The 55504-nt window shown below is 62.0% G+C and carries 50 protein-coding genes and 3 pseudogenes; 49 read left to right on the top strand and 4 right to left on the bottom strand.

Features of this window, described 5'->3' with window-relative positions:
* The 5 genes and pseudogenes from B2J86_RS11940 to B2J86_RS18205 form a co-directional block, all read left to right on the top strand.
* Nucleotides 1-219: pseudogene (locus B2J86_RS11940) on the top strand (hypothetical protein); the annotation flags it as partial.
* A gap of 10 nt (nt 220-229) precedes the next feature.
* Nucleotides 230-814 carry a D-glycero-beta-D-manno-heptose 1,7-bisphosphate 7-phosphatase gene (gene gmhB / locus B2J86_RS11935; RefSeq protein ID WP_169635918.1) on the top strand — a complete coding sequence of 195 codons (585 nt, stop codon included), beginning with the start codon at nt 230-232 and terminating at the stop codon, nt 812-814.
* A 66-nt stretch (nt 815-880) separates the two neighbouring features.
* On the top strand, nt 881-1813 hold the full coding sequence (locus B2J86_RS11930) for a M48 family metallopeptidase (protein ID WP_173025694.1): 933 nt from the start codon (nt 881-883) through the stop codon (nt 1811-1813).
* A 184-nt stretch (nt 1814-1997) separates the two neighbouring features.
* Nucleotides 1998-2498 (top strand): annotated as a pseudogene (locus tag B2J86_RS18210) (MBL fold metallo-hydrolase); the annotation flags it as partial.
* Nucleotides 2499-2672: 174 nt separating this feature from the next.
* The gene (locus tag B2J86_RS18205) at nt 2673-3110 is read left to right on the top strand and encodes a rhodanese-like domain-containing protein (protein WP_240965106.1); all 438 of its coding nucleotides are present in this window, start codon (nt 2673-2675) and stop codon (nt 3108-3110) included.
* A gap of 53 nt (nt 3111-3163) precedes the next feature.
* On the opposite strand, the gene lysM is transcribed toward B2J86_RS18205, so the two are convergent.
* Nucleotides 3164-3652, bottom strand: a complete 489-nt coding sequence (gene lysM, locus B2J86_RS11920) for a peptidoglycan-binding protein LysM (protein ID WP_169170718.1) — start codon at nt 3650-3652, stop codon at nt 3164-3166.
* Nucleotides 3653-3812: 160 nt separating this feature from the next.
* Here lysM and B2J86_RS11915 point away from each other — a divergent pair, with 160 nt between their 5' ends.
* Nucleotides 3813-4583 carry a type III pantothenate kinase gene (locus B2J86_RS11915; protein ID WP_173025693.1) on the top strand — a complete coding sequence of 257 codons (771 nt, stop codon included), beginning with the start codon at nt 3813-3815 and terminating at the stop codon, nt 4581-4583.
* Between the two features lie 23 nt (nt 4584-4606).
* On the opposite strand, the gene B2J86_RS11910 is transcribed toward B2J86_RS11915, so the two are convergent.
* Nucleotides 4607-5380, bottom strand: a complete 774-nt coding sequence (locus B2J86_RS11910) for a hypothetical protein (RefSeq protein ID WP_169170720.1) — start codon at nt 5378-5380, stop codon at nt 4607-4609.
* Between the two features lie 597 nt (nt 5381-5977).
* Between B2J86_RS11910 and B2J86_RS11905 the strand changes: the two genes are divergently transcribed.
* From B2J86_RS11905 to B2J86_RS11695, 43 genes and pseudogenes are all read left to right on the top strand, one after another.
* Nucleotides 5978-6835, top strand: a complete 858-nt coding sequence (locus B2J86_RS11905; RefSeq protein ID WP_173025692.1) for a Wzz/FepE/Etk N-terminal domain-containing protein — start codon at nt 5978-5980, stop codon at nt 6833-6835.
* Between the two features lie 67 nt (nt 6836-6902).
* Nucleotides 6903-7967: a dTDP-glucose 4,6-dehydratase gene (rfbB, locus tag B2J86_RS11900; RefSeq protein ID WP_173025691.1), complete on the top strand. Its 1065-nt coding sequence runs from the start codon at nt 6903-6905 to the stop codon at nt 7965-7967.
* A complete protein-coding gene (gene rfbD, locus B2J86_RS11895) occupies nt 7964-8866 on the top strand; it encodes a dTDP-4-dehydrorhamnose reductase (protein ID WP_173025690.1) in 903 nt (300 codons plus the stop codon). The genes rfbB and rfbD overlap by 4 nt, the downstream gene beginning before the upstream one ends.
* A 19-nt stretch (nt 8867-8885) precedes the next feature.
* Nucleotides 8886-9785 carry a glucose-1-phosphate thymidylyltransferase RfbA gene (gene rfbA, locus B2J86_RS11890; RefSeq protein ID WP_173025689.1) on the top strand — a complete coding sequence of 300 codons (900 nt, stop codon included), beginning with the start codon at nt 8886-8888 and terminating at the stop codon, nt 9783-9785.
* Nucleotides 9782-10324, top strand: coding sequence for a dTDP-4-dehydrorhamnose 3,5-epimerase (gene rfbC, locus B2J86_RS11885; RefSeq protein ID WP_173025688.1), 543 nt, complete (start codon nt 9782-9784; stop codon nt 10322-10324). Before rfbA ends, rfbC begins: the two co-directional genes overlap by 4 nt.
* A gap of 265 nt (nt 10325-10589) precedes the next feature.
* Nucleotides 10590-11195 (top strand): GNAT family N-acetyltransferase, encoded by a 606-nt coding sequence (locus tag B2J86_RS11880; RefSeq protein ID WP_173025687.1) that lies wholly within the window; start codon nt 10590-10592, stop codon nt 11193-11195.
* Between the two features lies 1 nt (nt 11196).
* Nucleotides 11197-11499, top strand: coding sequence for a hypothetical protein (locus B2J86_RS11875; RefSeq protein ID WP_173025686.1), 303 nt, complete (start codon nt 11197-11199; stop codon nt 11497-11499).
* Nucleotides 11496-12218: an SDR family NAD(P)-dependent oxidoreductase gene (locus B2J86_RS11870; RefSeq protein WP_173025685.1), complete on the top strand. Its 723-nt coding sequence runs from the start codon at nt 11496-11498 to the stop codon at nt 12216-12218. Before B2J86_RS11875 ends, B2J86_RS11870 begins: the two co-directional genes overlap by 4 nt.
* A gap of 1 nt (nt 12219) precedes the next feature.
* Entirely contained in the window at nt 12220-12888 is a 669-nt protein-coding gene (locus B2J86_RS11865) for an MBL fold metallo-hydrolase (RefSeq protein WP_173025684.1), read from the top strand.
* Nucleotides 12889-12897: 9 nt separating this feature from the next.
* Nucleotides 12898-13908, top strand: coding sequence for a ketoacyl-ACP synthase III (locus B2J86_RS11860; RefSeq protein ID WP_173025683.1), 1011 nt, complete (start codon nt 12898-12900; stop codon nt 13906-13908).
* A 30-nt stretch (nt 13909-13938) separates the two neighbouring features.
* The gene (locus B2J86_RS11855; protein ID WP_173025682.1) at nt 13939-15279 is read left to right on the top strand and encodes a class I adenylate-forming enzyme family protein; all 1341 of its coding nucleotides are present in this window, start codon (nt 13939-13941) and stop codon (nt 15277-15279) included.
* 74 nt (nt 15280-15353) lie between these two features.
* On the top strand, nt 15354-15764 hold the full coding sequence (locus B2J86_RS11850) for an FdtA/QdtA family cupin domain-containing protein (protein ID WP_173025681.1): 411 nt from the start codon (nt 15354-15356) through the stop codon (nt 15762-15764).
* Nucleotides 15761-16867, top strand: a complete 1107-nt coding sequence (locus B2J86_RS11845; protein WP_173025680.1) for a DegT/DnrJ/EryC1/StrS aminotransferase family protein — start codon at nt 15761-15763, stop codon at nt 16865-16867. The genes B2J86_RS11850 and B2J86_RS11845 overlap by 4 nt, the downstream gene beginning before the upstream one ends.
* Nucleotides 16864-18378 carry an O-antigen translocase gene (locus B2J86_RS11840; protein WP_173025679.1) on the top strand — a complete coding sequence of 505 codons (1515 nt, stop codon included), beginning with the start codon at nt 16864-16866 and terminating at the stop codon, nt 18376-18378. Before B2J86_RS11845 ends, B2J86_RS11840 begins: the two co-directional genes overlap by 4 nt.
* Before the next feature lie 246 nt (nt 18379-18624).
* The gene (locus B2J86_RS11835; RefSeq protein WP_173025678.1) at nt 18625-20118 is read left to right on the top strand and encodes a hypothetical protein; all 1494 of its coding nucleotides are present in this window, start codon (nt 18625-18627) and stop codon (nt 20116-20118) included.
* Nucleotides 20119-20350: 232 nt separating this feature from the next.
* Nucleotides 20351-21718 carry a hypothetical protein gene (locus B2J86_RS11830; protein ID WP_173025677.1) on the top strand — a complete coding sequence of 456 codons (1368 nt, stop codon included), beginning with the start codon at nt 20351-20353 and terminating at the stop codon, nt 21716-21718.
* 10 nt (nt 21719-21728) lie between these two features.
* Nucleotides 21729-22685 carry a glycosyltransferase family 2 protein gene (locus B2J86_RS11825; RefSeq protein ID WP_173025676.1) on the top strand — a complete coding sequence of 319 codons (957 nt, stop codon included), beginning with the start codon at nt 21729-21731 and terminating at the stop codon, nt 22683-22685.
* A 6-nt stretch (nt 22686-22691) separates the two neighbouring features.
* Complete coding sequence (locus tag B2J86_RS11820; protein WP_173025675.1) at nt 22692-23819, top strand: glycoside hydrolase family 99-like domain-containing protein; 1128 nt, start codon at nt 22692-22694, stop codon at nt 23817-23819.
* Between the two features lie 10 nt (nt 23820-23829).
* Entirely contained in the window at nt 23830-24399 is a 570-nt protein-coding gene (locus tag B2J86_RS11815; RefSeq protein ID WP_173025674.1) for a methyltransferase domain-containing protein, read from the top strand.
* A gap of 104 nt (nt 24400-24503) precedes the next feature.
* On the top strand, nt 24504-25436 hold the full coding sequence (locus B2J86_RS11810; protein ID WP_173025673.1) for a glycosyltransferase: 933 nt from the start codon (nt 24504-24506) through the stop codon (nt 25434-25436).
* Nucleotides 25433-26401, top strand: coding sequence for an SDR family oxidoreductase (locus tag B2J86_RS11805; protein WP_173025672.1), 969 nt, complete (start codon nt 25433-25435; stop codon nt 26399-26401). The genes B2J86_RS11810 and B2J86_RS11805 overlap by 4 nt, the downstream gene beginning before the upstream one ends.
* Nucleotides 26385-26945 (top strand): sugar transferase, encoded by a 561-nt coding sequence (locus tag B2J86_RS11800; RefSeq protein ID WP_173025671.1) that lies wholly within the window; start codon nt 26385-26387, stop codon nt 26943-26945. The genes B2J86_RS11805 and B2J86_RS11800 overlap by 17 nt, the downstream gene beginning before the upstream one ends.
* Complete coding sequence (locus B2J86_RS11795) at nt 26945-27544, top strand: NeuD/PglB/VioB family sugar acetyltransferase (protein ID WP_173025670.1); 600 nt, start codon at nt 26945-26947, stop codon at nt 27542-27544. Before B2J86_RS11800 ends, B2J86_RS11795 begins: the two co-directional genes overlap by 1 nt.
* Complete coding sequence (locus B2J86_RS11790) at nt 27531-29456, top strand: nucleoside-diphosphate sugar epimerase/dehydratase (protein WP_173025669.1); 1926 nt, start codon at nt 27531-27533, stop codon at nt 29454-29456. Before B2J86_RS11795 ends, B2J86_RS11790 begins: the two co-directional genes overlap by 14 nt.
* 235 nt (nt 29457-29691) lie before the next feature.
* The gene (gene argB, locus B2J86_RS11785; protein ID WP_169169816.1) at nt 29692-30600 is read left to right on the top strand and encodes an acetylglutamate kinase; all 909 of its coding nucleotides are present in this window, start codon (nt 29692-29694) and stop codon (nt 30598-30600) included.
* Nucleotides 30601-30722: 122 nt separating this feature from the next.
* The gene (locus B2J86_RS11780) at nt 30723-31430 is read left to right on the top strand and encodes a response regulator transcription factor (protein ID WP_173025668.1); all 708 of its coding nucleotides are present in this window, start codon (nt 30723-30725) and stop codon (nt 31428-31430) included.
* Between the two features lie 27 nt (nt 31431-31457).
* Nucleotides 31458-32909 (top strand): sensor histidine kinase, encoded by a 1452-nt coding sequence (locus B2J86_RS11775; RefSeq protein WP_169635909.1) that lies wholly within the window; start codon nt 31458-31460, stop codon nt 32907-32909.
* A 72-nt stretch (nt 32910-32981) separates the two neighbouring features.
* Complete coding sequence (gene slmA / locus B2J86_RS11770) at nt 32982-33653, top strand: nucleoid occlusion factor SlmA (protein ID WP_173025667.1); 672 nt, start codon at nt 32982-32984, stop codon at nt 33651-33653.
* A 375-nt stretch (nt 33654-34028) separates the two neighbouring features.
* Complete coding sequence (locus B2J86_RS11765) at nt 34029-34898, top strand: c-type cytochrome (protein WP_173025666.1); 870 nt, start codon at nt 34029-34031, stop codon at nt 34896-34898.
* Between the two features lie 73 nt (nt 34899-34971).
* A complete protein-coding gene (locus B2J86_RS11760) occupies nt 34972-36357 on the top strand; it encodes a cbb3-type cytochrome c oxidase subunit I (protein WP_173025665.1) in 1386 nt (461 codons plus the stop codon).
* A 3-nt stretch (nt 36358-36360) separates the two neighbouring features.
* Nucleotides 36361-37191: a CbbQ/NirQ/NorQ/GpvN family protein gene (locus B2J86_RS11755; protein WP_371736460.1), complete on the top strand. Its 831-nt coding sequence runs from the start codon at nt 36361-36363 to the stop codon at nt 37189-37191.
* 30 nt (nt 37192-37221) lie between these two features.
* A complete protein-coding gene (locus B2J86_RS11750) occupies nt 37222-39321 on the top strand; it encodes a VWA domain-containing protein (RefSeq protein WP_173025664.1) in 2100 nt (699 codons plus the stop codon).
* Nucleotides 39322-39448: 127 nt separating this feature from the next.
* On the top strand, nt 39449-40147 hold the full coding sequence (locus tag B2J86_RS11745; protein WP_173025663.1) for a TetR/AcrR family transcriptional regulator: 699 nt from the start codon (nt 39449-39451) through the stop codon (nt 40145-40147).
* Between the two features lie 5 nt (nt 40148-40152).
* The gene (locus B2J86_RS11740) at nt 40153-41973 is read left to right on the top strand and encodes an acyl-CoA dehydrogenase C-terminal domain-containing protein (protein WP_173025662.1); all 1821 of its coding nucleotides are present in this window, start codon (nt 40153-40155) and stop codon (nt 41971-41973) included.
* A gap of 41 nt (nt 41974-42014) precedes the next feature.
* The gene (locus B2J86_RS11735; RefSeq protein ID WP_173025661.1) at nt 42015-42449 is read left to right on the top strand and encodes a DUF2147 domain-containing protein; all 435 of its coding nucleotides are present in this window, start codon (nt 42015-42017) and stop codon (nt 42447-42449) included.
* A gap of 15 nt (nt 42450-42464) precedes the next feature.
* Nucleotides 42465-44864 (top strand): 3-hydroxyacyl-CoA dehydrogenase/enoyl-CoA hydratase family protein, encoded by a 2400-nt coding sequence (locus tag B2J86_RS11730; protein WP_173025660.1) that lies wholly within the window; start codon nt 42465-42467, stop codon nt 44862-44864.
* 47 nt (nt 44865-44911) lie between these two features.
* Nucleotides 44912-45379: a DUF4442 domain-containing protein gene (locus B2J86_RS11725; RefSeq protein ID WP_173025697.1), complete on the top strand. Its 468-nt coding sequence runs from the start codon at nt 44912-44914 to the stop codon at nt 45377-45379.
* 12 nt (nt 45380-45391) lie between these two features.
* Nucleotides 45392-46597 carry an acetyl-CoA C-acyltransferase gene (locus tag B2J86_RS11720; RefSeq protein WP_173025659.1) on the top strand — a complete coding sequence of 402 codons (1206 nt, stop codon included), beginning with the start codon at nt 45392-45394 and terminating at the stop codon, nt 46595-46597.
* Between the two features lie 208 nt (nt 46598-46805).
* Nucleotides 46806-47687, top strand: coding sequence for an alpha/beta fold hydrolase (locus B2J86_RS11715; protein ID WP_173025658.1), 882 nt, complete (start codon nt 46806-46808; stop codon nt 47685-47687).
* Nucleotides 47688-47715: 28 nt separating this feature from the next.
* On the top strand, nt 47716-48540 hold the full coding sequence (locus B2J86_RS11710; protein ID WP_173025657.1) for an acyl-CoA thioesterase II: 825 nt from the start codon (nt 47716-47718) through the stop codon (nt 48538-48540).
* A gap of 49 nt (nt 48541-48589) precedes the next feature.
* Complete coding sequence (locus tag B2J86_RS11705; protein ID WP_173025656.1) at nt 48590-49366, top strand: enoyl-CoA hydratase; 777 nt, start codon at nt 48590-48592, stop codon at nt 49364-49366.
* 53 nt (nt 49367-49419) lie between these two features.
* A pseudogene (locus B2J86_RS11700) lies at nt 49420-49754 on the top strand (3-keto-5-aminohexanoate cleavage protein); the annotation flags it as partial.
* Nucleotides 49755-49968: 214 nt separating this feature from the next.
* Nucleotides 49969-51684, top strand: a complete 1716-nt coding sequence (locus tag B2J86_RS11695; protein ID WP_173025655.1) for an AIPR family protein — start codon at nt 49969-49971, stop codon at nt 51682-51684.
* Nucleotides 51685-51854: 170 nt separating this feature from the next.
* Here B2J86_RS11695 and B2J86_RS11690 read toward each other — a convergent pair whose 3' ends face one another.
* Nucleotides 51855-54047: a 3-hydroxyacyl-CoA dehydrogenase NAD-binding domain-containing protein gene (locus B2J86_RS11690; protein ID WP_173025654.1), complete on the bottom strand. Its 2193-nt coding sequence runs from the start codon at nt 54045-54047 to the stop codon at nt 51855-51857.
* Nucleotides 54048-54065: 18 nt separating this feature from the next.
* Nucleotides 54066-55271 (bottom strand): acetyl-CoA C-acetyltransferase, encoded by a 1206-nt coding sequence (locus B2J86_RS11685; RefSeq protein WP_173025653.1) that lies wholly within the window; start codon nt 55269-55271, stop codon nt 54066-54068.
* Between the last annotated feature and the right edge of the window lie 233 nt (nt 55272-55504).

The raw sequence follows: 55504 nt of genomic DNA, 5'->3' as shown, positions 1-55504 counted from the left end.
GGCCCCGGCGGCACGCTGCTGGTGCTGCGCGTGGACACGCTCGCACAGCCGCAGCAGGTGCTGATCGACGACCCGCAGGCCACGCAGTGGCGCCCGGGCCAGCGCGTGGTGCTGCAGTGGGCGCGCGGGCGCTACCAGGGCCTGTTCGTGACCGGCTGGCAGGCCCTGCCCACGCCGGTGCCGCCCCAGGCCCAGGCGTCGCCGGGAGCTTTGCTTTGATAATCGCGCCATGAAAATCGCCATTCTTGACCGCGACGGCACCATCAACGCGCTGGGGGACGAGCCTTTCATCGCCAGCCCCGACGACTGGACACCGGTGCCTGGCGCGCTCGCCGCCATTGCCCGGCTCAACCATGGCGGCTGGCGCGTGGTCATCGCCACCAACCAGCCGGGCCTGGGGCGCGGCCTGTTCGACGTGGCCGCGCTCAACGCCATCCATGGCGGCATGCACCGCCAGCTGGCGGCCATGGGCGGGCGCATCGACGCCGTGTTCTATTGCCCCCATGCGCCCGACGAAGCCTGCCACTGCCGCAAGCCCGCCACAGGCCTATTCGAGCAGATCTGCGAGCGCTACGGCGTGGATGCGCACGAGGTGTGCGTGGTGGGCAGCTGCATCGCCCACCTGCAGGCCGGTGCGGCATTCGGCGCCCCGCTGCACCTGGTGTGCACGGGCGCGGCCGCTGGGCTCGACCCCGCGGCGGCGCTGCCCCCCGAATGGCCCCCGGGCACGCGTGCGCACGCCAGCCTGGCGGCCTTTGCCGAAGAGTTGCTGGCGCACGACAGCGCCCTGCCTGCGCCGCCACCGCTGCCTTGAGGCGATAGACACAGCCGCTGCCAGCGCTTGCCCTGTCTGCGCTGGCGTTTGAAAAGACCCCCCTCCATGTCCTTGATCCAACTGGTGCTGGACTTGTTCGATCCGCCGGCGCAGGGCTTCACGCCAAAACAGCCTCCAGCCCATGCAGGGAAAGCGCTGAAAGCTCCTGAAAGCGTAGCAATCGAGCCTCCGCAAAAGTCCCCACCTCCGCCTCCGCCCCCGCTGTCGCTCGGCGAGCTGCTGGCCCCCGCGAGCTTTCGCCACCCGCAGGCCCGCCGCGAGCTGCGGCTGGGCGACGCCGTGGTGGCCTACGCGCTGCAGCGCGTGCGCCGGCGCAGCATTGGCTTCACGGTGAGCGCCGACGGCCTCTCGGTGCGCGCCCCCACCGGGGTCACGCTGGCCGCGGTGGACGATGCGCTGCGGCGCAAATCGGGCTGGATCCTGCGCAAGCTCGCCGAGGCGCGCGAGCGCCAGCAGCGCGAGGAGCACGCGCGCATCCGCTGGCAGGACGGCGCCGCGCTGCCCTACCTGGGCGCGCCGCTCACGGTGGTGCTCGACCCGGCCCAGGGCGTGGCCGGCGTGCTGCGCGCGGCAGCCGCAGGCGCGCCCGCCGAGCTGCGCATCGGCCTGCCCGCCAGCGCCGGCGCGGCGCAGGTCCGCGACGCGGTGCAGGCCTGGCTCATGCACCAGGCGCGCGCGCATTTCACCGAACGGCTCGACCACTTCGCGCCGCTGCTCGGTGTGCGCTGGAGCCGCCTGCGCCTGTCCAACGCGCAGACGCGCTGGGGCAGCGCCAAGACCGACGGCTCCATCCGCCTGAACTGGCGGCTGCTGCACTACCGCCCCGCCGTCATCGACTACGTCGTGGCGCACGAGCTGGCCCACCTGCGCGTGATGGACCACAGCCCGCGCTTCTGGAGCACCGTGGCCACCGTGGTGCCCGACCACGCCGCGCTGCGCCGCTGCCTGCGCGACGAGCCGGCGCCGCGCTGGGATTGATATGCTATTGAAAAAATAGCTGCTTGCGCAGTGTGAGTAAGCGTTTGAGGCTTATTTCGCCTAAAAATTCCGACCCGGTGCACGGCGCGTGCGCAGCCGCTTGACGCGGCGCCGGCGCGGTCCACAATGCATTTGCTGCGCACGGTGCCAGCGCCTTTGCCCTTTCTCCGAACCGGTCCGCCCCATGATTCCGCTGCAACTCTTCGACCCGGCCTCGAGCACGTACACCTACCTGCTGCACGACAGCGCCACGCGCGAGGCGCTGATCATCGACCCGGTCGATGCGCAGCTCGAGCGCGACCTGGCGGCGCTGCAGGCACGCGGCCTCACACTGCGCTGGGCCGTGGAAACCCACGCCCATGCCGACCACATCACCAGCGCCGGCCTGCTGGCCGAGCACACCGGCGCACGCACGGCCGCGCCCGCGGACTGCGGCATCGGCACGGCCGCCGTGCAGCTGCAGCACGGCGACACGCTCGACTTTGGCGGCGAGCAGCTGCGCGCACTGCACACGCCGGGGCACACGGCGGGCAGCATGTCCTATGTGTGGCGCAGCCACGTCTTCACGGGCGACACGCTGCTCATCAATGGCTGCGGCCGCACCGACTTCCAGTCCGGCGACGCGCACGCGCTCTACCGCAGCCTCACCGAGGTGCTGTTCGCGCTGCCGGGCGACACCACCGTCTGGCCCGGCCACGACTACCACGGCCGTAGCCATTCGAGCATTGCTGCCGAGAAGGCCGGCAACGCGCGCGTGGCCGGCCGCAGCGAGGCCGAGTTCGTTGCGCTGATGCAGGGACTGGACCTGCCGCGCCCCGGGCGCATCGACGAAGCCGTGCCCGCCAACCTGCGCTCGGGCCTGCGCCACGACGCCGAGGGTGCCGCGCTGCAGGCGCCGCGCGCGGCCGAGGGCTATGCGGGCGATGTTCCGCCGCCGCTGGCCTGGCAGTGGGTGCAGCGCGGTGAAGCCGTGCTGGTGGACGTGCGCACCGACGCCGAGCGCGAATGGGTCGGCCAAGTGCCCGGCGCCGCCGCCGTGGCCTGGAAGCAGTGGCCGGGCATGGCGCTCAACCCCGGCTTCGACGCGCAGCTGCGCGCCGCCGTGCCCGCGGGCGGCACGGCCGTGTTCCTGTGCCGCAGCGGCGTGCGCTCCATCGCGGCCGCGCGCCGCGCGACCGAACTGGGTCTGGTGGCCTACAACATCCTCGAGGGCTTTGAGGGCAACCCCGACGCCCAGGCCCAGCGCGGCAAGACGGGCGGGTGGCGCTGGCACGGCCTGCCGTGGCGCCAGGGATGAAGCCGCACAAAAAACGGACCCGCGGGTCCGTTTTTTGTGGGGAGGGGTTTTGTTTACGGCGGCGGAATGCGCAGCTTCTGGCCCGGGTAGATCTTGTCGGGGTGCGTCAGCATGGGCTGGTTGGCCTCGAAGATCTTCGGGTACTTGCTGGCGTCACCGTAGTACTTCTTGGCGATGGCCGAGAGCGTGTCGCCGCTGACCACGTCATGGTACTGCGCCTCGGGCTCGGCCTGGGCCACGCTCATCTGGTTGTCGACGCTGGTCACGCTGGCCACGTTGCCGCAGCACAGGGTGACTTTTTCCTTGGCCGCCTGCGTGGGGGCCTCGCCACGCACCGTCACCTTGCCCTGCAGGCCGTCAAAGGCCACCTGCACGTTCTGGGTGCCGAGGTTTTGCGCGGCGATGTAGGTCTCGATGGCGCGCGCGGCCGTGGCGTTGCGCTCGTCCTGCGACGGTGCGGCCGCCGTGGCCGTGGCCGCCTGCGCGTCCTTGCCACCGAACAGTTTCTCGCCCGCGTCCTTGATGAAACTGAGAAGGCCCATGTGCAAACTCCTTGAGTGGCAAAAGAAAGCCCACTGTAATGCCCACGCGCGGCGCGCCGGTGTCGGACAGCGCGCCGAAAGCACGGCCGGCCGCGAGCGTGCTGCGGCCTCTGGAGCCTGCCCTGCAGCCCAGGTACTAAAACTCGGGATAATCCGCCGCATGACATTTTTGGCCATCGACGTCGGCAACACCCGCCTCAAGTGGGCGCTGTACAGGGGCCCCCAGCCAGGGGCCGAACTGCTGGCGCAGGGGGCCGAGTTCCTTGACCACATCGACCGCCTGGCCGAAGGCGCGTGGGCCCGGCTGCCCGTGCCCACGCACATGCTGGGCTGCGTCGTGGCCGGCGACGCGATCAAGCGCCGCGTCGAAGAGCAGATGGAGCTATGGGATGTCTCCGCGCACTGGGTGGTGCCGTCCTCGCACGAGGCGGGCCTGGTCAACGGCTACGACCACCCCGCACGCCTGGGCTGTGACCGCTGGGTCGCGATGATTGGTGCGCGCCAGCGCATGCTCGCCCACGGCCCGGCGCGGCCGCTGATCGTGGTCATGGTGGGCACGGCGGTCACCGTCGAGGCCATCGACAGCGCGGGCATGTTTCTCGGTGGCCTCATCCTGCCGGGCCACGGCATCATGCTGCGCGCCCTCGAATCGGGCACGGCCGGCCTGCATGTGCCCACGGGCGAAGTGCGCCTGTTTCCGACCAACACCAGCGATGCGCTGACCAGCGGTGGCACTTATGCGATTGCGGGGGCGGTCGAGCGCATGGTGCAGCACCTCAAAGCGCACTGCGGCGCCGAGCCGGTCTGCATGATGACCGGTGGCGCGGGCTGGAAGATGGCGCCGAGCATGACGCGGCCGTTCGAGCTGGTCGACAACCTGATCTTTGACGGCCTGCTGGAGATTGCCGCACGACGTTTTGTCGCCGCCTAGGCCGGCGTGGACCGCGGCCTGTTCTAGTCTTGTAGCTCCGCCCGCGCCAGGTCCACGTCCAGGTGCTCGGCGGCGTCCCGCGGCTCCATCGCGGCGGCCTGCTCGTAGAGGGCTGTGGCTTCGTCCATCCGCTTGTCGCCCTCCAGCATCACCAGCGCATTGGCATATTCGATGCGCGCAATGGCCGAGCCAGGATTGAGCTTCAGGGCTTCCGCGAACAGCTGCAGGCCCTTCTCCTTCTTGGCGCCATAGGTCATGCCGCCGATCAGCGCACCCACCTTGTCGATCACTTCGGCGTGGAAGGCGCCCAGCGCAATGCGCGCGTCTGCGTGCCCCGGCGCGAGCGCAATGGTTTTTTCGAGCGCGCCTTTGACCTTGCTGCCCAGGCCCTGGGCCAGCGCCTTGGCGACGCTGATGCCTTGGCTGTAGCGTCCGAGCGCATAGGCCTGCAGGTACCACGCGTTGGCGTTGCCGGGCGCGGCAACGGCCTGCGCCTGCGCGCGCTCGGCGACCTGCAAAAACAGGTCGAGCCGCGCCTTCTCCCGTTTTTCGAGGTAGTTGGCGTAGAGGGCCGTGGCCCGGTTGGCCACCGTGAGGCCCGCGCCGCCGGCGCTCAGTCCGGCCTGGGCTGCTTCCTGGAAGTCCCCGTTGTGGAACAGCACCCAGGCCTGCAGCACTGCAGCGTCGTCGGGCAGCGGTTCGGCGTCGCCGCAGTGCAGCTGCGGCCACTGCTGCTTCAGCGTGGCACTATCGAAGCGGTAGGCGCCGGGGTGGGGAAAAGGGGTCCATTGGGCCATGGCTGTCTCCTGTAGTGCGGGGTGTGGGGTAGCCTGGCCGTCAGGCGGCGGCCTCCGGTGAGCGTGGGCCCGGTCGTTCAGGGGCACGCTGTGGTCCGTGGCGTCGGGCAGCGCAGCGCGTGCCTTGCGGACGCGCCCGATCGGCGCAGCGGATCGTGCTTGACCGGACAGGGGCAGCGGAAGAGGCGGGGATCGGGGTGCGGCCGGATCGGCAGCAGCGCGGTGAAGGCAGGGACTGCGTGCCCAGCCGGTGGCACAGCGCCCGGGTGATTTCAACGGGGTGTTTTGCCGTGCGAAGCGGCGCTCGTTTCACCATGTGTGCGGCTCCCCTCGCAGCGCTGGATTGGGCGTTTGCAGCTACTCTAACCGAGGCTGCGGTCCATTCAAATATTGCGCTGCAGCATGGGCGCCGAGCGGTGGCGCCAAGCTATGTGCCAGCCACCCAAACGGCTGGCCTCCATTGCGGTGCGGGGTGTTGGCGCGCCGGAGACTGTTGGAATTGTGAAGATGCATAGACGCTTTCTCTTTCTGTAACCGCTCAATAAAGTACATGCCAACTACAATGAATTTCCCTTATTCAGCAGAATGCCTCTCTCCATGGAACAGCCTTGCCTTGTCAGTGAAATCCCGCAACCAATACAGCAAGAAGATATCGGCCTGCTAGACATCCTGGTAACGCTGGCAGAAAACATCAAACTCTTGATCTTTGTTCCCATGTTGGTGGGTTTGTGCGCGCTGGGCCTTGCCTTCATCGTGCCGAAAACCTTTGAGAGCATCGCCGTACTGAAGGCAGAGCAGGGCACAGCCAGCCTGATGACCACCGCTGCGGTACTGGACCCGGTAGCCGCTGGCTTGGGGTTAACCACGGAGGAGTCGGGCGAAGAAGCGCGTCGGCTGCTGCGTGAGCAAATCAAGGTGGCGGTGGGGCGCAATGACAAACTGCTCACGCTCACAGTTTCCGCGCCCGCGCCGCAGCAGGCGCAGGCTATCGCCGAGGCAGTGCTCCAGCAAACGTATGTGCAAAGTCGGCCGAAGGCGAGTGAATTGGCGCGGCTTGAAGCCCAACTGAAGGACGCGCAGGTGCGCATCAAGAATGCCGAAGACGCCGCAGGCGCCCTGCTCAAACGTATGGAGTCGAGCGGCGCAGGCAGCAGCACCGAGTCGGCGCGCGGTTACGCCGAACTGCTCAGCGTCACAGCCGCCGCACAGAATCAAGTGGCCACGCTTCAGACCCAGCTGGAAGGCGTGACAGACGCCCAACTCATCCAGGCCCCGACCCTGCCGCAAAGGGCCAGTAAGCCCAAGAAAGCCCTGCTGGCCATTGGCGCCACCCTGGCCACTGGACTGGCGCTGCTGCTGTTTGTCTTTGTGCGGCAGGCTGCGCGCAGCACGGTAAAAGATGCGGACGCTGCTGGCAAGGTGGCGCGCATTCGGCGGGCATTGGGGCTGCGGTAGGCAAGCAAGCCATCAGTTGACGGGCCATCTGCACCGATGGCCTTCATTCTTTTTGATCAGTGGACTTATGACCATCCTCATCACCGGAGCCGCCGGCTTCATTGGCGCCAACTTCGTCCTCGACTGGCTCGCGCAGTCGCAGGAGCGTGTCATCAACCTCGACAAGCTGACCTACGCGGGCAACCTCGAAACCCTGGCCCCGGTGCAAGGCGATGCGCGCCACATCTTTGTGCACGGCGATATCGGCGACAGCGCCCTGGTGGCCGGCCTGCTGGCCGAGCACCAGCCGCGCGCTGTCATCAACTTTGCCGCCGAAAGCCATGTGGACCGCTCGATCCACAGCCCCGAAGACTTCATCCAGACCAACATCGTCGGCACCTTTCGACTACTCGAAGCCGTGCGCGCCTACTGGGGCAGCCTGCCGGCCGAGGACAAGACGGCTTTTCGCCTGCTGCATGTCTCGACCGACGAGGTCTATGGTTCGCTTGGCGCCGGCGATGCGGCTTTTACCGAAAACCACCGCTATGAGCCCAACAGCCCCTATTCGGCCAGCAAGGCCGCCAGCGACCACCTGGTGCGCGCTTACCACCACACCTACGGCCTGCCGGTGCTGACCACCAACTGCAGCAACAACTACGGCCCCTACCACTTTCCCGAAAAGCTCATCCCGCTGATGATCGTCAACGCCCTGGCCGGCAAAGCGCTGCCGGTGTACGGCGACGGCATGCAGATCCGCGACTGGCTTTACGTCAGGGACCACTGCAGCGCCATCCGCCGCGTGCTCGAAGCAGGCAAGCTGGGCGAGGTCTACAACATCGGTGGTTGGAACGAGAAACCCAACATCGAGATCGTCCAAACCGTCTGCGCCTTGCTCGACGAGTTGCGCCCCAGGGCGGACGGCAGCAGCTACCGCACGCAAATCAGCTACGTCAAAGACCGGCCCGGCCACGACCGGCGCTACGCCATCGACGCCAGCAAGATCGAGCGCGAATTGGGTTGGAAGCCCGCCGAAACCTTCGAGACCGGCATCCGCAAGACCGTGCAGTGGTACCTGGCCAACCCCGAGTGGGTGGCCAACGTGCAAAGCGGCGCCTACCGCGACTGGGTGCAGACCCAATACGCCACCGCATGAAGATCCTCCTGCTCGGCAAAAACGGCCAGGTGGGCTGGGAGCTGCAGCGCAGCCTGGCGCCGTTGGGCGAGGTAACCGCACTGGACCGGCACAGCACAGATTTCTGCGGCGACCTGAGCAACCTGCAAGGTCTGGCCGACACGGTGCAGCGCCTGCAGCCCGACGTCATCGTCAATGCAGCCGCCCACACCGCCGTGGACAAGGCCGAGAGCGAACCTGACCTGGCCCGCACCATCAACGCCGCCGCCCCCGGCGTGCTGGCGCAAGAGGCCCACAAACTGGGCGCCTGGCTGGTGCATTACTCCACCGACTACGTGTTTGACGGCAGCGGCACGCAGCCGTGGCTGGAAACCGACGCGCCCGCGCCGCTCAGCGTGTACGGCCAGACCAAACTTGAAGGCGAGCGCTTGATTGCCCAGCACTGCCAAAAGCACCTGATCTTCAGAACCAGCTGGGTCTATGCTGCGCGTGGCGGCAACTTTGCCAAGACCATGCTGCGCCTGGCGCGCGAACGCGAGCGCCTGACCGTGATCGATGATCAGTGGGGTGCGCCCACCGGCGCCGAACTGCTGGCCGATGTCACTGCGCACGCGATACGCCAGGTGCTGCAGCGTCCGTCCGAGCCGCACGGCGAAGCGGGAATCTACCACCTAGCCGCCAGCGGCGAAGCCAGCTGGAATTCTTATGCAAAACACGTGCTGGCCCAGGCAGCGCAAGCGCAACCAGCTATTGAGTTGGTAGCAAAAGAGGTGGCCCCCGTGCCCACCAGCGCTTTCCCCACGCCGGCCAGACGCCCGCACAACTCGCGCCTGAACACCGACAAGCTGCAAACCACCTTTGGCCTGCGCCTGCCGCCCTGGCAGCAGGGCGTAGACCGCATGCTGGCCGAAATCCTCTGAATTCAAAAAAACCATAAACATGACTGCACTCAGCACCTCCCGCAAGGGCCTCATCCTCGCCGGCGGGTCCGGCACCCGTTTACATCCGGCCACGCTGGCCATCAGCAAGCAGTTGCTGCCGGTGTACGACAAGCCCATGATTTACTACCCGCTCAGCACCCTTATGCTGGCGGGCATCCGCGATGTGCTCGTCATCAGCACCCCGCAGGATACGCCGCGCTTTGAGCAACTGTTGGGTGACGGCAGCCAGTGGGGCATGAACCTGCAGTACGCCGTGCAACCCAGCCCCGATGGCTTGGCCCAAGCATTCATCATTGGCGACAAGTTCGTTGGCAACCACCCCAGCGCGCTGGTGCTAGGCGACAACATCTTTCACGGCCATGACTTCACCCCCTTGCTGGCTGAGGCCGATGCCCAAACCAGCGGCGCCACCGTCTTTGCCTACCATGTGCAAGACCCCGAGCGCTACGGCGTGGTGGCGTTCGACGGCAGCGGCAAGGCCAGAAGCATCGAGGAAAAGCCCACGAAACCCAAGAGCAGCTATGCCGTCACCGGCCTGTACTTTTACGACAAGCAGGTGGTGGACATCGCCAAGGCCGTCAAACCCAGCGCCCGGGGCGAGCTCGAAATCACCGCCGTCAACCAAGCCTATCTTGACCTGGATCAGCTCAACGTGCAGATCATGAAGCGCGGCTATGCCTGGCTGGACACCGGCACGCACGAAAGCCTGCTCGAAGCCAGCCAGTTCATCGCCACGCTGGAGCACCGCCAGGGCCTGAAGATCGCCTGCCCCGAAGAGATTGCCTGGCGCAACGGCTTTATCAACGCCGAGCAGTTCGAAAAACTGGCCCAGCCTTTGGCCAAGAACGGCTATGGCCAGTACATGCTGGGCTTGCTCAAAGAGGGGCCGCAAGCATGAAAGTGACCCCCACCGCCATTGCAGAAGTCCTCGTCATCGAGCCCAAGGTGTTTGGCGACGCCCGTGGCTTCTTCTATGAAAGTTTCAACCAGAAAGCCTTCAACCAGGCCACCGGCCTGAACCTGAACTTTGTGCAAGACAACCACAGCCGCAGCGCCAAAGGCGTGCTGCGTGGTTTGCATTACCAAATTCAACAGTCCCAGGGCAAGCTGGTGCGCGTGGTGCGCGGGGCGGTGTTTGATGTGGCGGTGGATATCCGCAAGGGCTCCGCCACATTTGGCAAGTGGGTGGGCATGGAGTTGAGCGAAGACAACCACAAACAGCTCTGGATACCCGCAGGCTTTGCGCACGGCTTTGTGGTCACCAGCGAGTCGGCAGAGTTTTTGTATAAAACCACCGACTATTACGCGCCTGAGCATGAGCGCTGCATTGCGTGGAATGACCCCGCCATAGGCATTGATTGGCCTGTAACCACGCAGCCCAGCCTGTCCGCCAAAGACCAGCATGGGCGGGCGCTGCGCGAGGCCGAAACGTTTTGATGGCTGGCGTATCGCCATCCCATTTTCAGTCCAAGTCACGCGCGGTGGGTGACGTATAACCCGCCAGCCAAGAATGCCCAAAACCATCCTCGAGAATCCATTCACGCCCAGCGAAAGACTATCACTTAGCTATGACTCGACCATTTATTCATCCGTGTTCTGAAATTCAGCCCCTAGGCACTACAGACAAGCAGATATTGGTAAACCCAATGCTTGCCCGCCACAGGCAGAAGCGGCTGGAATCATAATTTTTTGAAAGGACACCATGACGCAATCGCGAGTATTGGAAGGTGAGTTTGTTAACCTACGACCGCTACAGGTTGCCGACGCCGAATTAACTTTTCGCTGGCGCCATGCGCAGCGTGCAAAGTTTCTTAATGCAGGCGCAGCCACGCTTGAGCAGCAGGCTGCGTGGATCGGCGGTCGCCCCGTGTCTGAATATAATTTCATCATTGAGTTGAAGAATGGACATCCGGTTGGGATGCTGTCTCTGACCAGTATCGATGCGACCAGTCGCCACGGCGAACCAGGACGGTTCTTGATCGGCGACGAGGAAGCAGCCAAAGGCGTGCCCGTGGCGGTCGAAGCGATGAAGCTGTTGTACGAACTAGCCTTCGATCAGCTCGGCTTGGTACGCGTCTTTGGGATCGTTGCGGCAAATAACCACCTGATGCTCAAATGGCATAAATATCTGGGCATGAAAGAGGAGGGTCGTCTGCGCAACCATCTATGTCTGGCTGGTCAATTTATGGACGGGATATTCGTCGGACTATTGGTTGATGAATACCGAAAAATAACTGTGCCTCGTATGAAAGCGCTGATTACATTAGCTCGACCGCCACTGGTCCAAATTAATTCAACAAGGAAATAGTATGTTAACCAAAGACGCTGTACAGGCCATCATCTTGAAGGCTCTGAAAAATATCAACGAAGAGTGCGGCCCAGATGAGCAAATCGACATCCATCTCGACACCCGCCTATTCGGCGCTGACGCGGTGCTCGATTCGCTGTCGCTGGTGTCCGTCATAGTCGATGTAGAAGCGGCCGTCTCGGATGCCAGCGCGCGGGATATTAGCCTGACTGACGACCGTGCCATGAGCCAGGCCGTCTCCCCGTTTACCGACGTCGAAGCGTTGAGCAACTACATAATTTTGTTGTTGTCAGAGGCGGCATGACCCAAGGCGCAAAAGTTTACTCGGGCAAGTTTGCTCTAGTTACCGGCAGTCGACGCGGCGTTGGTCGCTTGATTGCCGAGCATTTTTTGGCAAATGGCGCTCGCGTGGCCGGCTTCGCGCGTGGTCAGGCAACCATCGAGCATCCGGATTATTTTCATTTTCAGGTTGACGTCGGCGATTCACAAGCGGTGCAAAAGGCGTTTACAGCGCTCAAAAAAGTCAATGACTCAGTGCAAATCGTGGTTAATAATGCGGCCGTGTTGACTTCGCAATACGCGATGATCATGCCGCCCGCGGCAGCGCAGGCGATGCTGAACACCAATCTGATGGGCTCTTTCATGGTCTCACGAGAAGCATCCAAGATGATGCGCAAGGCGAAATGGGGCCGCATCATCAACATCGGTTCGATGGCCGCCAGCTTGGAGCCGGTAGGCGATTCGATCTATGCGGCATGCAAAGCGGGCCTGTCTTCGCTGGCCAATGTGATGGCGAGGGAACTGGCGCCGTTGAATGTCACCTGCAATACGCTGGCCGTGAGCGCCATCAAGACCGATATGCTGGACCAACTACCGCCGGACAAGATTGCCGCGGTAGTTGCCAGCCTGCCAATCCCGCGTTTCGCCGAGCCCGACGATATTCTCAACGTGCTGGACTTCCTTGCATCTGAGCGCAGTTCCTACATCACGGCGCAGACGATTTATTTGGGCGGAGTGCATTGATATGGCCACTGTGGTTGGCAACTGGGGCGGCGGCAAAGTGTGGTGTGTAACCAGTGGCATATTTCAGTCGAATGCCTATTTTTGTGAGGCACATGTGCCCGGCGGGGCGATATTGATTGATGCTGGACTCGACGGCCCGGCTATCGATGCGGAAATGGCCGAGCAGGGGTTGAGGCCGCACCAAGTGTTTTGCACGCATGGACATTTCGACCATGCCGGAAGCGCTGCTTATTTCCAGAAAAAATATGGCTGTCAGATTTTCATGCATAAAGCAGATGCACGCACCCTGAAATCGTCCAATTTCCTGCTAATGGTGCTAAAGATTCCGCACCGAATTGAACAGCCCGAGGTGACCTATATCGATGCCAGCATCAGCATCGACGTCGGTGGTAACGCGCTGCGCTATCTTTCTGCACCGGGTCATACCCCGGGCTCCTGCGTCATCGAATTTGGTACGACATGGTTCACCGGAGACACCATATACAGCCGCGGCGTGGGGTTATCGTCGATGCCGGGCGAAGATTCCCAACTGCTCCGACAAAGCATCCTCCACCTGTGGGACGGCATTAACGCCGGGCGCTTGATCTGCCCAGGCCATGGTGAATCTATGGACGGTGCTGCGGTACGGGGCGAGAACCTGGCCTTATTGACATTTTTAGGACTGGATTGAGATAACGCCATGCAGCAATTACCCGGTTCCTTAATTGATATCGAATATTATTTGCCCGAGCAAGTTGTTCACAACAGCTATTTTAGGGACAGATTCCCGGAGTGGAAAGTCGATCAGACCGCACTGCGGACCGGTGTGCTCGAGCGGCACATTGCATGTCAGGGCGAGACAGCCTATGACTTGGCATTGGTGGCTGCAAAAAAGCTATTAGACAAAAATCCCTCACTGAGCGAGAAGATTGACGGGATTATTTTTTGTACGCAGTCGCCCGATTACGTGATGCCGTCCAATGCCTTCTTGCTGCAGCGAGATCTCGGCCTCAAAAAAAATATACTGGCGTTCGACTACAACTTGGCCTGTTCCGGGTTTATTTATGGCTTGGTGATGGCCACTAGCTTTATTCGCTCCAGCGTTGCAAAAAATTTGCTATTGGTGACTGCAGACACATATTCCAAATATCTGGCGGAGGGCGACCGATCAACCAGAATGCTGTTCGGCGACGGCGCTGCCGTGTCTTGGATTGGCCAGATTGATGATTGTGGTACCGAGCCCTTGATCAGCTCGTTCGGCGATTTTTTGCTTTCATCCGACGGTAGCGGCTGGGACCAATTCGTGATCAGATCGGGCGCCAACCGACAGCCAAAATCCTGCCGAGAAGCACCAGATTACAACGACAAGATAGCGATGAACGGCCTTCGGGTGCTCAATTTCGTCAACGACCGCGTTATCAAGCAGCTATTCGAACTGCTTGCCAATAATTGCCTAGCAGCAGAGGATATTGATCAATTCTTTTTTCATCAGGCCAGCGGCTTGGCGCTGGAAAGCTTACGGAAAAAATTGAAAATCGGAGACGAACAGATGTTTTCTAACTTGTCGGCTATCGGAAATACTGTATCGGCTTCCGTTCCAATTCTCATCAAGGATTATTTTTCGCACAACAGACTGCCTAAAGGCAGCCGTTTATTGCTGAGTGGATTTGGAGTTGGTTATTCTTGGGGCAGCATGCTCGCGACCAAATAAGCCAGCAGGGAAAAAAACAGAAAGATAATCATGAACTGGTTGATTGAACGCTTCCAAAGCTCGCGTGATCATATCGCCTTCATTCACGAGGGCCGCGAGGTGACCTATGCTGAAGTACTTGCCACTATCACAGCCTTCCTTACCCGGATCGACGCTGCTGGAATTCAGAAAGGCGACGCCGTGGTGGTGGTGGGCGACTACTCGCCCGAAGTGTTTTGCCTGATGCTCGCGTTGGCGCAAAACGGCAGTATCGTGATTCCGCTGACAAAGAATTCCGTGATAGAAGAATCGGTCGCTCTCAGCGTTTCGGGCTGCGACTGGTATGTCGAATTCACTGCTGATGGCATCGATGCCACCATTACTCCACGCGTGATTGCCTCGGACAACGCGCTGCTGGCGAGTTTTCGTGAACGTGGCTCACCTGGGCTGGTACTGTTTTCATCCGGATCGACCGGCAAGCCCAAGGGCATCCTGCACGACTTCAACCTCGTCGTGGAAAAATTCCGCAGACAGCGACAAGCGGTGGTTGCCATTCCATTTTTGATGATCGACCATTTCGGCGGTATCAACACTATTCTGGCTATCACGTCCAGTCTTGGAACGGTAGTAACAGTGTCGGACCGTACGTTGGCGAAAATTTGCAGTGCAATCGAGCGTTATCGGGTTGAACTGCTGCCAGCTACGCCTTCCTTCCTGACTTTGCTAATGGCGTCGAAGTTGCATAGTGATTTTGATCTGTCTTCGTTAAATCGCATCACCTACGGAACTGAAGTGATGCCACAGTCAACTCTCGACCGCCTGATCAAGGCTTTCCCGGGTGTGAACCTGCAGCAGACCTATGGCCTGTCGGAAGTCGGCGTATTGCGTTCGCAGTCGCGCGACGACAGATCACTCTGGGTGCGCATTGGAGGCGAGGGTTTCCAAACCAAAACCGTGAATGACGTGTTGTGGATTAAATCCGAATACGCGATGGTAGGTTACCTGAACGCGCCGTCAGAATTTGATGCTGATGGTTGGTTCAACACGCAGGACCAGGTAGAAGTTGATGGCGAATACTTCCGCATCCTGGGCCGCGTAACTGATCTGATCAACGTTGGTGGTCAGAAAGTTTATCCATCCGAAGTTGAAAGCGTGATCCTCGATATGCCGAATGTGCGGGATGTCGCCGTGTTCGGCGAAACACATAACTTGCTCGGGCAGATCGTGGTCGCCAAGATTGTGCTGGTTCAGCCGGAGGCTGTGGAAAGCGTCAAAAAACGGGTGCGACAAGCATGTCTGGCCAAACTTTCTTCTTTCAAGGTGCCGGCCAAGGTAGTGTTGACTGAGGACGTATTACATAGCGCGCGGCAAAAGAAAATTCGGCGAGAATAATTGATCAGTCCTGCGATTTCTTTTCGAGAGTCGATGTGAATTCAACTTTTGGACCGTATTTCAGAAATTTAATTATGACCATTGATAACTGCAAAATAATCAACCTACCAAAAATTTCTGATCCTCGTGGAAACTTGACTGCTATTGAAGGCGATCACCATATACCGTTTGAAATTAAACGAGTATTCTATTTATACGATGTGCCGACTGGCGCCGATAGGGGGGCGCATGCGCATAAGAAACTACATCAGTTTCTTATCTGCTTGTCGGGAAGTTTTGATGTGTCTTTAGATGATGGCACTCAAAAAAAGATTTGTCATTTGAATCGGCCATGGCAGGGGTTACATATTCCTCCCATGATTTGGGCTGCAGAAATCAATTTTGACCCTGGTTCAATTTGTTTGGTGCTTGCGTCTGCGCATTTTGATGAAGAAGACTATTATCGCGACTACTCAGTATTCATGCAGGCGCTGGGGCAAGTATGAACATCCCTTTTCTTGACCTGGGCGCGGCGTACCGAGAACTGCAAACTGAAATTGACTCAGCGGTTGGACGATTGCTAGCTTCTGGTTGGTATATCGGTGGGCCGGAGGTAGATGCGTTTGAAGACGAATTTGCCGCCTACTGTGGCGCAACCCATGCGGTAGGCGTAGCCAACGGTCTGGATGCCCTGCAGCTGGCCCTGCGCGCCATGGATGTGGGGCCGGGTGACGAAGTCATCGTGCCCAGCAACACCTATATTGCCACCTGGCTGGCTGTGAGCCAGTGTGGTGCTACGCCGGTGCCGGTGGAGCCCGATGCACGAACCTTCAACATAGACCCAGCGCTGATCGAAGCGGCCATCACCCCGCGCACCAAGGTCATCCTGCCAGTGCACCTGTACGGCCAGCCAGCCGATATGGCCCCCATCCTGGCCATTGCCCGCAAGCACGGTCTGCGTGTGCTCGAAGATGGGGCGCAGGCGCACGGTGCGCGCTACAAAGGCCAGCGCTTGGGCGCGCATGGCGACGCCGTGGCCTGGAGCTTTTACCCAGGCAAAAACTTGGGCGCCATGGGCGACGGCGGCGCGGTCACGACCAACGACCCGCAAATTGCCGACCGCATTCGCGTGCTGCGCAACTACGGCTCGCGCGTGAAGTATGTCAACGAAGTGCAGGGCTACAACAGCCGGCTCGACCCGCTGCAAGCCGCCATCCTGTGCGTGAAGCTGGCACACCTGGACGAATGGAATGCCCGCCGCAGCGCCATCGCTGCGCGCTACCAGCAGGGCTTGGCGGGCTGCGGTTTGACGCTGCCCTACGTGCCCGACTGGGCCGAACCCGTTTGGCACCTGTATGTGGTCCAACACCCACAGCGCGACCCGTTGCACAAAGCGTTGGCCGATGCTGGTGTGGGTACGCTGATTCATTACCCGATTGCGCCGCATCTGCAGCAGGCGTATGGGTACTCCGGATGGGAGCAGGGCGCTTTCCCGCTGGCCGAACGTATGGCGGATCAGGTACTTAGCTTGCCGATGGGGCCACATTTGGAAACTGAGCAAGTTACGATGGTGATTGAGGCGGCAAAGAAGGCGGCCGTCACCGCATGAGCAAAGACGGGTCTTACCGTCAGATCCTTCGCTCGTCGTCCATCATCGGCGGCGCGTCGGTGATCAATATTGCCGTGGGGCTGTTGCGCATCAAGGTGGCTGCCGTGCTGCTGGGGCCCGCTGGTGTGGGACTGATCGGCTTGCTGACCAACCTGGCCGGCACGGCATCGGCTGTGGCTGGGCTGGGTGTCGGCAACGTGGGCACACGCCAGATAGCGGAGGCGGTCGGGCGAAACGATGCCGCTGCAATGGCAGCGGCGCGGCGCGCACTCTTTTTGGGTTCTCTGGTGCTGGCATTGCTGGGCGCAGCCGTATTTTGGGCACTACGCGGCGTGCTGGCTGCGCGGGTACTGGGAGAGGGTTCGTTGGCGGGTGAGGTGGGTTGGCTGGCTCTTGTCGTCGGGCTGACGGTGGCAGCCGCTTCCCAAACGGCGCTCTTGAATGGCATGCGCCAGATTGGCGATCTGGCCCGGGTCACGGTGCTTTCGGCGCTGCTCTCTACCTTGCTGGGCATTGGCGCCTTGATGCTTTGGGGGCGCAGTGGTTTGGTGGCCTTTCTCATTGCCGCGCCTTTGGCTAGTTTTTTGCTGGGCCATGTGTATGTGGCCCGCCTGCCCAAAGTGCAAGCGCCGCGCACACCACTGTCGGTGCTGGTAGGGCAGTGGCGTGTTCTGGCCAGGCTGGGCGCGGCCTTTATGGTGGCCGGCCTGGCGGTCACATTGGGGCAATTGCTGGCGCGCACGTTGGTGCAAAGGCAATTGGGCGCCGATGCACTGGGTTACTTTCAGGCGGCGGCAACCATCTCGATGACCTACATCGGCTTTGTATTGACAGCCATGGGGACTGACTACTACCCGCGCCTGACGGCCGCCATCCATGACCATGCCGCCGTGAATCGCATGGTGAACGAGCAGACGGAAGTCGCCCTCCTGCTGGCGGGTCCCGTCTTTCTGGCCATGATGGGTTTGGCACCGTGGGTGATCGACCTGCTTTACTCCCAAAGCTTTCACCCTGCCGCAGAGGTATTGCGGTGGCAGGTACTGGGAGACATCTTGAAGGTGGTCAGTTGGCCGTTGGGCTTCATCATTCTGGCGGCGGGCAATGGGCGCACCTTTATGCTGACCGAAACTCTGGCTGTAAGCGTGTTCGTGATCCTGACCTGGCTCGGGCTACCCTTAATGGGAGTAGCCGCGAGCGGTATGGCGTTTTTCGCAATGTATGCGGTCTATCTGCCGATGGTGTATTGGTTGGCACGACGTCGTACTGGTTTTCGATGGGCAAGAGGTGTGGTTGGTAATGCTATGAGCCTCTTGTTAGTTGGGGCATTGGTTTTGGGGGGCGCGCGGTGGTACCCAATATTGAGCGCGGTATTTGGAGTGGTGGCAGCGTGCGGATTTCTCTTGCATTCGCTGATTAAGCTCGCACACGTAACAAACCTTCCCGGTTCATTGGGGAAAATTGCAAATTTTTCTCGGCGGGTAGCTTCAAAGATGGCGTCACGATCGAACTAATACAACGCAAAAGCTGGCATTGGACACTTCTTTGTCCGATACCTAATGGGATATATATTGTTTTTTCGCTGACCACGTGCAAAAACTGATAGATATAAATATCGATCCTTTGAGACATCGCGTCGGGACTCAATAAGTCAATAGAAAATTGGAATCCAAAATTCCATAGTTGGCATTAGTAGGGCTTGGAATGTATCTATTCAAAGATGGTATTTTGGTAAATAAATAAGTAACTAAAGTTAAACGATGACGAAAAAAAATATAGTATCGGTCATTGAAGCCATTCTTTTAAAAATTGAGCTTGAGATAGACAATGCATCAACTCAAGAGAAAGCAATTCAATTCGCATCGTATTACGGTCTTTTTGCTGCGTGTAACTTCGCACCTATATATGATGGTGGTCATATAGAGGAAAAATTTCTTAGTCACTTTCGTAGCGATTTACCCTTGCCAAGGGCCACTCCCTCTAAAGAATGTATTCATGTAATATCTCGTTCATATCAAGCGGGAGGACATACTAGATTGATGGAAAGGTTGGCGGGCATGCATAAAAACTTGCCTGATTTACTAATTGCTTGCGAATCCAATGTTGATTATAATCAGAAAGGCGCCCCGCCGCTTTTCAATTCAATTTTCGATATATCTAAGGTTTCATCAAATGGGAGATTTCAAGCGTTACTTTCCATTTTTTCAGATTACAGAAAAATAATTCTTCATATACATTCAGATGATTTTATTACAGCAATTGCAGCACGACTTGTAAAAAAAAATGGAATTACAAAAATTTATTTTGTGAATCACGCGGATCATCTTTTTTCCTTTGGCAGAAGCGCAGCAGATTGTGTCCTTGAGGTAAGTGCATTCGGTGAAGCGCTTGGAAGGGCTCGATGTCCTGGGTTGAATTCTAGCTTTATAGGGATACCGCTTCCTGCTGATTGGGATAGCATAGATTTTCAATCACAGTCTTCTGTCAGAAAATCAATACTGACATCTGGCTCATTTTGGAAATTTAAGCCTAAACTTGGATTTTCGCTGCCAGCTATTATGAGAAATACGCTTGGGAGTTGCTCAGATATTGAATTGACGGTCTTGGGTGTCCGCCCTTTCAGAGACTATTGGTGGTGGACTCTTAAAATTCTATATCCTGCGCGGGTTGAATTACGCAGATCAGTTTCTTTTCTCGAATACAAAACTTTATTAAATGCCCATTCATTTGTACTGGATAGTTTTCCAATAATTGGTGGGACGGCATTTCCGGAAGCGATTATTAATGGTAAAATTGCACTTGGAATAAATAGTCCCGTGTCGGGATATTCTCCTGCTGACCAGCTTCGAGAGGTTGGGGGGCAGGCAATAAAAGTTGCTCTTTTTGATGAATCTGCGTACAAAGAAAGGCTGAGAAAAATACTAAAAGAAATGGAATTGGTTCATGGTGTCGAGTACGTGAAAGAAAGATACTTGTCTTCCTTGGCTGGGCATCGTAATAATAATTTATTGACTGCAACCTTCCAGGGTGATCCATTTTTCTTTGAAAAATGTGCTTCTGAGTTTGGTCGGGTGAGTCTCCCGTCGTCACTAAGGAGAAAATCAATTGCAGAGATGTCTCTCGAGTTGTCGATATTTCTTACCTTTGCGCGATATTTTTCCTTCGGTAGTTTACTTAAGGCGATTTTTAACATACTGCAATTGTGTTTTGCAATTTTCAAGAAACCAATGACTAGGGAGGAATTGAGGGTGTAGCAAGGCGTTAACTTAATTTTTGGCTTTATTCCGGTTAATTTAGATTGGTGGATCTGTAGGCAATTTGAAATTAAATGGGTGCGGTGAATAATGTCAGTAGACGATTGTTGCTATTGGTTGAGTCGGATTTGCAGCGATAAAAACTCTCAAAATTTGAATTAACCTGGCGAATTCTTCTTTAATCTGCTTTAGGCTGAATTATGCCGTGTTCCCTTAAGGCCTCTCATATCGTATGACTGTTATTCCCTCTTTTGACCCACGCCAAAAAGACTCGGCGGAGCCTACTGTTGAGGTGCGCGTGGAGCAGAGGACATCTTCTGTCTTTGATCGGTTGTTCTTTATTTTTCCTGGTGTTTTGCTAATCGCAGATCTTGCGCTAACTGGGTCCGGCCAATGGAGCGACGTGATGGGCTTCTCGGTTCGCAGGCTGCTTCTGTTGCTGCTGGCGAGCTACACCACCGTGATGTGGGCGGCCTTCGTCTTTTGGGCGCCGCGTGCGTTGGCGGGGGTGCTAGGAATGGCGCTCTTCCTGTTGACATGGAGTGTGGGGTTTCCATTGCTCTATGATGTACCATTAACTAATGCGTTGAATGACAGTCAGTTATTCTTAGGATTGCTGTTTGCTCCAGCATTTGCGCAAATGATAGTGCGTACTGGCTGTTGGCCGAGTGCTCTGCGCTTGATTGAGCGCTCGATTTGGTTGTTGGCATTGCTACACATAGCGATATATTGGGTCGAGAAGGTTTCTGATTCCGGCGCCGCAGTACTCGTTTTGGCCATGCGGTCTGTGCTAGAACCAAGCCGCGCTGATGTGGAGACCAATTTCATGATTGGGCATATTCCGGATGGTTTTCGAGTTTTCTGGGGAAGTTCAATTTTCCTGTTGATTGGACTGTATTTAGCCGTCCGGAATTTTGCGCAACGCCGGCTGTTCGTGAGCGTCGTCATACTGCTGACAATATCCTATGCCATTCAGCTCACTTTGACGCGGGCGATGGTTTTGGCTATCCCTTTGTTTCTGGTTTTGACTTGGCTGTTTGATCGACTACTGACTCGACTTCGCATGGGTACGGTGCTGTACTTATTCGTTGGAATCGCGCTACTGGCTTTGACCCTGCCGACCATGTTGTTAGCCGATCCGACCCTTCTCGCCGCTGTTGGCCTCGGGCGTGAAGTCAGCGACGACATCCGGTATGAGCAGGTTATGGCTCTCACCGATGCCATCATGAACAAGCCTTGGTTTGGCAGTGGAATGGGTGCTTATGTTGACCTCATCCGGTCGGAGGAATCGCCCTGGATGTATGAGCTCAGCATGTTGGCGCTTTATATGAAGGTTGGGCTTGTCGGTGCTGCTTGGCTGGTTGTAGTCTTTATGTTGTACGGGCGGGTTGAACAGGTTAATACACATAGCCATCAGCCTTTGCCTGCTAGCATTCGACGAGCCTTTTCTCGCATTGGAGCATTGCTTTTTTGCATCGTCTTCGCTAGCAATACTAATCCTTATCTATTTAGCATGCTGGGATGGGGGCTGCTGATGTTCACATACGTCGAATTTTGTGTGACCAAGCATAGGTGGCAAGTTGCGGGTGCGCCAGCGTAAGCTGCTGGCAATGTTCGACTTACCTTATGTCATCCCAATGAATATTAAAATGAATTACCCAATTGTTACTGTTGTTCTTGCAACCTATAACGGTGAATTTTTTTTGCCAGAGCAATTAGAGTCGCTGGCAGCGCAATCTCGACGACCGGACCGGTTAGTTTTGCGCGACGATGGCTCAACCGATCGTTCAGTCGAACTTGTTCAGGCTTGGGCCGATCGCAATGGCGTGGCCTTGCAACAGGTTAGGGGCCCAAGGCTGGGGCCGGCTCGCAGTTTTATGAAGGCGCTCCAGATGGCGGAGCCGGCCGATATTTTTCTCTTCTGTGACCAGGACGACGTCTGGCAACCCTACAAGATTGAGCGTGCGCTTAATCTTGTACCGTGGGGCGATGACGTGGCTCCTACGTTGTGTGCGACTCGGCTCGAAATAGTCGATGAACAACTCAATCCCTTGCGCTTGTCATTTCTGCCGACCGACTTGTCTTTTTCTAGTGCCGCTTGTGAAAGTCTGCTCACGGGTTGCACGATGGCATTCAATGCGGCTTTTCGTGAGCTTTTGGTGCATGCGTTACCGGAGCATGCCCCGATGCACGACTGGTGGTGCTATCTGCTCGCTACCAGTGCAAATGGTGCCGCGCTGCATTTCGATCCAACTCCAACGGTGCTTTACCGCCAGCATGGCGGCAATGCACTTGGTGCTGGGCCGGTTGGCTGGTCGGCACTACGCGCACGGGGACTGCGTTTCTTCGGGCGTAACAGCACCATGCGATCAAGGCAGCTGCAAGAATTCGCGAAACTTCATGGGTCTGCTCTCACGCCAGAGGCGGCAGCTATTCTGTGCCAATTGCTCGCGGCAAAGCGCGGTTTGATGCCGCGTTTGCGTGCCGCGTTCACAACGCCGATACGCCGGCAAACCTTCCTTGCTACATTGACCACTCGCTTGGCCTTGCTCACTAATCGCTTCTGATTTTTCATGACTGCTGCCCATCATTTCTTTTCCTACTTCCCTCAGTTCCATCCTGATCCTATTAACGACCGTGCCTGGGGTGAGGGCTTTACCGATTGGGATCTGATTCGGGCGCTGCCTGAGTCGGAGCGCGATGGATTCACTCCAAACTGTGGCTACTACGATCCAAGTGCTCCGGAATACCTGGGTAGGCTGTGCGAGCAGCTCAAGGCTTTGCCCTTGTCAAACGCGGGGCTGATGGTTTACCACTACCACTTTGATGGCGTCGCGGCGCTGTCGGGCTTCGAAACGCAACTGCTGGCGCAGCCTGACCTTGGCCCACCGTTCTTCCTGTGCTGGGCGAACGAAACCTGGACCAAGCGGTGGGTAGGCAAGCCTGGTGAGGTGCTCGTTGAGCAGCGCCACAGTGTCAACGCTGAATTGGTAAAGGCGCACGCGCGCTATCTGGTGCAGTTTTTTGATTTACCACATTACCACCGTGTGGATGGTCGTCCGCTGTTCTTGATTTACAACGCTCAAGCAAGCGTGACCTTGCCCCGCGTGTTGTCTATGTACCGCGAGGAGTTCGCTGCTCTTGGCCAAAATCCGCTAATTGGCGCATGCATCGCTTACCCCCAGCCATCGGATCAAATGCTTCCGTATGATTTCGGCTGTGAGTTTGAACCGCGTTTTTTCTTCAATAGCCGAGGTGCATCGGGACTGGCGCATTTCGCTGCGCGCCTGAAAATGCATTTCCCAAAGCTGTTTGAGTGGCTTGGTACACAGCGGGACCGAATGCGTCATCAGGAGGGTGGGGGTAGTTTTGCCTATCGTGATTATCTCGAAGCACTGACTAACGGCAGTATTGAAAAAGCGCTACGCATCAGCGCTGGTTCTTTGCCACTGATGCGTTCTGCGTTTCTTAGCTGGAATAATCAGCCGCGCTATCGCGATCGCAGCACATGGGTGAACCATGACGGAGTCGATGAAGACTCACTAATTGCGCTACGGTCGTTGCGCTCTGACGGAGACTTTCCGTTGCTGATCAACTCGTGGAATGAGTGGAGCGAAGGCGCTGCACTTGAGTCGGGCCAGAAGGAACACCCGCTACGCGAGAAATTCCTTCGAATGCTGCCAGCTTCTTCGCGTCAGTAATGGAATAACTATGACCGACCATGATCAGTATTTTTCCTACCTCATGCGCAGAAGTCGTCTTGGTGAGCTGTACCGAAAATATTGTCTTTACCCACGGCTTTCCAGGCGTTTAACTGGTGTTGCGCTAGATATCGGCTGTGGCATCGGGGACATGCTCGCCTTTCGGCCGGGTACCGTGGGTGTGGATGTGAATGCCCGAACGGTTGAGTACTGCCGCCAAAGAGGTCTTGATGCACACCACATGCAGCCTGATACGTTACCGTTTCAAACGAGCACAATTGATTCGGCTCTGCTTGACAATGTACTGGAGCACATCGCCGAACCGGAGCGCTTGTTAAGGGAGGTGCTCCGCGTTGTACGCCCCGGCGGTCGTCTTTTGGTTGGTGTGCCTGGCATTCTTGGGTGGCACAGCGACCTTGATCACAAAATTTTCTACGATGAAGAAAATATTCAAAGTTGTCTTGAGAAGCACGGCTTTATTCATGTTGAAACCTTTTACACTCCTTTTTTGAAATCTGAATGGCTTGCTCGGAGGTTGCGGCAATATTGCATCTACGGTGTTTTTCGGCGAGCTGATTGACTATGCCGCAGTTAAGCCGAATTTTCTCAGCTTGAAAAACTAATCAAAAGTAGACGCCGAAATATTGGCAATTTCGCTATAGGCGGTTATTAGAAAAAAACAACATGACACAGAAGTCGACTTGTCAGCCATCGGTTGCCGTTTGTCTCGCCGCGTATAACGGTGTCCGTTGGTTGCAGGAGCAGCTTGATTCAATTCTTACTCAGGCCAAGGTCGCCGTAACTGTGTTCGTCAGTGTGGATTGTTCGTCGGATGGTACTGAGAAGTGGATTGACGAGGTTGCAAGTAGGGATTCACGTATCTTTGTCCTTCCGCACGGGCAACGCTTTGGTGGTGCGGCACGGAATTTTTTTCGGTTGATCCGCGATGTGGACTTTGCGGATTTCGACTATGTGAGTTTTGCAGACCAAGATGATATTTGGCCTCCAGGGAAACTATCGCGTGCGCATGAGATGCTGTTAAGCACTGGATCAGATGCCTATTCAAGTAACGTCCTGGCATTTTGGCCGAATGGTCTTGAGGTTTTGATTGAGAAAGCTCAAGCGCCGGTTCAATGGGATTTCTTGTTTGAAGCTGCGGGGCCGGGTTGCACCTATGTCATGCGAAAAGAGTTGGCTCATGCCATTCAAGCTTTAGCAAAAGCCCATTGGGTCGATATCCAGAAAGTGGGTCTGCACGATTGGTTTGTCTATGCATTTGCCCGTGCTAATGGCTATCGCTGGGTGATTGATGACTACGCAGGAATGCTCTATAGGCAGCATGAAAAAAACCAGGTGGGCGTTAACTCTGGTGCCAGGGCTTTTGCTCAGCGTGCCAGCAAGGTGTTGAATGGGTGGGGCCTGACTCAGTCTGCTTTGATCGCTCAATTGGTTGGGTTGGGTGACGATCCGTTCGTCAAGCGGTGGTCAGGGGGAAGCAGAGCCGGCTTGCTATGGCTTGGCTTTCACGCCTGGCAATGTCGAAGGCGTGTGCGTGACAAAATAATATTTTCTTTGTCGTGCATTGCCTTGTGTTTAGTGGGAAGCCGCCACCAATGAATCAACAACAGCGGCTAGTAGTCACCGGCGCCAATGGTTTTGTGGGCCGGGCCTTGTGCGCTGGCGCGACAGCCCGTGGTCTTGTTGTTCGCGGCATTACCCGTGCCGCGTGCGATTTGCCAAGCGGCACCGAAAACGTCGTGGTTGCCAATCTTGAAGACGGTGCCGATTGGCGTAATGCACTTGTCGGTTCTCAAGTTGTCATCCATCTTGCTGCTCGCGTGCATGTCATGGCGGATACGGCTAAAAATCCACTGGACGAATTTCGCCGAGTCAATGTGCAAGGCACTTTGAATCTGGCCCGGCAGGCCGCAGCAGCCGGTGTACGGCGGTTTGTCTTCATCAGTTCCATCAAGGTCAATGGCGAAGCCACGGGGTTGGGGCTTCCTTTTTTTGCGGACGACATCCCCGCACCCCTTGATCCCTACGGCTTATCAAAAATGGAAGCTGAGCAAGGACTGCGCGGAATTGCTACAGAAACCGGCATGGAGGTCGTGATCATTCGTCCGCCGTTGGTATACGGCCCGGGGGTGAAGGCCAACTTTCAGACCATGATGCGCTGGTTGGCTCGTGGCGTGCCCTTGCCGCTGGGCGCCATTAACAACCGCCGTAGCATGGTGGCGCTGGACAACCTGGTTGATTTGATCCTGACTTCCATTGACCATCCAGCTGCCGCACACCAGACGTTTCTGGTCTCGGATGGGGAGGACTTGTCCACTACGCAATTACTGCAGCGCCTGGGGCGGGCTTTGGGCAAACCGGCGCGGTTGATTCCTGTACCCGCCATGTTGTTAAAAGCTGGGGCTGCATTGGTGGGAAAGCCTGCGATTGCTCAGCGCTTATGCGGGTCTTTGCAGGTTGACATATCGAAGACGCAGCAGTTGCTGGGGTGGGTGCCGCCCTTGTCTGTCGATGAGGGGTTGAAAAGAGCGGCGGAAGGATATTTGCGTGAAGCGTCTGTTTGATTTGCTACTCGCCTTGTGCGCAGCGGTAGTTTTGGCTTTCCCTGTAGCCGTGGTTGCTGTAGCGGTGCGCCTGACCTCTGCAGGGCCTGCCCTGTACTGGTCTGATCGGGTAGGGCGGGGCAACAAGATTTTCAAAATGCCCAAGTTCCGTAGCATGCGGGTAGGCACGCCCGCCGTGGCAACGCATCTGCTGGCGGATGCCAAGTCCCACCTGACGCCGATCGGCAGCTTTTTGCGCAAGAGCAGTCTGGACGAGTTGCCCCAGCTCTGGAGCATCCTGGTCGGAGACATGAGCTTTGTTGGCCCCCGGCCTGCGCTATTCAATCAGCATGACCTGATTGCCCTGCGCACCCAGCATGGCGTGCATGCGCTGGTGCCCGGCCTGACGGGCTGGGCGCAAGTCAATGGGCGCGATGAGTTGCCGATTCCTGACAAAGTGAAGCTGGATGTGGAATATCTGCAGCGGCAGTCGCTCTGGTTTGATATTCGGATTCTCTGGCTGACCTTTGTGAAGGTGTTGCGCCGCGATGGGGTTTCCCACTGATGAAACGCTTGCTGATTGTTGGGGCTGGCGGCCACGGCCGATCGGTGGCCGAGGCCGTGCTGGCTGCTGGAAAATACAAGCTGGTGGGTTTTGTGGATGATGCGGCCCCAGCGCTGCAGCAGGTTTGGGACTTGCCGGTATGTGGCGCAATTGCTGATCTGGCCAGATACCGTGACTATGCCGATGCGGTCATTGTTGCCATTGGCAACAACCGCTTGCGCGAGGCCTTGCAGTGCACGCTCTATGCTGCAGGCTTTGAAACGGCCACTGTTGTTCACCCGCAAGCCATGGTTTCGCCCCGGGCCGTCATCGGCGCGGGCGGCGCCATCATGGCAGGCGCCATAGTGCGCACCGAGGCTCAACTGGGTGAAGGCGTCATCGTCAATTGCGGTGCGGTAGTTGACCACGATTGCCGGGTGGACGACTTTGGCCATTTGGGCGTGAATGCGGCCATGGCGGGTGGCTCGGTGTTGGGGCGCAGCGCTTGGATGCAGGCGGGGTCTGTTCTGGGTTACGGGGCGATGGTGGAGGCCGGGGTGGGGTTGGGGCTCCCCGGTGAAGCAATCAATAAAACAAAAAGTCGAAATGGCATTCAATAAATCTGTCGTGGCCCCTCTGCTGGCACTGCCGAGGCCCGCCAAGCGGTTCGTGGTGGTTTCGCTCGATTTGGTTTTGGCACTGGTGTCTGTTTGGTGCGCCTTCTATTTGCGGATCGACCAAACGGGCCTGCCACTCCAGCAGCAGAAATATGTCTACCTGCTCGCGCCCTTGCTGGCATTCCCTTTGTTTGTGCGCTTCGGCTTGTATCGCGCTATTTTTCGCTACACCGGCTTGGCGGCCTTGGCAACCACAGCCAAGGCGGTGGGGGTTTACGCGCTGCTGTTCTTCTTGGCCCTGTTGTGGTTCAAATGGGAGGGTGTGCCCCGCAGTGTCGGACTGATCCAGCCCATTTTGTTTCTGTTGCTGGTCGGCACCAGCCGTGCGCTGGCTCGGTTCTGGCTGGCAGGCTGGTCTGGAAAGTCGGCCCATGCGGCTGGTCGAATGTTGATTTATGGGGCCGGCGAGGCCGGTGTGCAAACCGCTTCAGCCTTGGCGCTGGCACGCCAGTTTGTATTATTGGGATTCATTGACGACGACCCGAAAAAGGCTGGAAGAAGCATCAATGGCGTAAGCATCATGCACCCGGGCGAAGTGGCCGATGCCGTCGAGCGCATGGGCGTGACAGACATTTTGTTGGCCATACCAACGCTTGATCGTGCGCGCCGCAATGAAATCATCGCGAGTTTGCGGGGACTGCCAGTCCACGTTCGCACCTTGCCTGGCATGGGCGATTTGGCATCGGGACGGGTGACGGTCCAAGACTTCCAGGAGCTGGATGTGGAAGACCTTTTAGGGCGCCCGCCTGTGCCGCCCGATTCGACCTTGCTGGCGCGCAAGCTGGCCGACAAGGTTGTGCTGGTCACGGGGGCGGGCGGCAGTATTGGCAGTGAGCTGTGCCGCCAGATTGTTCTGGAGAGGCCTCGGCAGCTGGTGCTGCTGGAGCACAACGAATTTGGCCTCTACACCATCCACCGCGAGCTGGAAGGCCTGTGTGCCGAGCAGCAACTGCAGGTTGAAGTGGTTCCCTTGATCGCCAGTGTGGGCAACTTTGGACGCCTGCGCGAGGTTTGCAAGCTGTATCGGCCCGCCACGGTGTACCACGCCGCAGCCTACAAGCATGTGCCCCTGGTCGAGAGCAATCCTTCTGAGGGCGTGCTGAACAATGTCTTTGGCACCCTGAACATGGCCCGTGCCGCCATGGAAGGCGGCGCCGCGCACTTTGTGCTCGTGTCCACCGACAAGGCGGTTCGCCCTACCAATGTGATGGGCGCCACCAAGCGCATGGCCGAACTGGTGCTGCAGGCGCTGGCGGCCAGTCCGCAGTTGCGCTTTCATTTGCCGGACGGTACGCAGAGCCCTGAAATTACCAACAACACCCTGTTTGCCATGGTGCGCTTTGGCAATGTGCTGGGCAGCAGTGGCAGCGTGGTGCCGCTGTTTCGCAAGCAACTGCGCGATGGCGGGCCACTCACCGTGACGCACGAGGAAGTCACGCGCTATTTCATGACCATTCCCGAGGCAGCCCAGCTGGTGCTGCAGGCCGGTGCCATGGCGCACGGCGGCGATGTGTTTGTGCTGGACATGGGCCAACCCGTCAAGATCATGGACCTTGCCCGGCGCATGGCGCAGCTCTCTGGCTTGTCCGTGCGCGATGAGCACAATCCGGACGGCGATATCGAAATTAAGGTTGTCGGCCTGCGCCCCGGCGAGAAGCTCTATGAAGAGTTGCTGATTGGCGACAACCCAGAAGCCACCGCACACCCGCGCATCATGAAGGCCCACGAGGATTTCGTGGCCTGGTCGCAGCTTGCGCCGGTGCTGGTGGACATGCGATTGGCCGCCACGCAGAATGACGAAGCCGTGATGAAAAGAATCCTCACGCAACTGGTGCAGGGTTACGTTCCTCAATAAGGGACGCTTCGTCGCTACGCACATAACCGCTGCGCTTTGGCTGGGCCGGGTCGGGTAATGGCGGCAGACCTGTCCATGCGTTTCAACACCTTGCTGCCGCGCCCTGAACTGCTGCCCACCGTGCTGCTGGACTGGCTGCGCCGTCTGGTAGCGCATTGATACAAGCCGCTGCCCTGCCTTTCTTGGATGGGGCACAATTTGCCCCTCTTTTGTTTTCACCCGACGGCCTGTCTCCATGAACGACCCTTCCCCCGACCCCGACCTGTCCCACATCGGCCCCCGCGAAAAAGCCGAAATCCTGGCCCAGGCACTGCCCTACATCCGCAAATTCCATGGCAAGACCATGGTCATCAAATATGGCGGCAACGCCATGACCGATCCGGCCCTGCAGGCCGACTTTGCCGAGGACGTGGTGCTGCTCAAGCTGGTGGGCATGAACCCGGTGGTGGTGCACGGCGGTGGGCCGCAGATCGAGACGGCGCTGAACCGCCTGGGCAAGAAGGGCGAGTTCATCCAGGGCATGCGCGTGACCGATGCCGAGACCATGGAAGTGGTCGAGTGGGTGCTGGCCGGCGAGGTGCAGCAGGACATCGTGGGCCTGATCAACCAGGCCGGCGGCAAGGCCGTGGGCCTGACGGGGCGCGACGGTGGCCTGATCCGGGCGCAGAAACTCAAGATGCTCGACAACAAGGACCCGTCGATCGAGCACGACGTGGGCCAGGTGGGCGACATCGTCTCTATCGACCCGAGCGTCGTCAAGGCGCTGCAGGACGACGCCTTCATCCCCGTCATCAGCCCCATCGGATTTGGCGAAGAGAACGAGAGCTACAACATCAACGCCGACGTGGTGGCCAGCAAGCTCGCCACCGTGCTGCAGGCCGAAAAGCTGGTGCTGCTGACCAACACGCCGGGCGTGCTCGACAAGGCCGGCCAGCTGCTGACCGACCTGACCGCGCGCGAGATCGACGCGCTGTTCGCCGACGGCACCATCTCGGGCGGCATGCTGCCCAAAATCGCCGGCGCGCTGGACGCGGCGCGCGCGGGCGTGAACGCCGTGCACATCATCGATGGCCGCGTCCCGCACGCCATGCTGCTCGAGATCCTGACGGACCAGGCCTACGGCACGATGATCCGTTCGCACTGAAATGGCCCCCACCGCCGCCCGCTGCGCAGGGTTTCCTTCCTCTGAAGGGGGCCGCGTTTGGCCTTGGGGCGGTCCGGTGGCGGCACATGGTTTCCCTGGCACCACAAGACGGTAGGCAGACCATGCGCCTCTTATTGGTCGAGGACGACGTGATGGTGGCCAGCGGCATCAAGCTGGGCCTGTCCGACGCCGGCTACGCCGTCGACTGGGTCGGCAGCGGCGAGCGGGCCGAGGAGGTGCTGCAAAGCGAAGCGTTCGACATTGCCGTGGTCGACATCGGCCTGCCCGGCATCGACGGGCTGGAGCTCACGCGCCGACTGCGCCGCCCCGACATGGCCAGCCACGCCATGCCGGTGCTCATCCTGACCGCGCGCGACGCCCTGCACGACCGCGTGCAGGGGCTGGACCTGGGCGCGGACGACTACATGCTCAAGCCCTTCGAGCTGCCCGAGCTGCTGGCGCGCCTGCGCGCGCTGCTGCGCCGCTCGCAGGCCGCCACCACGGCGGTGCTCAGCTTCGGTCCGGTGGAGCTGGACACGGCCCACCGCTGTGCCTGGGTGCGCACCGGCGTGGGTGCCGACGCCGTGCGCCAGCCCCTGGAGCTCGGGCCGCGCGAATGGACCGTGCTCGAATACCTGCTGATCCATGCGCCCAAGCCTGCCAGCAAGGACAAGCTGCTGCAGGCGCTCACGGGCTGGGACAAGGAGATCACGCCCAACGCGGTCGAGGTCTACGTGTCGCGCCTGCGCGGCAAGCTCGAACCCCATGGCGTGGCGCTGCGCTCCATCCGGGGCTTTGGCTACCGGCTGGAGCTGCACCTGGCTCCTTAGCCACTGCCCGTCAGGGAGATGCCCGCCATGACCGCGAACCTGCGCAACCGGCTGCTGTTGCTGTTGTTGCTGCCGCTGTGCGCGCTGGCGCTGGTGGGCATGTGGGTGGATTACCGCTCGGCCGCCGAGGCGGCCACCCAGCACGACCAGCGCCTGCTGCGGCTCTTGCCGGTGCTGGCCGACTCGGTGCTGGCGCCGCCGCGCCAGGGCGATCCGCCGCTGTTGCTGCTGGCCCCGCCGGTGGCGGAGTTTCTGCGCCAGAAGTCGGCCTATGCGGGCTTCAGCGTGCGCGACGCCCAGGGCCGGTTGCTGCTGGGCGATGCCTGGGTGCGCGGCGCGCTGCCCAGCACGCACGCGCCCGAATTCCACAGCGAGGAGCTGGACGGCGTGACCTACCGCGTGGCCGTGCAGCGCGGCCCCACCGCGGCGGGCGAGCTGGTGGTGGCGCTGGCCGACGGCTCCGACCCGCGCCAGCAGTGGGCGCAGCAGCTGCTGGTGCGCGTGCTGCTGCCGAACCTGGTGCTGGTGGCGGCGGCGGCCCTGGCCATCCACTGGGCGGTGCGGCGCGCGTTCAAACCGCTGGTGGACCTGACCGAAGCCGTTGCGCGCCGCTCGCCGCGCGACCTCAGTGCCATCGACGAGGCTGCCTCGCCGGTCGAGGTGCGCCCCCTCGTGCACTCGCTCAACCAGCTGTTTGCCCTGGTCGAGGCGCAGGCCGAGGGCCAGCGCCGATTTGTTGCCGATGCGGCGCACCAGCTGCGCACGCCGCTGGCCGGCCTGCAGGCGCAGGTGGAGGCCTGGGCGCTGATGGCGCGCGCGGGCGCGCATCCGGACCTGGGTGGCAATGAGTTGGATAAAAAAGTGCCTCCAGCGCATGCCCATCAAGCGCATGCAGCTATTACTTTGAGAGCGAACGAAATCGAGAAGCTGCGCGATGCCACGCGCCGCACCTCCCAATTGGCGCACCAGTTGCTGGCCCTGTCGCGCGCCGATGCGCGCAGCCTCGAGGCGCAGGCGCCCCAGCGCGTGGACCTCAAGGACCTGTGCGAGTCCCTGCTCGAGATGTACCTCGACGCCGCCATGGGAAAGGGCCTGGACCTGGGGGTCGAGGTGCACCCCGCGCATGTCACGGGCCACGGCTGGCTGCTGCGCGAGCTGCTGTCCAACCTGGTCGACAACGCCATCCAGTACACGCCCGCCGGCGGCAGCGTGACCATCCGCTGCGGCCTGCAACCGGCCGGCGGTGGCGGTGGCGCGTGCGCCTTTCTGCAGGTCGAGGACAACGGCCCCGGCGTACCGCAGGCCGAGCGCGCGCGCGTCGTGCAGCGCTTCTACCGCGTGCCCGGCACCCAGGGGGAGGGGACGGGCCTGGGCCTCGCGATCGCCGATGAGATCGCGCGCGTGCACGGCGCCGCGCTCACGCTCGGCAGCGGCGCGCATGGGCAGGGCCTGCGCGTGACCCTGGTGTTTGCCGCCTGAGGCGCTGGAGGGCCGCGGCGGCCGAAGGGGCGCATGGCGTGTGCGAGAATCAATTGCACACATTTCTTGCCTATGTCCGAACTTGCTCCCCTCTCTGAAATCGACGCCATCGAAGCCTCTGCAGGCGAAACCCCCGCGGCGCGCAAGCGGCCCAAGCCCGGCGAGCGGCGCGAACAGATCCTGCAGGCCCTGGCCGCGATGCTCGAGCAGCCCGGTGCCGAGCGCATCACCACCGCCGCGCTGGCGGCCCGCCTCGCGGTGAGCGAGGCCGCGCTGTACCGGCACTTTGCCAGCAAGGCGCAGATGTTCGAAGGCCTGATCGACTTCATCGAGCAGACCGTGTTCACCCTGGTGGCGCAGATCGTCGGGCAGGGCGTGCCCGACCCCGCACAGCCGGCCAGCGAAGGGGCGCGCCAGGCGGCCCGCGTGGTGGCCCTGGTGCTGCAGTTCGGCGAGCGCAATCCCGGCATGGTGCGCGTGATGGTGGGCGACGCGCTGGTGTTCGAGCACGAGCGCCTGCAGCAGCGCATGAACCAGTTCTTCGACCGCATTGAGTCCACCCTGCGCCAGTGCCTGCGCCCCGCCGCCGGGGCCGCCGGCTCGGCCACGCCCAGCGTGGACGCGCAGGTGGCGGCCAGCGTGCTCACCGCCTTCGCCCTCGGCCGGCTGCAGCGCTTCGCGCGCTCGGGCTTTCGGCGCCAGCCCACCGAGCACCTCGAAGCCAGCCTTGCGCTGATGGTCTGAGAGCGCGGCTCCGACTCGCCGAGGACTACCGGTCTGTGACGCGCAGGCCCAGGGCGCGCCGTCCGCTGCATTCATCGTTTTCTGGATGGGCATGCCATCTATTGTCTGATGCAACACGCGCTGGAAAGGATTATTTGCCTTACATGTAGGCCAAGGCCGCGTGATATGGATGGTTGCGACTGTTTGCTTGTCGCAACGCCGTTTACTGGGCAGAATCATTCTGGCCAGTGACGGAGGACTCTATGAACGCATGGATCGCGCCTTTTAAGGTTTTCGGTTATGTAGTGGTATTGCTGATGATGGTCGCCATTGTCTACGCCGCCTATACGTCGCTCGCCTACTGGTCGGGCATTGGCGTATAGCAGGGAGCACACAATGAACAAGAGACAAACCCGTCTTTTTGCCATCGGTGCTTCTGCCCTTTCGGCGTTGGCATTTGTAGGCCTGACACTCGACAGCCACAGGCAATTCGACAAGCTCACCAATGCAGACAAGATCACTCCCGCGGTCACGCGCGGCAAGGATGTCTGGCACAACAACAACTGCATCAACTGCCACACCATTTTTGGTGAAGGCGCCTATTACGCGCCCGACCTGACGAAAATCACCAAGCACCGTGGCGAGGCCTATCTGAAGGCCTATATGCGCGATCCGTCGAAGTTCTACGACGAAACGCGGCACCGCCGCCTGATGCCGAAGCAAAACCTCAGCGAGACCGACATCACCGACCTGATCGCCTTTCTTGATTGGGTCAGCAATGTCGACAACCAGGGTTGGCCGCCGCGCCCCATTCTCGTCACCGGTGCCACGCTGCCCGGCACCGACATGTCCGCAAGCCAGCAGCAGGGCGCCGCCGCAGCCGGAGGCTCTGCCGCTGTGCCCCCGGGAGCGCGTCCGATGGCAGGCGACGAAAACCCGATGGCGCTGGGCGAACATGTGTTCCGCAGCGCGACGCCGGCCTGCACTGCCTGCCACTCGACAGCTCCGGGCGTGAACATGGCCGGCCCTTCGCTGGCGGGCCTGAAGGAGCGCACCGAAAAGTTGCTGGCCTCGGGCACCTACAAGGGCAAGGCCAAGGACCTTGCCGGTTATATCCACGAGTCGATCGTCGAGCCCAGTGCATACCTAGTGCCGGGGCCCATGTATTCGGCCGATGGCGTGTCGTTCATGCCGACCACCTATGCCAAGGACCTGACGCCGGCGCAGATCGATCAGCTGGCCGCCTACCTGTCCTCGCTCAAATAGCGAATGCGTCCCTGAGCCTCTGTGCCCATCGGTCGATTCGTCACGCCTTGCTTCCATCTCTCGGAGTCTTGCCATGAGATACAGATCCCAATCCGTTGCCTACTGGTATTTCGCTGTCGCGGTCGCGCTGTTCGGCCTGCAGCTGGTGTTTGGCCTGCTCTCGGCGGCTAAATACCTCGGTCCCGATCCGCTGCTGTACATCCTCCCGTTCGACGTCACCAAGGTCATTCACACCAATTTGCTGATTGTCTGGGTGCTCACGGGTTTTATGGGTGCCACCTACTGGATGGTGCCGGACGAATCGCGCACCGAGCTGCACAGCACCAAGCTGGCGTACGTGCAATTGGTCCTCTGGACCCTGATGGGCGTGGCGACGGTTGTGGGCTACCTGTTCCGCTATGGCACTGGCAACAAGCTGCTGGAGCAGCCGCTGCCTTCAAAAATCGTGATCGTGGTCGTGATGCTGATGTTCCTCTACAACATCGGCATGACCATCAAGAAATCGGGGCGCTTCACGACCACCGAAGGGGTGCTGATCGGCGGCCTGGGGCTCGCCGCCGTGCTCTACCTGCCCGCGCTGCTGCACTACGAAAACTACACGGTGTCGATTTTCTACCGCTGGTGGACGATCCACCTGTGGGTTGAAGGCGTGTGGGAGATGATCCAAGGCGGCTTCCTGGCCTACCTGCTGATCCGCCTCTCGGGTGCCGACCGCGAGGTGATGGAGAAGTGGCTCTATGTGATCGTCGGCCTGGTGTTCATTGCCGGCATCTTGGGCACGGCACACCATTACTACTGGGTGGGCGTGCCGGGCTACTGGCTGCCCATCGGCGGCTTCTTCAGCGCGCTCGAGCCGCTTGCGTTGATCGGCATGGCCATGTATGCCTACGGCGCTATCCGCCGCTCGGGCCTGGCGCATCCGAACAAACTCGCGCTGCACTGGACCGTGGGCAGTGCGGTGTTCACGCTGTTCGGCGCCGGGCTGCTGGGCTTTGCCCATACCTTTCCAAGCGTGAACAAATGGACGCACGGCACGCTGATCACGGCGATGCACGGGCATGCCGCTTTCTATGGCGCCTACGCCATGATCGTCATGGCCATGATCACTTATGCGCTGCCGTCGTTCACGCGCCGTGCCGAAGAAGGTACGGCCATGGGTTACACCGCGTTCTGGATGCAGATTGCAGGCATGTTCGGCATGACGCTGTCGTTTGCCACCGCTGGTATCGGGCAGGTCTATCTGGAGCGCATCATGGGCATGGGGTATCTGGATGCCCAGCTCAAGATCCAGGTGCACTTTGTCATGCTGATCATCACGGCCTCGATGTTTGCCATCGGTGTGGCGCTGTTCATCATCGATTTCTTCCGCCACGCGCCGCACTTCGAGATCGCGCGCGATCCAGAGCCCGCGTTCAAGCCGGTGGCGCGCGCCGTGCCCGGCGGCACAGCGGCGGCCTGAGCGGTGGACGCGCAAGTGCAGGCCGGAGTGCAGTTGCTCAGCGCCCCGGCAGTGGGCCCCGAAGCTCCGTACTACAGGGCGACAGGCGAAGAGGTCGCGATTTTTGAGCAATGCCACGCACGCAGCCTCGCGGTGATGCTCAAGGGCCCTACCGGCTGCGGCAAGACCCGTTTCATCGAGCACATGGCCTGGCGCCTGGGACGTCCGCTCATCACCATCTCATGCCACGACGACCTGAGCGCCAGCGACCTGATCGGGCGCTTCCTGATTCGCCACGACGGCACCGCCTGGCAGGACGGACCGCTCACGCGCGCGGTGCGCGAAGGCGCGATCTGCTACCTTGACGAAGTGGTGGAAGCGCGCCAGGACACCGTGGTGGTGCTGCACCCCTTGACCGACCACCGGCGCATGCTGCCGATCGACAAGACCGGCGAGACGGTGCCGGCGGCGCCCGGCTTTCAACTGGTGGTGTCGTACAACCCCGGCTACCAGCGCATGCTCAAGGACATGAAGCCGAGCACGCGCCAGCGCTTCGTGGCGCTCGACTTTGACTTTCCACCGCCCGAGCGCGAGGCCGAGATCGTGGCCCATGAAGGGGGTGTGGCGCCCGACGTCGCGCGCGCCCTCGTGGCCCTCGGCCAGCGCCTGCGCACGCTGCGCGACCGGGGTCTGGCCGAAGTGCCCAGCACGCGCGTGCTGATTGCGGCGGCACGCCTCATTGGCACCGGCATCGGCATAAAGCAGGCCTGCTATGCGGCCGTGGTATCGCCTCTGTCGGACGAGCCGTCGCTGACCGCTGCCATGCGCGATCTGGTCGACGCGACCTTTGTGTGAGCGCAGGGCCGCAGTGCCTGCAGCAATGCCGTGGCTGAAGCCGAAGACGTTCTGACCGATGCGGCGCGGCACGCCACGATTTACGCGCGCGCACTCTGGCGCCGCCACCGCCCACCGTCCCCGGGCCCGCAGCCGCTTTTGCTGGGCGACGTGGCCCAGCGCCTGGACTTGCTGGTCACCGCCGTGTTTGGGCGCAGCTTCGTGCTGCGCGTGGCGCAGGTGCCGGCGCCGCCATCGTGGCTGGCGCGTCTGCTGCTGCGCTATCCATTGCCGCCGCCGCAGGCGCTGCCCGTGCCCGCCACCGACGGCCAGAGCCTGTGGCTGCCGGCGGCGCTGGACACCGCGGGCGGCGCCGCTGCGGCGCTGCAGCGCTTTCGCGTGCTGGCGCTGCAGCAGGCGGTGCGCGCGGCGCGCGGCAGCGCACTGCATGCGCCCGTGGCGGCGCGTTGGCCGCTGCAGCATGCGCTCTACCACCTCTTCGAGGCCCACGCGGCCGACGATGCGCTGGTGCGCCTGCTGCCCGGCATGGCGCCTGCGCTGGCACAGCTGCGCCGCGATGCGCTGGGGCTGCGCCCGCGCACCACGGCCTTTGCCGCGCCGGTGCAGCCGTTCGAGCACCTGGTGCGTCTGCTGCTGCAGGCGGCGCCCGGCGAGACGCCCGGTAGCGGCCCGCCGCCGGCGGCGCACGCAGCGCCGGGCGCATTGCCGCCCCTGGCGCTGCCGGCCACGCCGGCGCAGGTACTGGCGCATGCGCAGGCGCTGTGCGCCGCATTCGAGACGCCTGAAACCGCGCGCGCGCGCGGCATGCAATGGCTCTGGTGCGACCCGTGGACCGGCGAACTGCGCCCTGCCATGGGCGCCGGCGCCGCCGCAGGCGGGGGCGCGCAGGAAGGCGAGGACGGCGCGGACGATGGCCCCACCCGGCCGCGCAGTGCGCGCTTGGCGCGCCGCCCCGAGGTGCGCCCCGAGGTGGATGGCGAGGACGATGCTGGCCCCGGCATCTGGATGGTGCAGACCGCCCAGCCGCACGAGCAGGCCGAGGACCCGATGGGCCTGCAGCGCCCCACCGACCGCGATGCGCAGACCGCGGCCGAGGACTTTGCCGATGCGCTGTCGGAGCTGCCCGAGGCGCGCCTGGTGAGTGCGCCGGGCAAGCCCAAGGAAGTGCTTCTGTCGGACGACCCGCCCGAGTCGCAGGCCCGCCAGGCGCCGGCGGCCAGCGCCGACGCTGGGGCTGCCGAGCGGCTGCACTACCCCGAGTGGGACTGGCGCAGCGCCGCCTACCGCCATCCCGGCGCCACGGTGCTGCTGCTGCCGGCCGCCCTGGGGCCGCAGCAGTGGGTGGACGACACCCTGGCGCAGCGCCGCAGCATGCTGCACGAGATCCGGCGGCGCTTCGAGCTGCTGCGCGCGCAGCGCACCCGCGTGCGCCGCCAGCTCGACGGCGACGAGATTGACCTGCAGGCCTACTTGGAGAGCCATGCCGACTTCTGCGCCGGCCTGCCGCGCGACCAGCGCCTCTACCAGAGCGAGCGGCGCAGCCGCCGCGACATGGCGATCACACTGCTGGTCGATGTCAGCGGCTCGACCGATGGCTGGATCGCGTACGACCGGCGCGTGATCGACGTCGAGCGCGAGGCGCTGCTGCTGGTGTGCATTGCGCTCGAGGGTATGGCCGAGCCCTACAGCGTGCTGGCCTTCTCGGGCGAAGGGCCGCAGGGCGTGGTGCTGCGCAGCATCAAGCGCTTCACGGAGCGCTACGACAACAGCGTGGCGCAGCGCATCGCAGGCCTGGAGCCCGAGCACTACACGCGCGCTGGCGCCGCGATCCGCCACGCCAGCAGCCTGCTGCTGCACCAGAGCGCTGAGCACCGCCTGCTGCTGCTGCTGTCGGATGGTAAGCCCAACGACGTCGACGATTACGAAGGCCGCTACGGTGTCGAGGACATGCGCCAGGCCATCACCGAAGCCAAGCTGCAGGGCATCTCGCCGTTCTGCCTGACCATCGACCGCCAGGGCGCCAGCTACCTGCCCGCAGTGTTTGGTCCGCAGCACTATGCGCTGTTGCCGCGGCCGGAATTGCTGCCCACAGTGCTGCTCGATTGGCTGCGCCGGCTGGTGGCGCACTGAGCTGCGCACCGGCAGCGCAGGGCGCGCCGGACTGCGGCCCCGCGGTCGTGCGATTTTTCATGCGGCTCCCGCACCAGCAGAAGGTTTTTGCTGCAGAATAGAACGATCGTTCGTTTTTTCTTGCGCAATGCCTTCCAACTTCGGTTCTTCCTCTCTTCAGCGCGTGCCACGCACGCGCAGCCAAGGCGGGCGGGCGCTGCAAAAGGGCCAGCAGACCAAGGCCGTGATCGTTGAAGCCGCCCTGGGCCTGGCCACGCACATTGGCCTCGAAGGCCTGTCGATCGGGGCCCTGGCCGACATCACGGGCATGAGCAAGTCGGGCGTGTTCGCCCACTTTGGCTCGCGCGAGGAGCTGCAGATCTCGGTGATCCACGAATACCACCAGCGTTTCGAGCAGGAGGTGTTCCAGCCGGCCCTGGCTGCGCCCCGTGGCGTGGCGCGCCTGCGCGCGATGTTCGACCACTGGATGAAGCGCACCTCGGTCGAGATCGACTCGGGCTGCATCTACATCAGCGGCGCGATCGAGTTCGACGAGCGCACCGGCCCGGTGCGCGACGCGCTGGCGCAGTCCGTGATGGCCTGGCATGGCGCCATGAAGCGCGCCATCGGGCAGTGCCAGGCGCTGGACCAGCTGCGCGCCGACGTGGACGCGGACCAGATGCTGTTCGAGATCCACGGCCTCATCCTGGCGTTGCACTATGAGGCCCGCTTTCTCAAGAAACCCGGCTCCATCGGCCGGGCTCTCGCCGGTTTTGACAACATCCTGGCGCGCTTTGGCAGCGTGGCGGGCCCGTCCCCTGTTTCCATCCCCACCCCCAAGGAGTAAATCCCATGCCCATCTACACGCCGCCGCTGCGCGACATGCAATTTGTCATGCACGAGGTCTTCCAGGTTGCCGACGAATTCAAGGCCTTGCCCAAGCACGCCGACGTGGACGTGGACACCATCAACGCGGTGCTCGAAGAGGCCGGCAAATTCGCCTCTGGCGTGGTGTTCCCGCTCAACATCAGCGGCGACGAAGAGGGCTGCACGCTTGACAAGGCCACGCACGAGGTGACCCCGCCCCAGGGCTTCAAGGAGGCCTACGCCCAGTTTGTCGAAGGCGGCTGGGCGGCGCTGTCGTGCGACCCCGGGTACGGCGGCCAGGGCCTGCCCTTCGTGCTCAACCAGTGCCTGTACGAAATGCTCAACAGCGCCAACCAGGCCTGGACCATGTACCCGGGCCTCTCGCACGGCGCCTATGAGGCGCTGCACGCGCACGGCACCGAAGAGCAAAAGCGCCTGTACCTGCCCAAACTGACCAGCGGCGAGTGGACCGGCACCATGTGCTTGACCGAGGCGCACTGCGGCACCGACCTGGGCCTGCTGCGTACCAAGGCCGAGCCCGTGCCCGGCGCGCCCGAGGGCACCTACGCGCTCACCGGCAACAAGATCTTCATCAGCGCCGGCGAGCACAACATGGCCAGCAACATCGTTCACCTGGTGCTGGCGCGCCTGCCCGATGCGCCGGCTGGCAGCAAAGGCATCAGCCTGTTCGCCGTGCCCAAGTTCAAGGTCAACGCCGATGGCTCGCTGGGCGAGCGCAACCCGATCTACTGCGGCGGCCTCGAGCACAAGATGGGCATCCACGGCAACGCCACCGCGCAGATCAACATCGACGGCGCCATCGGCACGCTGGTGGGCCAGCCGCACAAGGGCCTGGCCGCCATGTTCGTGATGATGAACGCCGCCCGCCTGGGCGTGGGCAACCAGTCGCTGGGCCTCACCGAGGTGGCCTACCAGAACGCGCTGGCCTACGCCAAGGACCGCATCCAGATGCGCAGCCTCTCGGGCACCAAGGACAAGAGCAAGCCGGCCGACCCGATCATCGTGCACCCCGACGTGCGCCGCATGCTGCTGACCGCCAAGGCCTACGCCGAGGGCGGCCGCGCGCTCGCGACCTACTGCGCCATCCTGATCGACAAGGAACTGCACCACCCCGACGAGAAGGTGCGCAAGGACTCGGCCGAACTGGTCGCGCTGCTCACGCCCATCGTCAAGGCCTTCCTGACCGACAACGGCTGGACCGCCACCACGCTGTGTCAGCAGGTCTTTGGCGGCCACGGCTACATCAAGGAATGGGGCATGGAGCAGTTCGTGCGCGACGCGCGCATCAACATGATCTACGAAGGCACGAACGGCATCCAGGCGCTCGATTTGCTCGGCCGCAAGATCCTGGGCAACAACGGCGCCTCGCTCAAGAAGTTCGGCAAGCTGGTGGCCGCGCTGGTGCAGGAAGAGGGCGTGAACGAGAAGATGGCCGAGTTCATCAACCCGCTCGCCGGCCTGGCCGACCAGATGACAAAGTTCACCACCGAGCTGGGCTTCAAGGGTCTGCAGAACCCCGACGAGGTGGGCGCTGCCGCGGTGGACTATTTGCGCGTCGCCGGCCACCTGGTGTTTGGCTACTTCTTCGCGCGCATGGCCCAGGTGGCGCTGCGCGAGGTGGCGGCCGCTGAATCACAGGGCAAGCCGGCCGACCCGTTCTACCAGGCCAAGCTGCAGACGGCGCGCTTCTACTTTGCCAAGCTGTTCCCCGAGACCGCCATGCTGATGCGCACCGCGCGCGCCGGTGCGGCCTCGCTGATGGACACGGACGCGGCACTCGCCTGAACCTCGCACCGCCATTTCAAGCTTTTTGCACTGGAGCCCTTATGTACAAAGCGTTAGCAGCTATTTTTTGTGTAGCACTCTCCGCCCCCGCATGGGCCCAGATGAGCCCCGTCGGCCATTGGCAGACCTTTGACGAGAAGACCCACGAGGTCAAGTCGCAGGTGCATATCAGCGAGTCCGGCGGCGTGCTGACCGGCAAGATCGAAAAGCTGCTGCGCAAGGACGCCAAGCAGGACGCCGTGTGCGACGAATGCAGCGACGACCGCAAGGGCAAGCCCATGCTGGGGCTCGAGATCATCCGGGGCGCCAAGAAGGCCGACGGCAAGGACGTGTGGGAAGGCGGCAAGATCCTCGACCCCGAAAACGGCAAGGCCTACACGCTGCGGATGACGCCCATCGAGGGCGGGCAGAAGCTCGAAGTGCGCGGCTCCATCGGCCCGTTCGGCCGCACCCAGACCTGGGTGCGCACGCAATAAACCAGGAAAGAACCGATGTCCCGTTTCAATGTGAAAAAAGTCGCCGTGCTCGGCGCCGGCGTTATGGGCGCGCAGATCGCCGCCCACCTCGTCAACTGCAAGGTGCCGGTGGTGCTGTTCGACCTGCCGGCCAAGGACGGCGCTAAGAACGGCATCGTCACCAAGGCCGTGGAAGGGCTCAACAAGCTCAAGCCCGCCCCGCTCGGTGTGCAGGAGGACGCCGCGCTGATCCAGCAGGCCAACTACGAAGAGCACCTGGAGCTGCTGCGCGGCTGCGACCTCGTCATCGAGGCGATTGCCGAGCGCATGGACTGGAAGCTCGACCTGTACCAGAAGATCGCGCCGTTCGTGGCGCCACACGCCATCGTCGCGAGCAACACCTCGGGCCTGTCGATCACGAAACTGAGCGAGGCGCTGCCCGCGGCGATCCAGCCGCGCTTTTGCGGCATTCACTTCTTCAATCCGCCGCGCTACATGCACCTGGTGGAGCTGATCGACACGCCCACCACCGCGCCCGACGTGCTCGACCAGCTCGAAGCCTTCGCCACGAGCGGCCTGGGCAAGGGCGTGGTGCGCGCGCACGACACGCCCAACTTCATCGCCAACCGCGTCGGCATCGCCGGCATGCTCTCGACCATGAAGGAGGCCGAGAACTTCGGCCTCACGTTCGACGTGGTCGACGACCTCACGGGCAAGAAGCTCGGCCGCGCGAGCAGCGGCACCTTCCGCACCGCCGACGTGGTGGGTCTGGACACCATGGCCCACGTCATCCAGACGCTGCAGGACAACCTGAGCCTGGACACCGATCCGTTCTACGGCAGCTACGGCACGCCCGCCGTGCTGCAGAAACTGCTCGACCTCAAGCAGCTGGGCCAGAAGACCCAAGCCGGTTTCTACAAGAAGGTCGGGCGCGACGTGCTGCGCTTCGACCTGGAGAGCGAAGACTATGTGCCCGGCGGCCAGAAGGCCGACGAGGTCTACGGCCGCATGCTCAAGCGCCCGGCCGCCGAGCGCCTGAAGCTGCTGCGCAACGCCGAAGGCGCGCAGGGCCAGTTCCTCTGGGCGATCCTGCGCAACAGCTTCCACTACGCCGCCGTGCACCTGGCCACGATCGCCGACAACGCGCGCGACGTGGACCAGGCGATGCGCTGGGGCTTTGGCCTGCAGCAGGGCCCGTTCGAGCTGTGGCAGGAGGCCGGCTGGCTCGAAGTCGCCCGGATGGTCCAGGAAGACATCGACGCCGGCAAGGCGTTGAGCACGGCGCCGTTGCCCGAGTGGGTGTTCCATGGCCCGGTGCCCGAGGCCGGCGGCGTGCACACGGCCGCGGGCTCGTGGAGCGCATCTGCCCAGAACTTCACAGCGCGCCGCGCTTTGCCGGCCTACGAAAGGCAGCATTTCCCTGAAAAACTGCGCGGCGAGGCGCTGCCCGACTTCCAGACCGCCGGCACCACGCTGCACGAGGACGACGCCATCCGCCTGTGGACGCTGGACGGCGCGGTCGTGATCGCCAGCATCAAGACCAAGATGCACGCCATCAGCCCCGACGTGGCCGAGGGCCTGGCCATGGCCGTGGACATTGCCGAGAAGGACTACCAGGCCGTGGTCGTGTGGTCGGGCGACGAGCCCTTTAGCGCCGGCGCCGACCTGCAGGCGATGCTGCCGGCCTTCATGGTGGCAGGCGTCAGCGCCATCGAGGGGGCCGAGGAAGAGCTGCAGCAGACCATGCTGCGCATCCGCTACGCCAACGTTCCCGTGGTCTCGGCCATCCGCGGCCTGGCGCTGGGCGGTGGCTGCGAGCTGGCCGTGCACTCGGCGCGCCGCGTCGCGCACATGGAGAGCTACATCGGCCTGGTCGAAGTGGGCGTGGGCTTGGTGCCTGGCGCGGGCGGCCTGACCTACATCGCGCGCCGCGCGGCCGAGAACGCCGCGGCATCGACCGGCAAGGACCTGCTGCCCTTCCTGACCGAAGGCTTCACGGCGGCTGCCATGGCCAAGGTGGGCATGAGCGCGCTCGATTCGCGCAAGCTCGGCTACCTGCTGCACAGCGACGTGATCGTGCCGCACAAGGACGAACTGCTGTTCGTCGCGCTCAACGAAGCCAAGGCGCTGGCAGCGGGCGGCTGGCGCGCGCCGGCCAGGCGCCTGTTCCCGGTGGCGGGGCGCAGCGGCATCGCCACGATCAAGGGTTCGCTCGTCAACATGCGCGACGGCGGCTTCATCAGCGCGCACGACTTCCACATCGCCGGCCTGATCGCCGAAGTGGTCTGCGGCGGCGACGTGGACGCGGGCACGCTGGTCAGCGAGGAATACCTGATGGCGCTGGAGCGAAAAGCCTTCTGCGGCCTCATCGTGCACCCCAAGACGCAGGAACGCATCCTGGGCATGCTGTCCACCGGAAAGCCGGTGCGCAATTGAAAGCGACTGCCTTGGAACGCGCCCCCAACAAGCTGCAGCGCTCGCTGATGCGCCTGGACGAAGCGCCCGCCTTCATGCGCGGCTTCGTGCAGAACATCATCCTGCGCCGTGCAGTTCCTTTCACGGGCACGGCGGGCATCCGCTTCGACGTGCTCACGCCCGAGCGCGTCGAAGTGCGCATCGCCAACGAGCACAAGGTGCACAACCACTTCGGCGGCGTGCATGCCTCGGCCATGAACCTGCTGGCCGAAACGGCCACGGGCATGGCCGTGGGCATGAACGTGCGCGACGACTGCACGCCACTGGCCAAGGAGATGAAGATGGCCTTTCGCAAGCGCGCCACCGGCGGCCTGCGCGCGGTGGCCACGCTCACGCCCGAGCAGTGCGCGGCCATGCAGGCCAGCGACAAGGGCGAGGTCACCGTGCAGGTCACCGTGACCGACGAAGCCGGCGTGGAGCCGGTCGAGTGCGAATTTACCTGGGCGTGGATTCCTGCCACCCCGCGCAAGAACTGAAGGAGTTTCACCATGGCCCAACAAGTCCAGGAAGCCTACATCGTCGCCGCCACGCGCACGCCCATCGGCCGCTCGCACCGCGGCTTCTTCCGCAACACCCGGCCCGACGACCTGCTGGCGACCACGCTCAAGGCGGCGCTGGCGGCCGCGCCCGGGCTCGACCCGGCGGCCATTGAAGACATCGTCTGCGGCTGCGCCATTCCCGAAGCGCAGCAGGGCCTGAACGTGGCGCGCATCGCCGCCGTGCTCGCCGGCCTGCCCACCAGCGTGAGCGGCATCACCGTGAACCGCTTTTGCGCCTCCGGCCTGTCGGCCGTGCAGATGGCGGCCGACCGCATCCGCGTGGGCGAGGCCGAGGTCATGGTCGCCGCCGGCGTCGAGAGCATGAGCATGGTGCCCATGATGGGCAATGCGCCCTCGCTGTCGCCGAGCATCTTCGAGCGCGAGCGCGAGGGCGACGTCGGCATCGCCTACGGCATGGGACTGACGGCCGAGAAGGTGGCGCAGCAGTGGAAGGTGTCGCGCGAGGCGCAAGACCAGTTCGCGCTGGCTTCGCACCAGAAGGCGCTCGCCGCGCAGCAGGCCGGCCATTTTGCCGACGAGATCACGCCCATCGAGGTCACCGACCGCAGCGCCGACCTGGACAGCGGCGAGGTGCTGGCGCAGACCCGCACCGTCAGTTTGGACGAGGGCGCGCGCCCCGACACCACGCTCGAAGGCCTGGCGAAGCTGCGCACCGTGTTCTCGGCGCGCGGCACCGTCACGGCCGGCAACAGCTCGCAGACCAGCGACGGCGCGGGCGCGCTGATCCTGGCGAGCGAATCGGCGGTGAAGCGCTTCGGCCTCACGCCGCTGGCGCGCTTCGTGAGCTTCGCCAGCAAGGGCGTGCCGCCGCAGATCATGGGCATCGGCCCGATCGAGGCGATCCCCGCTGCGCTGCGCTATGCGGGCCTCACGCAAAACGACATCGACTGGTTCGAGCTCAACGAAGCCTTTGCCGCGCAGTCGCTGGCGGTCATCAACACCCTGGGACTGGACCCGGCCAAGGTCAACCCGATGGGCGGCGCGATTGCGCTCGGCCACCCGCTGGGCGCAACGGGCGCGATCCGTGCGGCCACGGTGGTGCATGCGCTGCGCCGCAACAAGCTCAAGTACGGCATGGTCACGATGTGCGTGGGCATGGGACAAGGCGCCGCCGGCATCTTCGAGGCGGTGTAACTGGCTACCGAGCGGGCGTGATGCGTCGTTGCGGGGCCCGTCGGGAAATCCTCACGTACAGGGAGTACGTTCCGGTTTCCCGCCACCCGCGCCTAGCCTGACGCCCGCTCGCTACGCCCTTGAGGGCGGGGTGTAAAGGCAGGCGTAGAACTGCGTTGTGATTTTCAATCAAACCGGCGCAGACCGGTCTTGGTTCAAGGGGACAGACATGAACAAGCAAACTTTGCAGACCAACGACGCCGTGTCGTTGGCACTGCGCGTGTATGAGCCCGAGGGCGCGGCGCGTGCCAGTGTCGTCATTGGCGGTGCCATGGGCGTGCGGCAGTCGTTCTATGAGGCGTTTGCGCTGTGGATGGCGCAGCAGGGCTTTCGCGTCACCACGTTCGACTACCGGGGCCATGGCGACTCGCTGCAGGGGGCCATGCGCGATGTGCGGGCCGACCTGAGCGACTGGGCGCGGGACTACGAGGCCGTGGTTTCTGCCGCCAAGGCCGCGCTGCCGGCGCAGCCGCTGTTCCTGCTGGGCCACAGCCTGGGCGCGCAGCTGCCGGGCTTGATGCGCAACCCGGGGCAGGTGGACGGGTTGCTGGCCATTGCGGCCGGCAGCGGCTACTGGCGCGACAACGCGCCACGGCTCAGGCGCCTGGTGCCGTACTTCTGGTGGGTGCTGGTGCCGCTGGCCACGCGCATCTGCGGCTACTTTCCCGGGGCCGCGTTGCGCAAGGTGGGCGACCTGCCGGCCGGCGTGATCCTGCAGTGGCGGCGTTGGTGCCTGAACCCGCGCTACAGCGTGGGCGCCGAGGGCGCGGCGGCGGAGCAGAGCTATGGCGCCGTGCGCTTTCCGGTGCTGGCCTGGTCGATGCGCGACGACGAGCTCATGACCCTGCGCGGCACGCACCACCTGCTGGCGTTATATGCGAACGCGCCGCGCGAGGTCGAATCGCTCGCGCCGGCCGACGCGCAGGCGCGGCGCATCGGTCACTTCGGCTTCTTCCGCGACCAGTTCCGCGGCAGCCTGTGGCCGCGCGCGGCGCGGGCGATCGCGGGCCTGGAGGGCGGCAGCGCCGCAGTCTCCGGCACGACGGCGTGAGGTCAATTTTCGCGGCACACTGGACACCATGACCACACACCACCCTTTGGACAAGGCGCTCGCGCTCGCGTCCACCACCGCTGGGCAGTACCAGGGGCACACCAGCCCCGGCTACTGGAACATGGTTGGCCCGTTCGGGGGCATCACGGCCGCCGTCGCACTGCGGGCCGTGCTGGAGCACCCCGACCTGCTGGGCGAGCCCCTGTCGCTCACGGTCAACTACGCGGCCGCACAGGCGGCCGGAGAGTTCATGGTGGAGGCCGTGCCGGTGCGCACCAACCGCTCGACGCAGCACTGGACCATCACCCTGTCCCAGGCCGATGCGCAAGGCACGCCCCAGATCACGACCACGGCCACGGCCGTCACCGCCGTGCGCCGCGACACCTGGAGCCTGGGCGACATGCCCATGCCCGCCGTGCCGCAGCCCGCGGCGCTGCCGCGCATCACGCCGGCCATGGGCGTGGAGTGGCTGCGCCGCTACGAGATGCGCCCCGTCGTCGGCGAGTTGCCCGAGCGCTGGGAGGGCCAGGGCGACAGCAGCCTGAGCCAGCTGTGGATGCGCGACGAGCCGGCGCGCCCGCTCGACTTCTGCGCGCTGGCCGCGCTGGCCGACGTCTTCTTTCCGCGCGTGTGGCTGCGCCGCGCGGTGCGCGTGCCGGCGGGAACGGTGTCGATCACGGTGTATTTCCATGCCAACGCCGCAGAACTGGAGTCCACCGGCACCGGCTACCTGCTGGGCCAGGCGCGCGGACAGGAGTTTCGCAACGGCTTTTTCGACCAGACCGTGCAACTGTGGAACGAGGCCGGCGCCATGCTGGCCACCAGCCACCAGATCGTCTATTTCAAAGAGTGATGGCGGGCCTGCCCGCACCATCCACCCCCTTCTCAAGGAACCCCCGAGCATGAGCGCAACCCCGCAAGACATCCTGGTGCACACCGAAGCCGGCGTGACCACCGTCACCCTCAACCGTGTCGACAAGAAGAACTCCCTGACCCGCGCGATGTACGCCACGCTGGCCGACACGTTGGCACAGGCCGAGGCCGACGCCAGCGTGCGCGCCGTGCTGCTGCAGGGCGACATCACGGTGTTCAGCGCCGGCAACGACATCGGCGACTTCCTCGCGCAGCCGCCGGCCGAGCAGGACTCGCCGGTGTTCCGCTTCCTGCGCGCCATCGCCGCCTTCCCCAAGCCCCTGGTGGCCGCAGTCTGCGGCCCCGCCGTGGGCATCGGCACGACGATGCTGTTCCACTGCGACCTGGTCTATGCGGGCGACAACGCTGCGTTCTCCATGCCCTTCGTTAACCTGGGCCTGTGCCCCGAGGCCGCGTCCAGCCTGCTGGCCCCGCGCCTGCTGGGCTACCACCGTGCAGCCGAGGCCCTGCTGCTGGGCGAGCCCTTCATGGCCGAAGCCGCCATGGAGGTGGGCTTGGTCAACCGCGTGGTGCCGCCCACCGAGTGCAACGCCATTGCCCAGGCACAGGCGCGCAAGCTCGCCGCCAAACCGCTGTCGTCGCTCGTGGAGACCAAGCGCCTGATGAAGAAGGGCATGCTCGAACCTGTGCTGGAACGCATGGCCGAGGAGGGCGCCAGCTTCGGCCGCATGCTGCGCGAGCCTGCGGCGCGTGAAGCCTTCACGGCGTTCATGGAAAAGCGGCGTCCGGATTTCAGCACTCTCTGAAGACCGACCCCGAAGGGGGTGGGCGGCGTGCTGGCTGTAGGGTCGGCCCCAATAACTTTGTGATGGGCGTCGAATCCGACATGCCCGCCGACCCGGACCTGTTGCCCATCTTGCTCAAGCTGAACATCAAGGGCGCCCACTGGCAGGCCACTGTCATCGGCCGCAGAGAGATCTGGCGCGTGTACCAGCGCGTGGCCGAGCTGGGTGGACACCTGCGCACGGGCTGGAGGACATGTTCTCTCTGCCGGATGGGACGAAGGCGGATTCGAATGGGCCGTTGATTAAGCAGTTGGCGCGGTATGCGCGGAGTGCGGGGCGGGAGGTGGCTTCGCCGCAGGAGGCGCGGGGGAGTTTGGGGTTGAAAGATGCTGGTGTAGTCCCAGCGTAATTTGACCCTTTCTCATTCTCATGGTCGGATGAGATGCCTTGAGCGGTAAGCGTTGTCGAAGCCTTTTCTCCTGAAGTGTGCGAGCCCTGTCGAGGCGAGCTTGCAGTTGCTCGTTGAGGCGCGTCAAACGCTGTCATGTTGCATGCAGCCTTGGTGGTGTCTCACGAGTCTCCCGTATAGACTTGCTTAAAAGATTCAATAGCGGGAGGCAAATATGGCAACTGCAAAAACGCAGCAATCGAAGACACCAGCAACTGATCCTCGTAAAGAGTTGATCTCAGCGATAGATGCGGTCGCGAAGAGGGGAGGCATCTCTCGGGATAAGGCCATTACCGCGTGGTATGCCTCTACGCTACTTGGCATTGACGAAGATGAGGCAATTGATGCTGCGTCTGTTGATGGCCATGAAGATGCCGGATGCGATTTCATTTACGTAGATAACGACCAGGAGGCAATTTATGTGCTTCTGGGCTACGTATCTGATCGACCGGATAGAAGTGCTGGCATCAAAAAATGGAACTCGTTGATTGCCGCAGTTGCTACCGTTAGGGATCCCGTTTCTTTCAAGCACGCAGGACGACACGATATCTATGAAATCCTGACGGAGGTAGATGTATCTGCATACTCATTAGTTTTTGGTCTTGTTACGCTCGCGGCGAGATCAGATCAGATTGCGAGACAGCGGGAAACGACAGTTCGATCCCGCACATATGGCTCAGAAACTACATTTTTCTATGAGCATCAGGAATCCCTCTTCGATAAATTCGTCGTTGCTCGAGCCGCAGACCGGAATGTCTTGGAGGACACCCTTTCCTTCGCAGGACAAGTCGCAGAAGTGCGTGGTGACTTCGGCCAAGCAATTCTTGGTGCGGTGCCAGCTTCTGAACTAGCTAGGCTCCATGGTCAGTATGGCAATCAACTGTTTGAGGGAAACGTTCGGCTTTTCATCGGGGAAAGGAAGGGTGGAATCAACGAAAAGATCGTTGATACCGCGCAGTCGAGGCCAGGTGATTTTTGGGCACTCAACAATGGCATAACAATTGTTGCGGACAACTTTGAGCAGAAGTCCGGGACGAAATTCACCCTTCGTAGATTTTCGGTAGTCAATGGTTGCCAAACCACCGTTAGCCTCTCACGCGCAATCGAGCGAAGTACGGACGCAGGCAAAGCACAAGTGCTTGTTCGAGTCGTTGGCGCTAAAAAGGCACTGTTGACTGATATCGTGCGATACAACAACACGCAGAACCCGGTCAAGCTCTCTGCGGTGCGTTTGCTCGATCCAATCCAAGAGGCGTTGCGCGGTGCATTCGGTACCGTTGGCTACACGTATGCTCCCAAGCAGGAGGGCGCGAAGACCGCCAAAAGCCCAAAGCGTATTGAGTTAGATCGCGTCACCCAGTACCTAGCTGCGATGTCAGAGGAAACTGTTCTCGAAGGAGTGGCCAAGAAAGCAGAGCTGTTCGATCGCTCTTATAAGAGCATTTTTCCCCGAGGCCTGAAGCCTGAGAGAGTGATGCTGGCTTGGCTACTCGCTCAAGAGATCGAAACTGAAAGAACGACTCTCCTGGAGAACTGCGATGCAGCGGCGGATCCGGTGATGAAGGCCATACTTGGAATCCACGGGACTCCTTGGGGAATCTATGTTGCGAATCAATTAATTGAACACACGGGTTCGGACATGAGCAAGTTGAGCTTGAAGCGGATGGCAACCGAGGATTTTCGCGGAGCCCTATCCAAGTACGCCAAGAAAGCCATGGAGTTGTACTCGGAACTCGCTGTAAACATAGTAACCACGGAAGACTCTAGCCTCAACGTCCGCAACGTATTACGTGTGAAACCATTCTTGGATAAGTTAAAGCGCACCCTGGGTCTTCGAATGACAAAATCCGCGACGTGGAAATTGCCGAAGCTAAATGTGGTCGGCGCATGAATCACAGCGCAACAGCAGTTTATGCATCGGTGGATACCGAACTGCCATTGTTAGACCTTCGCGTTTAACTCACAAAAATTGGTTGATCGCAACCTGCATATGATGGGCCGAATAAGAAAAACACAGCGATAGCTAGTGGCGGACCTTGAAGCGCAGGCGCGTACGACGAGTCAAAGTAAACCGTTTTTTGAATCAGTAAACGGACGAAATTTTTTAATTGCTTCTCGCGCCTTCGCATCCAGTACAAACCCCGCCCCATTCTTCGCCGCTAGCTCATCCGCCCGCTGAAAGAAGGCGTCGACGCCAGTCCCATAGATAAACTGCATCGTCCCACCCGTCCAAGCTGGAAACCCAATCCCAAAAATCGACCCGATGTTCGCGTCGTGCACGCTGGTCAGCACACCCTCGGCCAGGCAGCGCGCGGTCTCGATGACCTGGCGGTAGAGCAAGCGGTCCTGGATCTCCTGCACGCTCCACGCCACATCGGGCTTTTCGAACAGGCCGCGCAGCTCCGGCCACAGGTGCTTCCTGGCGCCTGCGGGGTAGTCGTAGAAACCGCCGCCACCGGCGCGGCCGGGGCGCTTCAATTCCTTGACCATGCGCTCCACCAGCAACTCGCCGGGGGTGGCGGTGTAGGTCTTGCCCTCGGCCGCGTAGTCGGCGCGGGTCTGGTCGAGCACATGGACGCTCAGGGTGAGCGCGGTTTCGTCCAGCACGGCCAGGGGGCCCACGGGCAGGCCGGCCTGCATGGCGGCGTTTTCAATGGCGGCGGCGGGGATGCCTTCGCCCAGCATGGCGGCGCCTTCCATCACGAAGGTGCCGAAGGTGCGGCTGGTGTAGAAGCCGCGTGAGTCGTTCACCACGATGGGCACCTTGCCCAGGGCCTGCACGTAGTCGAACGCGCGGGCGACGGTCTCGTCGTCCGTCTGTTGGCCGCGAATGATCTCAACCAGCTTCATCTTGTCCACGGGGCTGAAGAAGTGGATGCCGATGAACTTCTCGGGCTTGCTGCTGGCCTGCGCCAGGCCGGTGATGGGCAGGGTGGAGGTGTTGCTGGCAAAGAAGCCGCCGGGCGCAAGCTGCGGCTCGGCCTCGCGCGTGACATTGGCCTTGAGGTCGCGGCTTTCAAACACGGCTTCGATGATGAGGTCGCAGCCCGCCAGCTCGGCCGCATCCGCTGTGGGTGTGATGCGCGCGAGCAGCGCCTGCTGCGCCTCGGCCGTCATGCGGCCCTGATCCACGCGGGCCTGGGTGAGCTTGGCGCTGTAGGCCTTGCCGGCCTCGGCCTTCTCTTGGCTCACGTCCTTGAGCACGGTGGCGATGCCCCGGCTGGCCTGGGCCCAGGCGATGCCGGCGCCCATCATGCCGGCGCCCAGGATGCCGACTCTCGTAGGCTTGTAGCGCGGGGAATTGCCGGGGCGCGACTTGCCGCTCTTGATCGCGTTCATGTCGAAGAAGAAGGTGTTGATCATGTTGCGCGCCACGGGGCCGGTCATCAGGCGGGCGAGGTAGCCACTTTCGATGCGCAGGGCGGTGTCGTAGTCCACCAGCGCGCCTTCGGCCATGGCGGCCAGGGCCGCCTCGGGCGCGGGGTAGCGGCCGCGCGTGGTCTTCTTGAGCATGGCGGGCGCCACCGTCAGGGCGCCGGCTATTTTTGGATTGGCTGGCGTGCCGCCGGGCATCTTGTAATTCTTGTCGTCCCACGGCTGCACCGCGTGCGGGTGGCTGGCGATGTGGGCCAGGGCGGCGGGCAGCAGTTGCTCGCGCGTAGCCACCAGCTCATGCACCAGCCGCAGCTCCAGCGCCTCGGCGGGGTTGAAGAGCTTGCCTTCCAGCACGTAAAGCTGTGCGCCCATCAGGCCCAGCAGGCGCGTCATCTTGGTCACGCCGGTGGCGCCGGGCATGAGGCCGAGCGTGACCTCGGGCAGACCGAACTGGATCTTGGGGTCGGCCACGGCAATGCGGTAGTGCGCGACCAGGGCCACCTCCCACCCGCCGCCCAGCGCCGTGCCGTTCAGGCAGGCCACCACGGGGATGCCCAGCGTTTCGAGCGTTCGGAAGTGTTTCTTCATGCGCTCGATCTCGCCGAACACGGCGGGCGCATCGGCGGGCGTGAGGCGCATGGTGGCCTTGAGGTCGGCACCCGCGAAGAAGCTGGTCTTGGCAGAGGCGAGCACGATGCCCTTGAGCCCTGCGCCCAGGCGCTCGCGGTCGCCCAGCACCTGGGCTGTGACCTGGCCAAGCTCTTCCTGCCACTGGCGGCACATGGTATTGACGGGGGAGTTGGCTTCGTCAAAGGTGATGACGGCGACCTGGCCTTCGGTGTCCTGGGCTTTGACCAGTTCGTAGCGGATGGTTTGCATGTTCTTGTCTCCTGGCGGTCAGACGCGTTCAACAATCGTCGCGATGCCCATGCCACCGCCAACGCAGAGGGTTGCGAGGCCGTAGCGCAGCTGGCGGCGGTGCAGCTCGTCGATCAGGGTGCCCAAAATCATGGCGCCCGTGGCGCCGAGCGGGTGGCCCATGGCGATGGCGCCGCCGTTCACGTTGACCTTGTCGTGCGGCACTTTCAACTCGAGCATGAAGCGCATGGGCACGGCGGCAAAGGCCTCGTTCACTTCGAACAGGTCGATCTGGTCGATGGTCATGCCGGCGCGCGCCAGCGCCTTCTGGGCGGCGGGCACGGGGCCTGTGAGCATGATGGTGGGGTCGGCGCCGCTCAAGGCCGTGGCCACGATGCGCGCTCGCGGCGTGAGGCCGTGGGACTGGGCGGCGGCCTCGTTCCCGATCAGCACGGCGGCCGCGCCATCGACGATGCCGGACGAATTGCCCGCGTGGTGCACGTGGTGGATGCGCTCGACCTGCGGGTAGCGCTGCAGCGCCACGGCGTCAAAGCCCATGGCGCCCAGTTGCTCGAACGACGCCTTGAGCGCACCCAGCCCTTCGAGCGTGGTGTGGGGCTTGATGAACTCGTCCTCTTCCAGAATCGTCTGGCCGAGGAAGTCGCGCACGGGCACGACCGATTGCTTGAAGTGGCCGGCCGCGCGCGCGGCGGTGGCGCGGCGTTGCGATTCGAGCGCGAAGGCGTCCACGTCGGCGCGGGTGTAGCCGTCCAACGTGGCGATCAGGTCGGCGCCGATGCCCTGGGGCACGAACAGGGTGGCGGAGTTGGTTTCGGGGTCCTGCGCCCAGGCGCCGCCGTCGGAGCCGATGGGCACGCGGCTCATGCTCTCCACGCCGCCGGCCACCACCAGGTCTTCCCAGCCGCTCTTCACCTTCTGCGCGGCCAGGTTCACGGCCTCCAGGCCCGAGGCGCAGAAGCGGTTGACCTGCACGCCCGCGCAGCGGAAGTCCCACCCCGCCCTGAGTGCGGCCACCTTCGGTAGCACAGAGCCCTGCTCGCCCACGGGCGAGACGATGCCCATGACGATGTCGTCGACCGCGGCGGTGTCGAACTGGTGGCGCGCCTGCAGTTCGGTGAGCAGGCCGGCCAGCAGGCTGATCGGCTTGACCTCGTGCAGGCTACCGTCCTTTTTGCCCTTGCCGCGCGGTGTGCGGATGGCGTCGAATACATAGGCTTCGGTCATGGCTAGTCTCCGGTATGTGCTGCGGCAGTATATGTTTGTGCGAAGCGTTTGCTTTGTGTAAATCTCGGTTCGCTGTTGCTCGGTTTTTGGACGGGTCCTGGGTTGTGGGTGCTGTGCGCGGTGCCTTGTGCTGAGGCTGCTGGCCGGGATGTGCTCCCGGCGGCGCAGTGACTTTCTTTCGCGTCGCCGAAAGAAAGTCACCAAAGAAAGGGCGACCCCACTGTCTGCGACCC

The sequence above is a fragment of the Acidovorax sp. SRB_14 genome (genome assembly GCF_012932145.1).
Lineage (GTDB): Bacteria > Pseudomonadota > Gammaproteobacteria > Burkholderiales > Burkholderiaceae_C > Simplicispira.
This window is presented reverse-complemented; position numbering and strand designations above follow the sequence as displayed.

Coding starts and splice junctions, on each gene's coding strand:
- gmhB (WP_169635918.1), top strand. CDS start 230: ATGAAAATCGCCATTCTTGACCGCGACGGCACCATCAACGCGCTGGGG.
- B2J86_RS11930 (WP_173025694.1), top strand. CDS start 881: ATGTCCTTGATCCAACTGGTGCTGGACTTGTTCGATCCGCCGGCGCAG.
- lysM (WP_169170718.1), bottom strand. CDS start 3,652: ATGGGCCTTCTCAGTTTCATCAAGGACGCGGGCGAGAAACTGTTCGGT.
- B2J86_RS11915 (WP_173025693.1), top strand. CDS start 3,813: ATGACATTTTTGGCCATCGACGTCGGCAACACCCGCCTCAAGTGGGCG.
- B2J86_RS11910 (WP_169170720.1), bottom strand. CDS start 5,380: ATGGCCCAATGGACCCCTTTTCCCCACCCCGGCGCCTACCGCTTCGAT.
- B2J86_RS11905 (WP_173025692.1), top strand. CDS start 5,978: ATGGAACAGCCTTGCCTTGTCAGTGAAATCCCGCAACCAATACAGCAA.
- rfbB (WP_173025691.1), top strand. CDS start 6,903: ATGACCATCCTCATCACCGGAGCCGCCGGCTTCATTGGCGCCAACTTC.
- rfbD (WP_173025690.1), top strand. CDS start 7,964: ATGAAGATCCTCCTGCTCGGCAAAAACGGCCAGGTGGGCTGGGAGCTG.
- rfbA (WP_173025689.1), top strand. CDS start 8,886: ATGACTGCACTCAGCACCTCCCGCAAGGGCCTCATCCTCGCCGGCGGG.
- rfbC (WP_173025688.1), top strand. CDS start 9,782: ATGAAAGTGACCCCCACCGCCATTGCAGAAGTCCTCGTCATCGAGCCC.
- B2J86_RS11880 (WP_173025687.1), top strand. CDS start 10,590: ATGACGCAATCGCGAGTATTGGAAGGTGAGTTTGTTAACCTACGACCG.
- B2J86_RS11875 (WP_173025686.1), top strand. CDS start 11,197: ATGTTAACCAAAGACGCTGTACAGGCCATCATCTTGAAGGCTCTGAAA.
- B2J86_RS11870 (WP_173025685.1), top strand. CDS start 11,496: ATGACCCAAGGCGCAAAAGTTTACTCGGGCAAGTTTGCTCTAGTTACC.
- B2J86_RS11865 (WP_173025684.1), top strand. CDS start 12,220: ATGGCCACTGTGGTTGGCAACTGGGGCGGCGGCAAAGTGTGGTGTGTA.
- B2J86_RS11860 (WP_173025683.1), top strand. CDS start 12,898: ATGCAGCAATTACCCGGTTCCTTAATTGATATCGAATATTATTTGCCC.
- B2J86_RS11855 (WP_173025682.1), top strand. CDS start 13,939: ATGAACTGGTTGATTGAACGCTTCCAAAGCTCGCGTGATCATATCGCC.
- B2J86_RS11850 (WP_173025681.1), top strand. CDS start 15,354: ATGACCATTGATAACTGCAAAATAATCAACCTACCAAAAATTTCTGAT.
- B2J86_RS11845 (WP_173025680.1), top strand. CDS start 15,761: ATGAACATCCCTTTTCTTGACCTGGGCGCGGCGTACCGAGAACTGCAA.
- B2J86_RS11840 (WP_173025679.1), top strand. CDS start 16,864: ATGAGCAAAGACGGGTCTTACCGTCAGATCCTTCGCTCGTCGTCCATC.
- B2J86_RS11835 (WP_173025678.1), top strand. CDS start 18,625: ATGACGAAAAAAAATATAGTATCGGTCATTGAAGCCATTCTTTTAAAA.
- B2J86_RS11830 (WP_173025677.1), top strand. CDS start 20,351: ATGACTGTTATTCCCTCTTTTGACCCACGCCAAAAAGACTCGGCGGAG.
- B2J86_RS11825 (WP_173025676.1), top strand. CDS start 21,729: ATGTTCGACTTACCTTATGTCATCCCAATGAATATTAAAATGAATTAC.
- B2J86_RS11820 (WP_173025675.1), top strand. CDS start 22,692: ATGACTGCTGCCCATCATTTCTTTTCCTACTTCCCTCAGTTCCATCCT.
- B2J86_RS11815 (WP_173025674.1), top strand. CDS start 23,830: ATGACCGACCATGATCAGTATTTTTCCTACCTCATGCGCAGAAGTCGT.
- B2J86_RS11810 (WP_173025673.1), top strand. CDS start 24,504: ATGACACAGAAGTCGACTTGTCAGCCATCGGTTGCCGTTTGTCTCGCC.
- B2J86_RS11805 (WP_173025672.1), top strand. CDS start 25,433: ATGAATCAACAACAGCGGCTAGTAGTCACCGGCGCCAATGGTTTTGTG.
- B2J86_RS11795 (WP_173025670.1), top strand. CDS start 26,945: ATGAAACGCTTGCTGATTGTTGGGGCTGGCGGCCACGGCCGATCGGTG.
- B2J86_RS11790 (WP_173025669.1), top strand. CDS start 27,531: ATGGCATTCAATAAATCTGTCGTGGCCCCTCTGCTGGCACTGCCGAGG.
- argB (WP_169169816.1), top strand. CDS start 29,692: ATGAACGACCCTTCCCCCGACCCCGACCTGTCCCACATCGGCCCCCGC.
- B2J86_RS11780 (WP_173025668.1), top strand. CDS start 30,723: ATGCGCCTCTTATTGGTCGAGGACGACGTGATGGTGGCCAGCGGCATC.
- B2J86_RS11775 (WP_169635909.1), top strand. CDS start 31,458: ATGACCGCGAACCTGCGCAACCGGCTGCTGTTGCTGTTGTTGCTGCCG.
- slmA (WP_173025667.1), top strand. CDS start 32,982: ATGTCCGAACTTGCTCCCCTCTCTGAAATCGACGCCATCGAAGCCTCT.
- B2J86_RS11765 (WP_173025666.1), top strand. CDS start 34,029: ATGAACAAGAGACAAACCCGTCTTTTTGCCATCGGTGCTTCTGCCCTT.
- B2J86_RS11760 (WP_173025665.1), top strand. CDS start 34,972: ATGAGATACAGATCCCAATCCGTTGCCTACTGGTATTTCGCTGTCGCG.
- B2J86_RS11745 (WP_173025663.1), top strand. CDS start 39,449: ATGCCTTCCAACTTCGGTTCTTCCTCTCTTCAGCGCGTGCCACGCACG.
- B2J86_RS11740 (WP_173025662.1), top strand. CDS start 40,153: ATGCCCATCTACACGCCGCCGCTGCGCGACATGCAATTTGTCATGCAC.
- B2J86_RS11735 (WP_173025661.1), top strand. CDS start 42,015: ATGTACAAAGCGTTAGCAGCTATTTTTTGTGTAGCACTCTCCGCCCCC.
- B2J86_RS11730 (WP_173025660.1), top strand. CDS start 42,465: ATGTCCCGTTTCAATGTGAAAAAAGTCGCCGTGCTCGGCGCCGGCGTT.
- B2J86_RS11725 (WP_173025697.1), top strand. CDS start 44,912: ATGCGCCTGGACGAAGCGCCCGCCTTCATGCGCGGCTTCGTGCAGAAC.
- B2J86_RS11720 (WP_173025659.1), top strand. CDS start 45,392: ATGGCCCAACAAGTCCAGGAAGCCTACATCGTCGCCGCCACGCGCACG.
- B2J86_RS11715 (WP_173025658.1), top strand. CDS start 46,806: ATGAACAAGCAAACTTTGCAGACCAACGACGCCGTGTCGTTGGCACTG.
- B2J86_RS11710 (WP_173025657.1), top strand. CDS start 47,716: ATGACCACACACCACCCTTTGGACAAGGCGCTCGCGCTCGCGTCCACC.
- B2J86_RS11705 (WP_173025656.1), top strand. CDS start 48,590: ATGAGCGCAACCCCGCAAGACATCCTGGTGCACACCGAAGCCGGCGTG.
- B2J86_RS11695 (WP_173025655.1), top strand. CDS start 49,969: ATGGCAACTGCAAAAACGCAGCAATCGAAGACACCAGCAACTGATCCT.
- B2J86_RS11690 (WP_173025654.1), bottom strand. CDS start 54,047: ATGCAAACCATCCGCTACGAACTGGTCAAAGCCCAGGACACCGAAGGC.
- B2J86_RS11685 (WP_173025653.1), bottom strand. CDS start 55,271: ATGACCGAAGCCTATGTATTCGACGCCATCCGCACACCGCGCGGCAAG.